A 57,671-nucleotide genomic window follows, 5' to 3' on the forward strand; every position below is an offset into this window, starting at 1 on the left:
ACTTTTAGGGGTCACTTCATTTTGAATTGCTCTTTTTTTAAAACGTCTATGAATACGGTAAATGAAATTACAATTGTCTTATTACGCCGTTTTCAAAACTTTAATACCTTTTACGATATTCCAAATGAAGTAGTAAATTCCTACAAGAATGAACACTGCATATGTGATAATCATTCCAATTCCAGCACCGTCAGATTGATTGAAACCTAAACCGTACATTCCTGATACTGCTAGTCCTCCAAATAAGATTACGTATGGGAAAACATGTGACCAAAATGCTTTTTTCGCGTGATATTTCACTTCATCTTCTGCAACAAAGTACACGATAATTGGTAGTAAAAATGGTGCAAAAAAGATACTAAAGTAACATAACGAAGATAAAATATTATTTCCTTTCATCCGATTCACCTCTAAATAGTTTTTGTTACTTTCATTATGTCAGGAAATCATTCTAGAAACTATCGCTTTACCTTTCACTAACGTGACATATTTGTAAGATTTTCCTCAAATTAAATCCCGTCTGAAGTTTCAGACGGGATCACTTTCACTATATTCGATTCATAAACCAATACTGTGTAATGGCTAAATATTCTCGTACATTCGATGGAATGATGATTGGTTTCGGTGTTTTTGCCGGAAGACCTTCTAATTGTAAACCTTGTTTGGCAGCTATTTTTTTCGCTCTAAACATATGAAAATCGTTTGTTACGATCATACCTTTTTTCATATCGGCTGGAATTAACGGTTTTGAGAATGTAATATTCTCATCTGTACTCGTAGATTTGTCCTCCATTATAATACGGTCTTCTGCGATGTTTTGTTTTATTAGTCCTTGTTTCATTGCTAATGCTTCTGAAATGTCTTCACCTTTTCCTTGTCCTCCAGATACGATAGCGATTGTTTTCTCATGTGATTTTAAATATTCAGCTGCTTTATCAATACGATATTGCAATGAATAAGATGGTTTCGTTCCATTTACTTTCGATCCTAGTACAATTATGTACTCAGCATCGTCACTTGCATTCATATGTCCATGCTTATAAATGTGATATTGTAAAAACCCCGCATATACGGCGCAAATCATTATAACAACTAAAATACACTTTATTATTTTCTTCTTTCTCATACTCATATACTCCTATTTTCTTTTACTTCCTTCATGATAATATCCATTTATTTGTTTGTATACAGACAAATTCCAATAAACCCTAAATTATCCTCTGAAAGGTAATATTTATATTACTTTCGGGAATAGTAAGTACAACTTTACACCAAGGAGTGTCTCTATTGCTTCTCTTTTTATGTAACGTGTCGTTCTTTTTCATCTTATTTTTACTATCGCTTAAGTTACTCGGTAAATCCGCGTTAGCACAACTAACTCCTCATGATTTTGGGGCTATAATCTTTTTATCTTATTTAGCTTTCCAGGCCATACCCGTCTCTGGTGCTTTACAAGCATTTCTCGGTATGGTTGTTATTACATGTTTACATTTACTCCTTACAAAATTAAGCCTATTCAACAAACTAAATCGTTTTATTCTCGGACACCCTATCATTTTAATTAAACATGGTGATATTATTTTTGAGAACTTACAAAAAAGTAGATATCCCATTGCCGAACTACTTTCTAATCTTCGCGTTGCAGGATATCCGAGTGTTCATGAAATTGAATACGCCATTTTAGAAGCGAACGGAGCTATTAGTATTTTACCAAAAAGAGAACTTGTACCATTAACTCCAAAAGATTTAAACATAGATGTTAAGTATGCTGGATTACCAATTGCACTTATCGTCGATTCACAAATTCAATACGATAACTTAAAGTTAATCCATAAAGATGAAAAATGGTTATATAAAGAATTAAAAGAAAAAGGAATTACAAATATTAAAAACGTCGCTTTCGCTTCTGTTCAAGAAACGGATGGATCTTTTGCGATTAGTTTAAAGGAATAAAAAAATCCCCTTAATTGCTTAAGGGGATTTTCTTCATCATATCGCTTCTTTCTCTCCTGCCATATTTAATGGAACAGGATGTTTCATACGATTCATCGTAAATACGATAATTGCTGTCATTACTTCAGCAACTGGCATAACGAGCCAAATTCCGTTTATCCCAAATAATTTCGGCATAATCCATAACAATGGAATGATAAATAGTAACCCTCGGCTCATTATAATCAGTACTGATTTCTTCGTTTGTCGCACTGATTGGAAGTACTCTCCATACACAATGTTATAGCCTAAAAATACGTATTGAATAAAGAATAAGCTAATACCCGTTAATGTTAACTCCAATAATTCTGGAGATTGGACATCAAATAGACCAATGATATATTTCCCGAAGAATAATCCGACAATTATCGCAATGCCCCCAAGTACAACAGCAATTTTCACAGCAAACTGCAATCCTTCACGCAATCTTTCTGATAAGTTTGCCCCATAATGGAAACTAGCAATCGGTTGCAATGCAGCACCTACACCGAAGAATAGTAGTAATGCCATTGCATGAATACTATTCACCATCGCATAGGAAGCTACTCCTACTTCTCCTGCATATTGGACGAATGCGATATTAAAACCAATCGTTACGATTGCAACCGTACTTTCTGCTGTAAAACTTGGGAAACCAATCACCATAATTTGTTTGACAGTATCCCATTCAAAATGGAATTTCGTCCATTTTAAAATACTACTTTTTCTAAAGAAATGAGTTAATAATACAAGGAAACCAATCGCTGCCGAAAGAATAGTCGCTGAAGCAGCACCTGTTACCCCCCATCCAAAGATAAAAATAAAGATATAGTCAAATACTATATTTAATACAGCCGTTACAACAAGACCTGCCATTGCTAAATTAGGATTTCCATCATTTCGTATAAATGTACTTAAAATATTTTCTAAAACGTATATCATTCCAAATGTTAATAATACGTGTAAATAGTCTAACGCATATGGTAAAATCACTTCATTTGCACCAAATAAGTACGCTAAATCTTCTATTCTCCATAAACAAATAGCCGCTAAAACACCTACGATAACAACTGCTACCGTCATGGATTGAGTAAAAATAGACCTTGCTCTTTCTCGTTTATTTTCACCTAATGCAATGGAATATAACGTTGCCCCGCCCATTCCGATCCATAATGAAATAGAGAAAAAAATCGAAAACGCTGGAATAGCCACGTTTACTCCTGCTAAACCGTTCGCCCCAACTCCTCTACTAATCATGACCGCATCAATTACAATATTAACTGACATTAATACCATTCCTAGAACAGCTGGTATTAAATAAGAAATAAATAAACTTTTTATCGGTTTTTCTCTTAATTTTTCTGTTGCTTCCATACTCTAATATGCTCCTTTTTTCAACTCTCTTTCCTCAGTTTAAACCTTCAAGTAACTTGAAGGTCAATAGAGAATTAAAAAATAGGTAACTTAATTATCGCGTTTGATGCTCATTTGTAATTATACGAGTCCTATAACTTATTGCTTTGTTTTTTCATTATAGGAATTTGAATTTCTGTTACTTGCTCCTCTGGATTTTCTGTTACAGACCAATCAATTAATGCAATCTCAATCGAATCTCCGTCTATTTCATATCCTTCTTGATCAATATATTTTATTAATTTCTTATATGTTTCATCAGTTTCTTCATATGGCCCGTGGTGATATACACAGGCAAATATACCTGCTTTAATTTCATCTGAACTATTCACTTGAAAGGGCATGTAATCCAAAAGAATGAAAACACTACTATATGCTTGAAACTCATTTTGCATTAATCCTTTTTTCGCAACAGTTACACCAATATCTCCAGAAAATAAACTATCATCCATTTGCCTCATATTTTTTTGCAACGAATGGATGTAGTACTCAAACATATCATCCGTCGTATTTGGAGCAACCGCAATTGCTGTAATTTTCCGCTGCGGAATCTCTTTAATTACCATTTGTTCAGCTTTTGCTTTTGTTGCTTCCTTAATTAAATGAATTCTATGTTCCATTTTTGCTAAGGCATATTCAATTTCTCTTTGTTTCTTCAGCATCATTTCTTGTTGTTTTTCCAGTAAATTGAGTGCGTATGTTGGATTTCTTTCATCAATATATTTCTTAATTTCCTTTAACGGAATATTTAACTGGCGTAAAAATTTAATCGTATCTAACAGTGAAAATTGATCGATTGTATAATAACGATAATTCGTTTGAGGATCAACAATGGACGGATGAAAAATTCCTTTTTCATCATAATACCTCAATGTAGATTCTGCGATATTATGCATTTTTGCCATTTCTCCAATTGTAAAGCGTTTATTTAATAACATGTTTCCTTCTCCAATTCATTAAAAATATTGCCTTATTTCTTCTTATTATATAGCCATTCCCTTCATACCTAAATCAAATTCCATCATGAAAATCTGCTATTTTTTCATTGATTTTTAATAAATTTTATTATATATTAATTACAGGTTCAAATTACGAGTTCAAAAGAACTTGTAATCAGACCCTTTTGTTTAATGGGTTTTACATATTTTCATTAGGCAAATTCCGAGAAATCGTATGATAAAATTAAAAATGACGAGGAGAGGATCAGATGGAATTCGAATTTTTCTTTCAAATTGCACTTATTTTATTAAGTACAAAGCTTGCTGGTGATCTTAGTGTTAGATTAGGTCAACCTTCTGTACTAGGTAAATTAATTGTCGGTATCGTTATCGGTCCAGCTGTATTAGGTTGGATTGAAAATTCAGAGCTTCTAACTCAATTAAGTAATGTCGGAGTTATTCTTTTAATGTTTATGGCTGGACTTGAAACAGACTTAGAAGAATTAAACGCAAATCGTAATTCTTCTTTAGCAGTTGCACTCGGAGGTATCATTCTTCCATTCGTAGGTGGTTACGTTTCCGGTCTTGTGATGGGAATGGAACAAGGAAACGCTGTATTCTTAGGATTACTTCTATGTGCGACAAGTGTTAGTATTTCCGTACAAACACTTCGTGATTTAGGTAAAATGAAAACACGTGAAAGTACGACGATGCTTGGAGCCGCTGTATTTGATGACATTCTTGTTGTTATTTTATTAGCATTTGCAATGAGCTTCTTAGGTACTGATGATGTTAACTTAACAATGGTTATCTTGAAGAAAGTAGTATTCTTCGCTTCTATTATTTTAATCGGATGGAAAGGTGTTCCTGCGATTATGCGCTGGTTATCACCACTGCGCGTATCTGAGTCTATCGTGAGCGCGGCTCTTATCATCTGTTTCTCATTCGCATATTTCGGCGAATTATTAGGAATTGCTGGTATTATCGGTGCTTTCGCTGCTGGTATTGCAATTTCTCAAACAAACTACAAACATGAAGTAGAAAAGAAAGTAGAACCAATTGCTTACGCTATGTTCGTTCCCGTATTCTTCGTTAGTATCGGTATGAATATTACATTTGACGGTATCGGCAATCAAATTTGGTTCATCTTAGCATTAACTGTTATCGCTGTATTAACGAAATTAATCGGCTGTGGATTCGGTGCTCGAATGACTGGATTTGACGCTAAGTCTTCTGCAATTATCGGTGCTGGAATGGTTTCTCGTGGTGAAGTTGCACTTATCATCGCAGGAACAGGACTTTCTTCAGGTCTATTGGCACAAGATTACTTTACAGCAATCGTTATTGTCGTTATTTTAACTACAATGATTACACCACCAATGTTAAAATACACTTTTGGTGCAAAAGATAAAGCAATGAAAGCAAGTAAATAAATTTACTATAATAAAAGGAGATTGCTATTTTATAAGATAGCAATCTCCTTTTTGTTTTATCTTTAAACAATCCCGTTCTTTTTTAACCATTTTTCAAAAATAATTCGTGCTTCATCATCATCAATATCATTCCCAAATGAATACACCATAATGCCATAATCATCTATATATTTACCTAGCTTCATTCCCTCCACTTTCTTATAAAAATCGTCTGCCTCATAGTGCGGAATATAAGCATCCCAAACTGGTTCATTTATTCTTTTGTACGCCGTCACTTCTAAATCATATCCGTCTTCATAATATCCGATGTGATAATGTTTGTTAGGATCATATTTCTCCATTAAAAGTCCCCTCCTACTAAACAAGAGCGAGCCTTATATTACAGCTCGCTCCTCTCTCTATTTATTAAATACGCTCCATCGCTGTCTTCAACGTTCCAACAACGAAAGCAATCTCTTCACTTGAAATAACAAGAGGCGGCGCTAATGTTAAAACGTTATTATATCCTGCTGTTGTCATACCGTTTCGTCCTATAATTAAGCCCTTTTCTTTACAAGCATTTACAACACTTGCTATTTTATCATTATCAATTGGCTCTTTCTTCTCTTTATCATTTACTAATTCAATCCCAACTAATAGACCTTTTCCTCTAATATTCCCAACAAGTGGATGTTCCCCAATTTCATCTTTTAGTTGCTCTAATAAAAGGGAACCCATTTGTGCAGATCGCTCAATTAAATTTTCATTTTCCATAATCTCTAAATTTTTAAGTGCTAATGCACAAGCTGCTGGATTCCCACCAAATGTATTAATATGGCGGAAAAATTCATATTCTCCTTTACCTTTAAAAGCCTCATATATTTCTTTTTTCACAGCTGTTGCAGATAATGGTAAATATGCACTCGTAATACCTTTTGCCATTGTAATAATATCTGGCTTCACATCATAATTCATAAATCCGAATGCTTTTCCTGTACGCCCAAAACCGCAAATCACTTCATCACTAATAAGCAAGGCACCATGTTTTTGACACGTCTCATGAACAGCTTTCATATAGTCTTGTGGTGGCATTAATATGCCCCCGCCTGTAATAATAGGTTCCATAATAAACGCAGCAATTGTTTCACTTAATTCCCACGTCATAACACGATCGACTTCTTTCACACATTCTACATCATAAATATGCTGCCCTTCAATTTCAGGCATACGATAACAATCCGGTGGTGTTACATGTAAAAAACCTGAAGCAAACGGCTCATATTGATATCTACGCTGCGCTTGTCCCGTCGCTGCCATTGTCGCCATTGTATTCCCGTGATACCCACGATAACGTGACATAAATTTATAACGATGTGGTTCCCCTTTTTGAGCATAGTATTGTCTTGCTATTTTAAAAGCTGTTTCGTTCGCTTCTGAACCACTATTTGAGAAGAAAATAACATACTCTCCCCCAAGCCACTCATTTAACTTTTCAGCAAGCTTTATAGCTGGCTCATGGGATTGTGACATTGGAAAGTATGATAATGTTTGTAATTGCTTATAAGCCGCTTCTGCGAGCTCTTTTCTTCCATATCCACTATTCACACACCAAAGGCCACTCATACCATCTAAATATCTTTTTCCTTGTATATCTTCAACCCAGCACCCTTCAGCTTTTGCCCCTACCATTGTACTATTTGGACTAAAGGGACGCATTCCGTGCCAAACATATTGCTCATCTTTTGCTAATAATTCATCAGTTTGCTTCGTTTTCATCATTACTTCCACCTTCCATAACAACTTATTTTTCACAAAAGCTGCGCTGGTGCCATGATGACTTAAATTTCTCCCTGCTATTTTCATTCCACAAAATTAAGACAAATCCTACTTACAAATCAGTAATATTTACAAGAAAATGACAAAAGAAAAAAGAGCTTTTCTTATCTATCGAAAAGCTCCTCTTTTATTTAATGTGAAGACGCATCGCTAATGCCATGACCAGTATTAGATTTCACTAGAATTTCATCAAATTTCGCTGCATCTTCTTTCTTACTAGATAAAACCGTTCCTAAATATGCTGCAAGAAATCCGAGTGGAATTGAAATAATTCCTGGTGTCGTATATGGGAATAACGCTTCCCCAACAAAAATAGCTTTTCCAGCTACAGGGTTCCAAACATTCGGACTCAACGCTACAAGAACAATTGCTGATACAAGACCTACAATCATACCCGAAATAGCACCCGTTGTATTAAAACGCTTCCAATATATTGTAAATAAAATTACTGGTAGATTTGCACTCGCTGCAACTGCAAATGCTAATGATACTAAAAATGCTACGTTTAATGTTTGGGCAAATAATGCAAGTATGATAGATAGTATCGCTACTCCAATAGATGCATAACGAGCCATGGATACTTGCTCTTTTTCCGTTGATTTTCCTTTACGAATGATTTCATTATAAAAATCATGAGCGAATGCTGATGCTGCTGTTAATACAAGACCTGCCACTACAGCCAAAATCGTTGCAAAAGCAATTGCTGATACGAAAGCAAATAAGAAGTCTCCACCTAACGCTTTGGCTAATAAAGGTGCCGCCATATTACCAGCTGGGTTCGCTTTAATAATCGCTTCATTTCCTACAAACGCTGCCGCACCAAATCCTAAGAAAATCGTCATAATATAAAATGCACCAATTAACCACGTCGCATATACGACAGATTGACGTGCAGTTTTTGCATCACGTACTGTAAAAAAGCGGACTAGTATATGTGGTAATCCAGCTGTACCAAGTACTAGTCCTAAATTTAAAGAAAGTGTATCAAGACCATCCTTATACTTTACACCTGGATTTAAAAATGAATCTTTTAAAGGTGTAGCTGTTTTCATTTGGGCGAACATTTCAGTCACGCTGAAGTTGAATTTTGCGAAAACGATAACAGAAATAATAAAAGTACCAGCCATAAGTAATACAGCCTTTACAATTTGTACCCAGCTCGTTGCTGTCATACCTCCAAAAATAACATACACCGTCATAAGTGTTCCAACGATTAATACAGATGTCGTATATTCAATCCCTAATAATAATTTAATAAGTGCACCCGCGCCAACTAATTGTGCAATCATGTAAAAGATAGAAATCGTCATCGTATTAAGAGCTGCAACTCCGCGAACTTTTTTCGCATCAAAGCGTGCTGCAATCATATCCGCCAAAGTGTACTTTCCTAAATTTCTAAGCGGTTCTGCAACAAGATACAGTACAACTAAATAAGCAACTAAAAAACCGATACTATAAAAGAATCCATCAAACCCAGTTAATGCGATTGCTCCGGCTATACCAAGAAATGAAGCAGCAGACATGTAATCTCCAGCAATGGCTAGACCATTTTGCCAACCAGTTAATCCCCCTCCGGCCGTATAAAATTCACTCGCATTTTTCGTTTTTTTCGATGCAAAATAGGTTATGACTAGCGTACCAAGAACGATAATTAAAAATAGTGCAAACGCAGTAGTATTCAAGTTCAGCCCCTCCCTTTTTGCATGTTTTGCAGAATTTTTCGGGAGATTTCATCAAATGATTCTGCTTTTTTGCTATAAATCATACATAGTGCCCATGTCATGATAAATTGGGAAAAAGCAAATACCCACGCCCATGTAACGTCACCAAATGCAGGTGTATTAAGCACCTTTGAATACGACGTTAAAATAGGCAGTGCAATAAAAAAACTAAAAAAGAAAATACTCATTGGAACGATAAACTTCTTTTTCGTATTTAATAACAATTGAAATTCTTCCGACTGAACGACCTCTGTATAATTCACCTCATTTTGCAACTTACGTGCTGACGTATCATCTCGTTTCATTAACCGATCCCCTCTCTTACTTGAAATACACTTCCCCTTCGTATACCTAAAGACTAAATTTTATAAATATTCAGAAACTTATACTCATTTTAGACAATCCATACATTCATGCAAAGATTTTTCGATAGACATTTTTCAGCAAATTCCCCCAAATTTTTAATATACTTTTTCAAAATAAAGTGACACTTTACTTTTTTTCCTCATTAAGACAAAAGCAGTGCTTAACGCACTACTTTTGTCTTTTTTTCCTTTTCTAAATTACGAGCTGTTTCGCTTAACTCAACATCTTTTCCGTCTTTAAGTGTTCCAAATATAAAATCGAATACTGGATTTGAAACACCGAACCAAAACTTTTCGTTTTTATAATGGTGTAATATATGTTGTTTTTTTAGCCATCTTCCAAACTTAGTGACGGGACGAATCGGTCTATGGGCAATATAATGTTTCCATTCGTAAACGAGCAGCATGATAATCATTCCGATTCCAAATGAAAGTGTAATAGTAACACTTTTTGTAATACCATATGCTATAAGCAAATAAATAGTAAAACTAGGTATACTAAACCATACAGGTAAAAACAAAAGTTTTAAATCCTCTGGATATACGTGGTGATCATAATGTAATCTTCTTAACATTTTTAATAGAAATGTGTTTTTAGGTGGCTTTATATGGAATAAAAAACGATGTGTCATATATTCATTAAGTGTATAGAAAACAATCCCAAACATACATGCTAACATCCCAAACCACGTAAAAAATTGCATTTTTAAAATAATAATGAAAATAAATAGAATGCTATACATAATAACGATATCATGTTGTAAAAAGAACTCTTTCCCCACTTTCTTCATCTTGTTTCCCCCTTTTCCAAAAAAACAGCCGCAACATATCGTTACGACTATTTCTTTTCTATTCTTATTCTATTCACTTTACAAATTTGCCTGCTGTTCTATTGTCGAGAAAAAATTGTTCGATCCAAATATATTTTGCTTCGGAATAATATGTTCCACTGCAAATACTGTTACTTCTCCTCTTTGCACTTCTCCAATAATGAGCCCAAATATTTCATGATTTACTGCAAACGTCGGTTGCTTTGTTTGTAGCAATCTTGCAGCATTATGAAATACCGCCTCATATAGTGGATTTCTATCAGTAATTTCTTTTCGGATTTTTGGCGCTAACGTAATGATAATTTCTTTTCCGTCAATAGTGGTTCGATACATAAAAATCTCCCCTTCAATCTTATGTGAACAACTGTAAAGCTTTGTATGCAAAATGTATAGAATATCCTACTAAAATAATACCTGCTCCGGCTGTTATGTAGCCAAGCGCTTTTGGTTTTAATAAAGTTCTTCCAAAATGTACAGAAAAAGCAATATTTAAATTCCATAAAATAATACCAGCAATAATGCAAAGACTGTACAAAAAAGCTTCTTGTTTCGTTACCTTCGTAAGTAATGAGCTAAGTGTACTTCCGTATATACCAAACCAAAAAACAAGATTTAATGGATTGGATATCGCAATTAAAAATCCTGCCATAAACGATTGCTTAAGGCCACCTACCTCTTCTTTTTTATATTCCATATTCGAGTGGAAAATTCCTTGTTTTACACTTTGAAATCCTAAATAAAATAACAAGAAAAAACCCGTGCAATACATGAAGGCTTGTACATATGTATACATAAACACAGAAGATAAACCGAAATAAATGAGTAACATAAATAAAACATCTGCAGTCATTCCACCAATTCCAACAACCCAAGCATGCCAAAACCCACGTTCAATTCCTCGTTTTAACATTTCAATATTAATCGGCCCTACTGGTGCAGCTAATGAAATACCTAATACGATTTGCTGTATAATTGCTCCAAACATCACTCTATCCTTTCTACTCTCTTTATTACTAGTTAATGATATAATTTGAAAAAATAGACTAGCTTTCGTAATAAAATACCCTTTTTTATCCAAAATATACAAAAGAGCCATCTAGGTGATGGCTCTTACTTTTCTATCCTATGAAGAAAAGGACATTTCCCTTTTATTGGTTCTACATCGTCTCCTATGAAATATTGTTTCCATTCACGATGCTCTGGGTCACCATAATGACTAATGTTAGGGTGTTTCGGCAATTGATCCCACTTTTCAACTCGCTCACGGACCATTTGTCTTGAATATGCTCCTTTAGGACGATCTCCCTCTAATCCATCAAAAATAGTGCGTGGCTGAAACCCAATAACGAGAGAATTCCCTAAATGTCTAGTTTTTCGTTGTTTATAAGCTGGCGCATTTCCAAATGCAAATATTGGTTCACCACCAAATGAAAATTCCCATAAATGATGGTCTGGATCTTCAGGAATCTGCTTTGGCCATGCTTGATCATCGTTTTCATGTAAATACTGTAACACTTTCCAAAAGGAATCACGGTAATATTCGAGTGATTGTTCTTCACATTCCGGTTCTATAAAAAGGAAAAAGCCCCTTCTTACAATCGGCCTCTCTTTCATTAACTCTAAAAAAGATAACATTGTATGCGGCAAATGACTCCAATCATTATGAGAAAGAAATGAATAACGAAGTTCATTCTTTTTCAAAGCTGTTAAACCGAAATAACATGGAAAAGTTGGTTCTAACACGACACTTGAAAAAATCTCAAATTCTTTTGCAACCCAATCCGGTATGTCGGTTCTCGTTCTTATTCCTTCATTATCTAATAAATAAGACTTATTCATTCTTTCACCTCATTATGTATAGCATTCAATTAAGAATATTACATACTCGGCCTGTCCTATACCTATTTAAAAATTCGACTGAAAAATTATTTAAAAATACAAAAAATAAAATCGCTTACTTGACTAAATTCTCCCAATTCGTGTATATTTAAATTAATCATTTAGCAGAATATTCAAGAATATAGCATTTTTAGTTTATATTATTTTTTAAATGAATTTCACTAAATGAAAATAGTAAACGCTTTTAGGAGGAATTATAACATGCAAGGAAAAGTAAAATGGTTTAACAACGAAAAAGGTTTTGGATTTATCGAAATGGAAGGCGCTGACGATGTATTCGTACATTTCTCTGCTATTCAAGGAGACGGCTATAAAGCTTTAGAAGAAGGTCAAGAAGTATCTTTCGACATTACTGAAGGTAACCGCGGACCTCAAGCTGCTAACGTAGTAAAACTTTAATCCAACATATAACAGGAGGTTACCTTACTTGGTAACCTCCTTTATTATTCCTTTGTATATTTCCGTTTTACAGAGCAAAAACTATGTGAAATGCGCAATATACAAAGGAGGCAGTAACAATGGGATCAGAAGTAAATGATTTTGAAGAAGTAAAATTCCGTGTAGAAACAGCACAAAAAATGGTAGGATCAGCAACAATTTCAATGGATCCAGATACATTAGAGCATGCTACTACTGCAGTAGAAGCAGCTCGCTCACAGCTTGAAATTATGAAATCTGTTGCAGTAGATTTAGATGAACCATTTTTAATGAACGAGGAAAAGAAACTAAGCAAATGCGAGCAGCAATTAAGCGAAGCAAAGCACTAAAAAACATCCAGAGAATTTTCTCTGGATGTTTTTTTATGATAACTGTTCTCCATACTTTTTCAATGTTTCTCCAACTGTACATTGTCTTATACAAAATGAATGAGCATAATACTTACTATTTGTCTTTCGATTATGTTCTCGCAAAAAACATCCTTCACAATACGTTTCTAATAAGTCATTTACCTCTGTAATGAGTTGCTTTTTATCCACCTTTGCACCTCTCTATTCGGTTATTTCTTTATGACTATCAATAACTGTTCCTTCTAATGCTTGCGTTGCTAATTGATGTGCTTCTTTATTTTGTTTTCTAGATATCGGCTCACATAAAAGTTTTAATTTCATTTGCTTCGCCTTTTGTTCAATTTGATCTAAATAATGATTTAAATGTTCATCATAACAAGGCCATTCTCCGGCTAATTGCTGCAGTACCACTTGTGAGTCTCCGCGAAGTGTAACTGCTTCATACTTAATCCCTAGTTCCTCGAGTATATTCATACCGTATAATAATGATGCATATTCCGCTTCATTATTATCATATATACCTTCTATATATGCATTGCGGCGAATGCGGTAGTTTGTATTTCCTGTTTTATAATACACACATATACCAACGCCAGCTTCTTTCGTTTGCACATCATACCCCCCATCAAAATAAACGAGTATTTCTTGGAGCTCTTCCTCTACTTGCTTACTTAACTTTTTCATCTCTTTTAATGACCATTCTGCGTCCATTTCATCGTAAAATAAAAGTTCCTTAGCTCTTCCTGTTTTCTCAAAATCCTCTGCAAATTGAAGTACTTCTTCTATGTTCATATACTCTGTTGTTAATTCCGTCTGCAATCCACGCTTCGTTTTATACAACCAATGAATTTTATATTTCATACTACATTCCCCTTATGTAAGACTTCTTATATATATCCGGCTAATTGAAGCCTCACTTTATTTTATTATATTTTATCTAGAGTCACAGCATTATATTCAATATGATTACATACAAAAAGAGCTATCCCTATAGGAATAGCTCTTTCATCTATTACATAAATCTTTCAAATTGTACTCGCTTATTAATCCAGTACATTACAGGCATACCGATCGCCATGACAACAAATTCACCAATTGCACAAGTTAACCAAGACAACATAAATGGTAAACCCAATGCAAGATGAAGTTCAATTGCAATCATAAACATTGTAATTGTAAAGATAACTGTATTAAAAATCATACGAGCCCAAACACCTTTAATAAATCGCATAGAAATAATCGTTGCAACTAGCGCAAGAATAGATTGCCCTACTCCAAATACTAAATCGTAAGCGATCATAGGTGAGAAAAAGAGATTCGTTAAAAATACACCTAATACAATTCCGTAAATTGCTTTCTTGTTAAATACAACGAGATGATTAAACATCTCTGAAATACGAAATTGTACATTCGTAAAGCCAAATGGCTGAATAAGCATAGAAACAGCAATATATAATGCCGCTAAAATACCATTACCGACTAAAGTTCTAATATTCATGACAAAATCTCCTTAGTTTTTTTACGTGGGATGGTTTCGAACCACGTTATTCGTTTTTTAAGCAACAAGATTATATTTTACGTGGTAGCCCCTCTTTCGTCAATAGATTCCTATCATAAACTACCTTTTTCCTTTTAGACAACGTATAATGAAACATATGAAAGATTTAGGAGGTTTCACTTCATGACAGCAACAATTCAAAATGAAAAAGTGATCGTTTCCATTTCTGACAAAGGTGCAGAATTACAGAGCGTTCGCTTAAAAGAAGACAACACAGAATATTTATGGCAAGGTGATTCTACTTATTGGGGACGCCGTGCACCAATTTTGTTCCCAATTGTCGGCCGATTAGTAGATAATACATACTACGTAGACGGTAAACCATATTCATTAACACAACACGGTTTCGCTCGTGATCTTACTTTCTCTGTGAAAGAACAAAGCGAAACAAAAATCACTTATATCGTTACTAGTAATGAAGAAACATTAAAAAAATACCCATACGAATTCGAACTACTCGTTTCTTATGAGCTAGATGGACAAATCGTTCATGTAACATATGAAGTAAACAATCCTACTTCAAAAGAGATGTTCTTCTCAATCGGAGCACATCCTGGCTTCAACTTCCCTTTATTGGACGGTGAATCATTTACAGATTATCATTTATCGTTTAATGGTTCGGAACGCTTAGAAACAAGCGTATTAGAAGGACCTTATCTTTCAAACAAAAAGCAATTAATCGCTGAAAATACAACTGAATTGCCACTTACATATGATTTATTTAAAAATGATGCGCTTATTTTTGAAAATATGAATACGAATGAAATTTCGATTCGTTCTCATAAACATAATAAATTTGTAAAAGTAGAATTTGATGGCTTCCCATTTGTCGGCGTATGGACACCAGGGAATAACGCACCTTTCTTATGTATTGAACCTTGGTATGGAATCGCTGATGAAATAAATCCAGCAAAAGATTTCAAGGACAAAAAGGGAATTCAATCTTTACAAGCGAATGAAACATTTACATGTCGTTATAGCATCACAATCGGATAACTACTCTATCCCCTACTTCAAAAAGCATTTAAGTAGGGGATAATCTTATAATTTGGAGGTTTCTCATTTTGATTGAAGTATATATTGATGGTGCATCAAAAGGAAATCCTGGTCCTTCTGGTGCAGGAGTGTTTATTAAAGGCGTTCAGCCACCTGTACAATTATCATTACCACTTGGAACAATGTCCAATCATGAAGCAGAATACCGCGCTTTACTTCTAGCATTAAAATATTGCATCGAGCATAATTATAGCACTGTCTCTTTTCGTACAGATTCCCAGCTTGTCGAACGGGCTGTTGAAAAGGAATACGCAAAAAATAAAATATTTGCACCTCTTTTAGATGAAGCGCTGCAGTACATAAAAAACTTCGATCTCTTTTTTATTAAGTGGATTCCAAGTAGTCAAAATAAAGTAGCTGATGAATTAGCTAGAAAAGCTATCTTACAAAATTAACGGGGGTATGAGTGTGAAAAAAGAGTGGATTGCTCCTCTTGCTTTATTATTTGTCTCTTTTATTTGGGGAGCTACGTTTGTTGTCGTTCAAAACGCTATGTCTTTCGTTGGTCCATTTACGTTTAATGGTATTCGCTTTTTATTCGCTGGAATTATTTTATTATTCGTTCAAATTATTTTCTCACAAAAAACTTCAAAACAAGATATAAAACATAGTAGCACGGCAGGGATAATCGTTGGTTTTTTCTTATTTGTCGGTTATTTATTGCAAACATTTGGCTTACTCTATACAACATCTTCAAAAGCAGGTTTCTTAACTGGGCTAAGCATTGTTATGGTCCCAATCTTATCATTTATCTTTTTAAAACAAAAAGCTACCATTTTCATCGTACTTGGTATTGCTGTAGCTACAACAGGTTTGTACTTATTAACAGCTGCTGATTCTTTCCAATTAAATATAGGAGATATACTTGTTCTCGGTTGTGCAGTCGCTTTCGCTGCCCATATTCTTATTAACGGCTTCTTTTCTAAAAAAATATCACCTTTATTATTAAGCACATCTCAAGTATTAGCTGTTGGTATATTTTCTTCTATTTGCGCTTTCTTGTTTGAAGATTGGGAAAAGTTATTTTCAGTATCACTATGGACGAATCAATCCTTTTTATTCGCACTCTTTCTAACTGCCCTGTTTGCAACATCTATTGCTTTTTTCATTCAAACATCGGCACAAAAACACACTTCTCCAACGAGAGTAGCAATTATTTTCGCAATGGAGCCCGTTTTTGCTGCCTTAACAGGCGTTCTCGTTGCAAATGAACAACTTTCTATTTCTGCTATTATCGGATGTCTATGTATTTTCCTAGGCATGATTTTTGTTGAATTACCTTCCAAAACAAAAAAAGAAGCGCAGGCTGCGTGAAGTTACGCTTGTAACTTCCGCATAAAAGCCTTAGCGCTTTTTTTATCTGTAATTTCTTCTTCTTTCAATCGTTCTAATAACGCAACGAAATAACTACCATCAAACTGCAATTGATGTTTAATTGTCGCTTCTATTGCTGCGTTCACAATCCCATCAGACGCACCAGTATATCCTTGTCCGAACATAATAAACCCTTGCGCTTCCTCTGATAATTTAAATCCTTTCGTATGTAAGAATGAAAGATAATCTTCTACTGTTTGCATGTTATTCCCACCTACTCAAAAATTCTCCATCTCCTATCATACATGTTTTTACACACTATGAGAATGAAATTTCTTTGACAACTTTGTAAATCAATCTTCTACTTCGCTTACAATGGAGGATTTTCTAACAATCTGAAGGAATATGTAAAGTGGAACTTATTTCATATTAAAGGGGAGACACGATGAAACAAGCACTATTAATTATCGACGCTCAACAAGAATTAATTGATGGAAATGAGCAAGAAAATGCAGTTTTTCGTAAAACCGAGCTATTATCTACACTAAATATAGCACTGCAGAAAGCAATAGATTCAAATGCTCTTATTGTTTTCGTAAGAGATATCGATGTTGCTTCTGGTAGTGGCGAAGGATTTGAAGTACATAATCAAATTCAAGTACCCCAATCTGCAATCCTTATTAATAAAGCAGCAACCAATTCATTCTACGGCACTTCTTTACTTGAGCTTTTAAAAGAAGAAAACATTAATCATATTGTTATAGGCGGATGTAAAACAGAACATTGTATCGACACTGCCGTTAGGACAGCAACTGTACAAGGATTTGACGTTACATTAATTAAAAACGGGCATTCAACAACTGATTCTAACGTATTGTCTGCAGAACAAATTATTGGTCATCACAATAAAACTTTACACGGTCATTATAACGTTGATAATTTTTCTATGGTGAGAGATATCGAGGAAGACCTCTTTCAGCCAACTCATGACCAATATCGTGATTAAATTGGATAAAGTGAAACTTTAATCAGTGGTGGTTTGTTGATCCCCCACCTAACTTCTTTGCTTCCGCTGAATTTTTTGGGTGGGAGTCTTACTGCCCGGCAAATAGCGGGATAAAAAAAGAATCCTTCATTTAAAAGGATTCTTTTTTTATCCAAAAATTTGCGCTGCAATACTATATAGTTCACCATTTCTTTTTAATAACCGATTACTATTTTTCATCATAATTGGTGGTGTATTCACCTTTTTAAAACCAGCAATCTCTAATTCTTTCATAAAATCGTTCTTTCCTTCTGGTACATCCATTCTTAATTTTCCATTATGCCCTCTTGCTAAATCATGTACTATTCTCATTGCCATCGCATTATTTTTAGCAACGACTGGTCCTATTATTTTATTTTCTGGCGTTTGTATACTCAAACCATATCCTAGTACATTTTGTTCCTTATCTTTCACAACATTGCATTGTTCACTTTGCATAATCCTTTTCTTTAAAAACACCTTTCGATTTGTTCCAAACGCATTTTCATCTATTTTTATTATTTTTTCTAAATCACACTCTTCATAATTCATCATATAATCTTCATTTTCTATACAATGATTATTCGCATTGTACGAGTTACATATATATTTAGAAACATAGCTTACTTCCCTGAATCCTAACTTTTCGTATAAAGGCTTTCCCTCATCCGTAGCAATCAACATAATGGGAGTATGATCTAGTACACTCTTAATACATGAATCTGTTATCATCTTTCCAATTCCTCTTCCCTTATAATCTGGATGTACAATTACCATTCCGATAGATGCCAACGCCTCCCCATATAATATTATTGCTGCGCTAGCAATAAGTTCCTTTCTCTCATTCCATACGCCGTATACAATACCTGAGTTAAAAATTGTTTCAACTTCTTCCCTGTTATAATCCCAACCAATATAAGAAGATAATGATACAATATCGCCTATTTGTTCTTCCCTAAGACGCTCCAACCTAATTTCTAATTCACTCATACTCCATCCCCTTATCTAGACATTTAAATCATTATTACGAAATCAACTTGTACATGTTTCCCTTTATTTGTCACACACATATGTTATTTTGACCAAGACTATATTGTAAATGAGGTGACAACATGCCCATTACGAATCGATTTTCTACCACCACTAACGGCGCACTCGCTATTACAGGTAATACTTTAGGCTTAAGTAAAATCAGCAATCAAAACCGTGCTGGTACAATCGGGGCAATTGGTGCATTCGCAACTACGAATACTGCTTTACAAGTACCTACTTTTCCTGCTGGTACAACGTTAAACTATACACAAAATAGTTCTACCGCCATTTTAAATATCCCTGCTGGTAGTACTATTCTTTACGCAGAACTCGTTTGGGGTGGAAACTATTTATCTCGTGATCAAAACATTACGAGTGTATTAGGAAATCCAGTTTCTTTTACAACACCTGTTTCAACATACTCGATTACTCCTTCAGCTGTTACGGCTTCAAATCAAACATTTGTTTCAAACTCTATTACATTTGGCTTTTACACCCGTTCGGCAGACGTAACAACTCTTATTCAAGCGGGAGGTGCTGGTTCCTATACTACAGGAGCGGTTCCTGGACTTGTAGATCCTATAGATGCTTCTAATGGAACAATTAATTCGGCTGGATGGACGCTTATCGTCGCTTATCAAAACGGGACATTGCCAGCAAGAAACTTAACCATTTATGTAGCTGGTAACCGTGTTTCTGCAGAAACTGGTAGTGCTGATGTATCTGTTTCTGGATTTTTAACACCTTCAGGAGGACCAGTAAGCGGGAGATTATTTTTAAGTTCTACCGAAGGAGATGCAGATTTAACCGGGGATCAAGCTTTATTTGGACCAAATTTCAGTTCATTAAATGCTTTATCTGGACCAAACAATGCTATAAATAATTTCTTCGGTTCTCAAGTTAATAATGCTGCAGGAAACTTAGATACAACAGGGACATTTGGAACGCGAAATCAAAGTGCTTCTACAAGTACAAACATCTCCGCAGGAAGACAGGGCTGGGACATTACTTCCATTGATATTTCCTCTTATTTAACAAACTCACAAGTATCCGCCGCAATCCGTTTAACTACTAACGGAGATGCATATATGTTAAATACAGTCGGCTTACAAATTAATATAAACTCCCCAAATATACAAGCAACGAAAAGCGTAAATAAAAGTGTTGCTGCAATTGGAGATATTCTCACTTATACAGTTACTATCCCTAACACCGGGCTTCTTCCTGCCAATAACGCTATTTTTATAGATAGTCTCCCTAACGGTACTTCTTTTATACCCGGCACTGTAACAGTAGATAACGTACCACAAACAAATGCAAATCCTGCGGCTGGTATATCTCTTGGAACAATTAATAATGGTGCTTCTCGCACAGTAACCTTCCAAGCTACTGTCGTTTCTCTTCCAAGTCAAAACCCTATCTCTAACACTGCTAATATTACATTTCAATATACACCAATCGCCGGAGGAACAACCTTTAACGGTCTTGCAACAAGTAACTCTGCTGGAACACAAATTAACCTTGCAGATATTAATGGAACAAAATCAGTTAACAAACTTTTTACCGATATTGGTGAAACATTAACTTACAGTATTGCCTTAGCTAATATAGGAAATATCGCTGCAACGAATGTGATATATACGGATCCGATTCCTAGCGGGACTACTTTCATTCCAGGGAGTGTAACTGTGAACGGAGTTACTCAAGCTGGCGCAAATCCCGCTAATGGTATAACAATTGGTTCAATTGCCGCAAATTCCACTACTACTATTTCATTCCAAGTGCTCGTTCCTTCTATCCCTCAAACAAACCCAATATTAAATAGTGGAACAACAACATATCAATACATTCCTGTACCAAATCAACCTGCAGTAAGTGGGACTGATACGACCAATATCGTATCTACTCAAGTGAATAACGCCACTGTAACAATGGCAAAAGCAGTAGATAAAAATTTCGCAGATATTGGTGATACACTAACGTACACCGTTTCCTTTACAGGTACAGGTAATACAAATGCGAACAATGTTATTTTTACAGATATCATTCCTACTGGAACAACTTTTGTTCTAAACAGTTTAACAATAGATGGCACGACACAAGTGGGCGCAAACCCTGCTACCGGCGTGAACATTGGATCCATCCCAAGCGGTACAATAAAAAATGTTGCATTTCAAGTAGTAGTAAATACAATACCCGCGTCAAATGTCGTATCTAACGGATTAAGCGCTTCTTATCAATATACCGTAAACCCTAGCCAATCTCCCGTTACAAAAAACATTTCTTCTAATCTCGTTTCCACTCAAATTAACAATGCGAATGTAACATTAACAAAATCAACTAACAAACAATTTGCCACAATTGGCGAAACGATAAGTTATACAATCCTTATTACAAACAGTGGAAATGCAGCCGCTAATAACGTTCAACTAACAGATCCACTTCCAAACGGAACGATATTGACTCTTGGCACTGTAACACTAAACGGAGTTTTGCAGAATGTAGATTCTCTCGTTGCTTTACCTATCGGTACAATTCCTGGTGGAGCTACTTTTACCTTATCCTTTCAAGTAACAGTCATTAACATTACTGCCCAAAACCCTATTATTAATAACGCTTTCGCCTCTTATATTTACACTGTAAATCCAAGTTTGCCACCTACTTCAAAAACAGCAAATTCTAATTCTGTTACATCAACAATTAGACTAGCAAATCTCCATGTTAATAAATCTGTAGATAAAACGTTTGCGGAAGTTGGCGATGTATTAACTTACACCTTTGCTCTTACTAACGATGGAAATGTTGCAGCGAACAATATATTACTATCTGATTCAATTGCGAATGGAACCGCCTTTATCCCAAACAGCGTTATAGTTAACAGTGTTACTCAGCCAGGCGTTACACCAGCTAGCATCAATATTGGTAGCATCAATGCTAATACTACAATTACAGCTTCATTCCAAGTAGTAATAACTAGCATTCCAAATCCAAACCCTATTTCAAATAGCGCTTCCATCTCCTATAACTTTATCGTTGATCCAAACACTTCACCTGTAAGTAAGAACACTACTTCAACCACTACATTTACTCAAGTAAACGATGCAAATGTCATTTCAGCCAAAACAGTGGATCGAGAGTTCGCTACCGTAGGGGATATATTAACTTATACTGTTACTTTGACGAATGCAGGAAGTGTTTCTGCTGATAGCCCTACTTTCGTAGATACGAATCCAGACGGTACTACCTTTATTCCAAACACTTTTCTTATTAATGGTGTACTTCAAAATAACGCAGATCCAAATATAGGTGTTCCGCTACCTTCCATTGCTGCTAACGGTTCACTTACCGTCTCTTATCAAGTAACCGTCAACTCTTTACCAACACAAAATCCAACATTAAATTCATCTAGTACACAGTATAGCTTTATTTTAAATCCGGGCGATCCACCAACTATAGAAACATCTGTAAGTAACACTGTAAGTACACAAATTAATTTAGCAAATGTCGTTATTGTCAAAGAAGTAGATTTAACTATCGCCGACGTCGGGCAACCAATCACATATACAATTTCTTTAGCTAATCTTGGCAATACTACAGCCAATAATGTTATTGTTACCGATATAATCCCTAATGGCACCACTATCGTTCCAAATAGTATTTTTATAGGTGGTGCTTTACAACTAGGTGCAGACCCTAGTGCCGGTCTTCAAGTGGGCTCCATTCCTTCGGGTGGTTTTACAACGATTGTGTTTCAAATAAGTGCAAATGGGCTACCTTCACCAAACCCAATTCAAAACAGCGCTGCACTTCAATATAGCTTTATCGCTGATCCAAACTTACCTGCTCTCGTTAGAAACGCCGCTAGCAATATAGTAACTACACAAATTAATACTGCTAATATCGTTGCTACAAAACTAACGAGTACAAACTTCGCTGATGTTGGTGATGTCATATTATATGCGACTATTTTAACAAATAACGGGAATATCCCTGCTGCTAATGTAACGTTTACAGATATCATTCCAGCGGGAACTCTCTTCATTCCTAATACTGTAACGATTAATAATGTCCCTATAGCTAATGCAAATCCTGCTAACGGCATTTCGATTGGTACGATAGGAGCGAATTCATCACGCACTGTTGCATTCCAAGTTTTTGTACCAACTATCCCTGCTGTAAACCCAATTACAAATCAATCAGGCACAACATTCCAATATACGTATGATCCATCCAAACCCGCTGTGATGCAGATGGTTGCTTCTAATACTGTACAGACAACTATTAATAACGCCTCAATTGCCGCTACTAAATCGGCAGATAAACAATTTGCTAACGTAAATGATATTATTACGTACACGACTACTTTAACGAATAACGGGAACACACTTGCATCAAATGTAATATTTACAGATGTAATTCCAAACGGAACATCGTTTATTCCTAATAGTGTTACTGTAAACGGAAATACACTGCCTAATGTCAATCCAGCAAGCGGAATTGCAATCGACCCAATAAATCCGAATGCAAATACGATCATCTCGTTCCAAGTACAAGTAAATTCTATCCCGAATCCAAATCCAATCCCGAACCAAAGCAATACAACGTACCAGTATGTCGTAGATCCTAACTTACCTCCAGCATCCGCCAATACGTTAAGTAACGTAATAACAACTCAAATTAATAACGCTACTATTGTCGCTACTAAGTCTGTGAATACACCGACAGCTGCAATTGGTGATATTGTTACCTATACGATTGCAGTAACAAATACAGGTAATATCCCTGCTAGTGCAACTGTTTTAACAGATGGGCTTGGCGCAGGAGCTTCATTTATCCAAAACTCCGTAACTATCAATAATGTTCCACAACCAGGATTAGATCCATCACTTGGTGTTCACTTGGCAGATATTTCACCAGGAGATACTGTATTCATTACTTTTCAAGCACAAATTTTAGCAATACCACCTAGTGGCACATTAACAAATAATGCTCTTGTAAATTATGAATATACCGTGAATCCAAACCAATCTCCTGCTGTTGGTAGTACAATTACGAATACGACGGTTACTCCAATTATTGATGCTACTCTTTCTATAAATAAAACTGTCAATTCAACATTCGCTACTATTGGAGATACACTTACTTTCACTTCTACCATTACTAATTCCGGTAATACTACCGCAAACAATGTCATTTTTACAGATGTAATTCCAAATGGTACAACGTTTATTCCAAATAGTTTTACGGTAAATGGAACAACTATTCCTAATGCAAATCCACAAAATGGTATCAATATTGGCAACATAAATTCAAATACATCCGTTATACTCAGTTTTCAAGTAAACATTACAACGATTCCAAATCCTAATCCAATCCCTAACAAATCATCGCTTCAATATAGCTTTATTGTAGATATAAATGAACCGCCAGTTTCACGAACAGTTAAATCTAATAAAACTTTTACACAAGTAAATACTGCTTCTGTTATCGCAACAAAAACTGCAAGCAGTGCTTTTGCTGCTGTTGGAGATATAATTACGTATACAACTACCCTCACCAATAGCGGAAATACTGCCGCAAACACACCTGTTTTTATCGATATATTACCACCTGAACTTTCATTCGTTCCTGATAGCGTACAAATTAATACCATTCCACAACTTGGATTTAGACCAGATAGCGGGATTTCTTTAGACTCAATTCCAGTTGGAGGAACGACAACAATTAGCTTTCAAGCTATCGTTGGCTCAATACCAGTTATAAATCCAACTTTGAACCAGTCTAGCACGACATACTCGATCATTGTTGATCCTACCCAGCCGCCGGTGACAGAAACAGCTACAAGTAATCCAACTTTAGTTCAAATTAACGAAGCGATTATTCAAGCAACGAAAAGTGTGGATCGGCTATTTTCTGACATAGCACCTGGAAATTCATTTTTAACGTATACAGTTTTATTAGAAAATGTAGGAAACACAACTGCTACGAATATCATTTTTACAGATCCGATTCCAAATAACGCAGTATTTATAGAAGATAGCGTTCGAGTAGGCGGAGTTTTATTACCTGGAGTAAATCCAGCGAACGGGATACCAATTGGGGATATTATTGCAGGAGATTTTATAAATGTTACCTTCCGTGTGCAAGTAGTTAGCATTCCAAATCCAATTTTCACAATTGGACCAGGCGGACCAAACTCACCGGTTGTAAACGGCGCTTCTATTGATTATAAATTTATGACAGGACCTAATTTACCACTTGTTTCACGAAATACGACATCTAATTCTGTTTCGACACAAATAAATTCTGGGGAAATTGTGGCAATCAAATCTGTAGATAAAACTTTCGCAACGATTGGTGATACAATTTCTTATACAATTACATTAAGTAACCCTGGAAATGTCACTTCACAAAATATAATTTTCACGGATACTTTACCTGATGGGACGACATTCATATCTGGCACTCTTACAAACGATTCTGGTACACAGCAAATCGGAAATCCATCTAACGGGATTCAGATTGGAAATATAAACCCAAATGGAACGGCCGTAATTACTCTCAACGTACTTGTTACAAACATTCCAAGTATAAATCCAATTTCTAATTTTAGTTCTGTACAATTTGCACATGTAGTTGATCCTAGCCAACCTGCCGTAACACAAACGAACGTATCTAATGCTGTTTCGACAACAATTAATAGTGCAATATTAACGACCCAAAAAAGCGTTGATAAATCTATCATTTCTGTTGGAGATACGATTACGTATACAACAACTATTACAAATACAGGAAATACGACTGCAACGAATATAACGTTCACGAGCGCAATTCCAGCTAACACTACCTTTATACCAAACTCAGTCAAAATAAATGGGGTTCAGCAATCTGGTGCGCAACCAGCACTTGGAGTAACTATACCAAATATCGCTCCTGGTGAAACAGTAACCGTTACTTTCCAAGCAAATGTTCTTTCTGTTCCCCCTTCAAGTTCAATTATGGGTAATGACACAATTTTATATTCTTATACTGTCGATCCAAACGGAACTCCTATTACAACTTCTACTTCCACGAATATCGTTACAAACCCGGTACTAGATGCTATGATAACGATGGTAAAATCGGTCGATCAAACAATTGTAACACTAGGTGATACCATTACCTATACAACCATTTTAACGAATAATGGCAATACAAATGCAACTAATATTACTTTCACTGATCTTATTCCAGACGGCACAACGTTCATTCCGAATAGTGTCACAATCAATGGCAGTACACACATTGAACTCGATCCTAATACAGGTATAACAATCGGATCAATTGCTCCTAACAACTCAATATCTATCGCATTTCAAGTTACTGCTACTTCTACACCAAACCAAAATCCTGTAGCCAATTCCGCTACTGCTTCTTACACATTTATCGCTGATCCAAATGCACCGATCGTTTCAAGAAACGTTACTTCAAACACAGTGTTTACTACGATTAATACAGCTAACATTCTTTCATTAAAACAAGTCGATAAATCCTTTAGTCGTATTGGAGACACACTCACTTATACTGTCGTTTTAACAAACAATGGAAATTCCTCCGCACAAAATATTATTTTCACAGATGCTATGTCGAGCGGAACGACATTTATTACAAATTCATTTTCTATTAATGGAATTCCTCAAAGTGGTGCAGATCCAACAAACGGTGTAAATATTGGGCCGATAACAGCTGGGGCTACAGTAACTGTTTCATTCCAAGTAAATGTGACCTCATTACCAACCCAAAACCCAATTGTAAATTTCTCATCAACATCGTACCAATTAGTCTCACCACCTGATGCAGAAACTTCAATTAGTAATCCTGTTTCAACACAAATTAAAGAAGCAATATTATCTATGACGAAAAATGAAAGTGTATCCTTTGCAGATATCGGGCAAACTGCTTTTTATACTACTTCTATTACCAATGTAGGCAATTCCGATGCAACTAATATTGTATTCACAGATGCATTACCAAGTGGACTCACATTTGTTCCTAACACATTAACTGTCGATGGCGTTTTACAACCTAACGCGGATCCAAATACAGGTGTATTACTTGCAACACTTCCACCAAATGAAATATATAGTATCGTCTTTCAAGTTACAGTAAACAATATTCCCCCTAGTAACCCAGCACCAAATACAGCAGCAACGACGTATGAGTTTACTGTTGATCCTGTTAATCCCCCCATTTCAAGTGCAGCTACTTCCAACACTACACTTCTTCAAATAAACAACGCAACTATTATTAGCACAAAAACAGCAGATCTTACTTTCGCGGATATTGGTAATACAATAACATTTACACTTAACCTCCCTAATACCGGGAATGTGACCGCAACTGATGTAACTATTATCGATATTCTTGATAGCAATTTAAGTTTCGTTCCAAATAGTTTCACAGCTAATGGGCAAACCATTCCAAACGCCGATTTATCAACTGGTGTAAATATTGGTTCCATTAATGGTGGTAATACGGCAATCGTTACATTTCAAGCAACTGTTATTACACTTCCAACACTTAATCCCATTTCTAACTCTGCTTCTACCACATATCATTATGTCGTTGATCCTAGCCAGCCACCTATTACAACTTCCAATCAATCTAATACAACGACAACACAAATTAATAGCGCTATCCTTACTGCACAAAAAAATTCAGATGTATCTACGGTAGATATCGGGCAGGATATTACCTACACCGTTACAATTACAAATAGCGGAAATGTGAGTGCAACGAATGTTATTTTTACCGACCTTATTCCAGACGGAACTTCCTTTGAACCGAATAGCTTTACACTAAACGGAACTAGCATCCCAAATGCAGATATCATTACAGGCGTTCCAATCGGTGATATCGCGCCAAACGAATCTGTCATCGTAGCATTTCACATTTTCGCCAATGGAATTCCGCCTATAAATCCAATTACTAATCAAGCTAGCGTTAGCTTTCAACATATCGTTAATCCAGCTAATCCTCCAGTTTCAAAAAATATTATTTCTAACAACGTTACAACAAAAATTGAAAGTGCTATTTTAAATACTATTAAAATAGGAGATAAAACTTTTGCAACGATTGGTGATACAATTACGTATACAACGACTATTACGAACACAGGCAATATTCCTGCTAACAACGCTATATTCTCAGACCCTTTACCATCGTGGACACAATTTGTTGCAGGATCAGTTATTGTTGATGGCACTCCATTACCATCGGCTTCTATCATTGACGGTGTTGGCATAAATACAATCAATCCAAATCAAACTGTTACAATCATATTCCAAGTACAAATCGTAAGTAATCCAACAACGTTCACACCTGAACTCCAAAACTTAGGATTTGTTAACTTCCAATATAACGTAGGCAATGCATTACAGGCTCAACCTGGCAATGTGGAAACGAACGTCTTCGTTACCTCTATTAATTCAGCAATACTTTCAGCTGTAAAAACTGCTAATACAGCCTTTGCAAATATTGGAGATACGATCACTTATACAGTTTTGATTCAAAATAGCGGCAATACAAATGCAACGAATGTAAATTTCTCAGACATGGTTCCAGCAGGTACGACCTTTGTTGAAAATAGTTTTGCTGTAAATGGAAGTACCATTCCAGGCGCAAATCCAAATAATGGAGTTAATGTCGGAACAGTTAGCGCAGGTAGTTCCTTAACCGTTACTTTCCAAGTCATAGTTACATCAACTCCACCTTCAAATCCGATTACAAACGTAGCATCTATTCAATACGCATTCATCGTTGATCCGGCCTCTCCTCCTGTTACAGGCACGATAAATTCTAATAGCGCTTCAACACAAATTAATAACGCAACTGTTACAACTGTTTTACAAGCAAATCGAACAATCGTATCTATTGGAGATGTAATTACGTATACAGCAACATTAACGAATACTGGAAACTTCCCTGCAAACTCTGTATTACTCATTAACGGAGTTCCTGAAGGAGCATTATTTGTTCCAAATAGTGTTACGCTCAACGGGATTTCACTTCCAGATGCAAGTCCAACTCTCGGTATTCCAGTTGGTATTATCGCACCAGGTGATTCCGCTACTATTACGTTCCAATTTCTTGCAAGTTCTATTCCACCGCAAGGAGCGATTATAAATCAAGCACTTACAAGTTACACGTATATTGTCGATCCAAGTCAACCTCCTGTTACAGCAACATCCTCGTCTAATACGGTTAATACAGCTGTTGTTGATGCATCGTTATCCGTAATTAAAAGTACAGATTCTCTCGTACAATCTACTGACGGTACAATCACTTACACAGTAGTCGTTCAAAACAACGGAAATACTACTGCAAATACAGTTACTTTAACAGATTTGGTCCCAGAAGGAACTGCATTTATTCCGAATAGCGTAACTATTAATAGTGTTTCCGTTCCAGGTGCCAATCCTAACGTAGGAATACCATTAAACTCCATCGCACCGTCAGAAAACGTCACTGTAACATTCCAAGTTATCGTTCAATCTATTCCAAGCGTGAACCCAATTTCTAATACAGCCCGTATTGACTATACTTTTATCGCCGATCCAACTGCCCCTATCATCTCTCGAACAATTACGTCTAATCCTGCTTTCACACAAATTTCGGATGCGACTATCCTTTCTTTAAAAGGAGTCAATTCACAACAAGCAACAACAGGTGATATTTTGACTTACACAATAACACTAGAAAATACCGGAAATATTCCAGCTACTAATCTCATATTTTCAGATACTATCTCCCAAAATACTACATTCGTAGAAAATAGTTTTACACTTAACGGAACAACTATACTTGGTGCTAATCCAAATGTAGGTGTTACTTTACCTACCCTAGCAGCAAACGCTACTCATCTTATTTCGTTCCAAATTCTTATTAACGATTCATTCTCGCAAGAATCGATTACAAATCAATCCAATACAACATATACAATCCAACCAGACCCAGGGCAACCGCCTATTACTGAAACATCTACTAGTAATATCGTCATTACAAATTTCGTGCAAGCACAATTGACAATTACTAAAACATCCAATCCAACAACTGTAGATATCGGTGGAACTATACTTTATATTTCTGAAGTGAAAAATATCGGTAATGTTGACGCAATAAATATTAATTTCACAGATTTTATTCCAGCTGGGACTACATTCGTTCCCGATAGTGTCACAATTAATGGTGTCCTTCAGCCAGGTGTAAATCCTGAAAACGGAATACCGATTGGAACAAATCCAGCAAACAGTTCCAAAACGATACTATTTCAAGTGCAAACAAATAATCCACCTACTGAAACCGAAATTGCAAATCAATCTTCAGCAACTTACCAATATGTAAGTATTCCTACAGCCCCACCAGTAAATCGCTCTGCAAATTCTAACATTGTTACAACATCACTTCAAAATGCAAATATTATTTCTGTTAAAAGCGCGGATGTAAATTTCATATCAATCGGGCAAATTATTACCTACACAAATACACTACAAAATATAGGAACCGTTCCGGCTAACAATACCGTGTTCATTGATAACATTCCAGAAGGTACTATATTCATTGAGGATAGCTTAGCAATAAATAATGTAACTCAGCCTGGCGCTAATCCTGAAAACGGAGTAACTCTCGGCACGATACAACCAAATGAAACAGTCACTATTTCATTCCAAGTACAACTTACAAATATACCAGAGGGCAATACAGTCATTAATATTTCAGACACTTCGTACGAATACCAAATTGATCCTAGTTCTCCAATTATTCAGCGTAGATCGTTATCAAATGCAGTAAATACTGAAGTACGGACAGCAAATGTTAGTGCCATTAAATCCGCCAATAGATCCATTACACGTATCGGTCAAATCATCACATATACAGTCGCAGTTACAAACGCTGGTACAATACCTATTACAAATACGCTTCTACTTGACGCAATTGCTGCTGGCACCACATTCGTTCCAAATAGCATTCTTGTAGATGGCGTACCAAGACCTAACGAAAATCCAATTACCGGTATCAATCTTGATATAATTCTTCCAAATAATACGATTATTGTTACGTTCCAAGTAAGCGTAGTCTCTATACCGCCACAAAATAACATTAATAATATCGCTGTCATTCACTATGAGTATCGACCAGACCCAAGCACACCACCAATTTCAGAAACGACCTCTTCCAATGCTACAAACATACAATTTATTGATGCTATTCTTATTGCTACAAAATCTGCTAATACTGTATTAGCTACTATTAATGAAACCATTGAATATACAGTATTCATTCAAAATAATGGATCGGCTACAACTAACTCCATCTTTTTTACAGATACTATAGCGGATGGAGCAGTATTTATTCCAGGAAGTGTAATAGTTAATAATACTGTACTTCCTGCAGCAGATCCGAATATCGGCTTTTCCATTCCTAATGTCGCAGCAGGTCAAATGACTACAATAACATTCCAAGTTTCCGTTACGAATTTACCTACTGTAAATCCAACACCTAATACTGCAAACATCGTCTACGACTTTATTTTCAATCCTGACTTTGCACCAATTCAAAAATCTACTACTTCCAATACTACTTTCGTTCAAATTAATGATGCTGATATCGTTTCACTTAAAACTGTTGATTTAACCTCTGTAACGATTGGTGACATTTTAACTTATACAACAACTTTAACGAATACAGGGAATACGGATGCCACTGCTGTTGTATTTACAGACAATATACCTGATGGAACAACCTTTATTGACGGTAGCGTTTTAGTAAATAACATTCCTCAGCTTAACGCCAATCCAAGTGTAGGTATACTTGTAGGAACGATTGCTCCTAATATTTCTATCCCAGTCACATTTTCTGTTACCGTCGTAGCTCTTCCTGCTAGCGGCCATGTTCAAAATCAATCAACTTCTCGTTATACAATTAACGTGGAAGAACAAATATCGACTAGCAATATTACCTTCACTGAAGTTATTTCCGCTAATGTAATTGCGACAAAAACAACACCTATCCAATATGCTGACTTACAAACTATCATCCCTTATACAATTTCCATCATAAATAACGGAAATATACAAGTCGAAAACATTATTGTTACAGATATTATCCCGGCAAATACGAGCTTTATAGAGAATAGTGTTATTGTGAACGGCAACGCTCGGCCAAATGACAACCCTCTTAACGGTATACAAATTGATACTATTCCACCTAATACGACAGCAACCATTCTATTCCAAGTACGGGTTACTTCGATTCCACAAACAAATCCAATCTCTAACACGAGTACAATTGAATATGAATACACGGTACCAGATCGACCACCTATTACCGAAACTATTATTTCATCAGCTGCCGCAACAGAAATTAATCACGCAAATTTGAATAGTAATAAAGCTGTTGACCTTACATTTGCAACGGTTAGTGATACGTTAACGTATACGATTACACTAAGTCAAACCGGTAATGTTGCAGTAAATGATGTAATCATTCAAGATATTATTCCTCAAGGTACTACGTTTATAGAAAATAGCGTCATTGTAAACGGAGAAACTCTTCCAGGAGTGAATCCAGTAAGCGGCATACCACTTGGTACTATAACTATTGGTGGGGATGCTATCGTTTCATTCCAAGTAACTGTGACTTCTATTCCAACACCAAATGAACTAAACAACAACGCAATTACTACTTTTAACTATATAGTCAACCCAAATAACGTACCTGTTACAAATACGACTACAACAAACACCGTCACAACTACTGTCCAAAATGATAATGTCATTGCCATAAAATCTGTTGATGTAACTAATGCCTTACCTGCTCAAACTTTGACGTATACAATTACGATTACGAATAGCGGTAATGTAACGATTGAAAACCTTCTTGCCATAGACACCGTACCAATAGATACGACTTTTGTTGCTGGTAGTGTTACGATTAATGGAATCAATCAGCCTAATGAGAATCCTGAAAATGGTATTACGTTAGGAAATCTTGCTCCTAATGACTCTGTCATTATTACGTTCCAAGTGACAATATCTTCTTCTACTCTTCAACCTACAATTAATAACGATGCTTCTGTTTCCTATACCGTTATCATTGATCCAACAAAACCACCTATTACAATTACAAAGCAAACAAATACCGTTACAACGACAGTCATTGATCCGATGGTTGGCATTGAAAAAACAACTGACAAATCTATCGTCGTTATAGGAGATATCATTACATTCACATTAGCGGTATTTAATCACTCCCCAATTCCGACAATCAGTACTTCTGTTATAGACACAATTCCAGCTGGTACAACATTTATAGAAAACAGCGTAACAATTAACGGTACTCCCGTTCCAAATGTTCGTCCAGACACTGGTATTAATATCGGCTCTTTACCTGCAGATTCAGTAGCAACTATAACATTTCAAGTTCTCGTAACTTCTATTCCTTCAAACAGTACAATTATAAATTCTGCAACAGTTACCGCTGCCTTTCAATTGACACCACAGGATCCAATTATTACTTTCATTGTTAATTCAAATATCGTTCGTATACCAATTCAATTTATAACTGTAACAGTCACGAAAAATGCTTCCGTCAGCTCAGCTTATTTAAATCAATATTTTGATTACACCGTGCGCATTACGAATACTTCCAAAATTTCACTCTCAAATATTTCTTTACAAGATACCATTCCAGCAGGTTTACAATTTATAAACGGCACTGTCTTTATTAACGGTGAACGCTCTCCACTAGCGAATCCGAATATCGGTTTCCTAGTTGCCACTAATTTGGAACCAAACGAAACAATTATCGTATTATTCACAGTACAAGTAATAAGTCCACCTGTTAATAATGAATTTAAAAATACGGCCAATATTTCGTTACAACTTCAAGTCTCGCCTACCGACCCACCAATTACAGTAACCGTTACAAGTAACGAAAACATCGTCACTTTTGTTCCAGAAAATCCAGATGAAACATTTCCAAATTTAAATTGCTTCTTTGACGGTGAACGCTTCATTCGCATTACTCCTCGAAATGTACGAAATTACCTTTGGACTTGGATTTGGTGGAAGTAATTGAAACAAAAAAGAGATTGTAGTTTGGTTGAAACCAAATTACAATCTCTTTTTCATTACCTATATCCCACTACGTTGTAACTCGTCCAAGGATATACAATTAAACAACATCTCAAGTTATTTTAGTCGTAATAAGTTGGCCAGCTTCATTAATAGTAACTTTCCATTTCACTCCACTAGCAGTCTTCATGATTATACCTTTACTTGCCTCTATTTCAATATCTCCAAACATTCTTCCACCAGTTGTCGCTAACCAAGCGTTCCCGTTTTCCATAGAAGATCTTGCAAAAATACGATTAATTCGAAAACGCTTATGATCTTGAGAATAACCACTTAATGTAATTCTAACTTTATATAACTGACTCGCCTTCATATTCGATATAATTGTATCGCCAACATTTAATGGAACATCCAACGCGATAACCCAACTTCCAGTTGCGCTTAATGCATATTCAATTTTAATTTTCTTTGCGCTCTCTCCCCACCCAAAATACATTCCAAAACAATTTAACATTTGTATTGGTTTTTTCGTAAAATCCAGTTCAATTACAACTGGATTACTATCTGGAACGTCAATATAGTTTACACTTTGTTCATCTATTAAATTAAAGCAATTTGTGAGATTTCCCCCGTACGGCACTTTTCCACTTACTTGCTTAACGTTATATTTTTGCTGAGCATTTACTAAAATATCATCTTGATTTCCTATTAAATGAGGTCTATTTAACGTCAAAGGTAACTGAATTCGTAGGGATTCTTCATAAGTAGACTTACAAACATTGTATTGTCCTTTATCTACAATAGTTGTCGAAAGCAGATTTGAAAAAAGGTAGTTACGATGAGAATTGGAAGAAAATTCAATGACAATTTGTTCACTACTCATCCGGTACGTATCCCAGATCATACAATCAAATGTATTATACGCACCTGAGCAACGAATTGCTTTTTTCGTTTGTTGTCTACATTGCACTTGAATATCATGAAACGTATTTCCTGAACTTTCATTTGGCAAATCACTATTTCCATCTACTTCAATCCCATACACACATCCATCAATAAATATTGATTGAAATACATTGGCGTTAATCCAGCAAGGTGTATTGATATCATCTATATACTCTGTTTTCAAATATATTGCAGTTTGAAAGTTTTTAATTTGAATAAATTTAACTTGAAAGAAACTAATATAATCCCATGCCTTTTGACAATAAAAATGTATAGCTTTTCCTTTATACGATGGAGTTGTATTTATTATATTTATATTTGATATAACAGATTGATTAGGTACTTCGATTTGTTGTGAACCAGAAACATAAATAACAGCAGATTGAAACAATGAGTTTATAACTTGAATAGTACCACCAACTATCGAAGCGTTACTTTGTAGCTCAAATGCATTAAAATCCCCATCAATTTGCAGCGTTACGGTAGGATCTAACTCTAATCTTACGTTTGATTTAATAACAATCGGCTTTACAATTTTGTACGTATTTACCCCTGTAATTCTAACCGTCGAAATTCGATTCGCTACACAATAATCAATAGCTTGCTGAATTGCTAATGAGCTATCATTTCCCGAGTTTGGAACTGCGCCAAAACAATCAATGTGAACGCTACTTTCTGGCGCACAATCTTCTTGGGAAGAAATATATTCTGACAAAATAAATTCACTCCTCATATTACCTTTTTTCATATAATATGTGAGTTCTCTCTTAAAAGTTTCTATAATAAAAAAAACAAACGACCTACCCGGTCATTTGTTTAACTCATATATATTTTTCGTTTCTTCTATCATTTTAGTTAACGAGAAATACCTCACTGCTTTCTCTCGTGCTTTCAATCTAATATCATTTACCCTTTCTTCATTCCCTTGTAGTTCTTCAAGTGCACTTGCGAATTCGAATTCGCAATATTCAGATATCAAAATACCTGATTCTCCATCTATTACCGCTTCATGTATTCCGCCAACATCTATTGAAACAATTGGTGTCCCTGTAGCCATCGCTTCAATTACTACCATTGGAAACACTTCACGAAAAGATAATAAAAGTAAGGCATCCATATTCCCTATAAACTCATGCGGCTCTGAAATATTCCCTAGCATCTTCACCCTTTGCTGCAATCCATATTTTTCTATTTCTTTCATAATCGATTCTTTCTCTGGTCCATCACCAGCAATATAAAACATAAAATCATTTCTCTTTTTCAACACATTTGCAATTTTGACAAATAGTTGATGGTTTTTCTCTTTGGATAATCTAGCTAATATCCCTATTTTATATGTAGATTCTTTCTTCTTCTGCTGGAATAAAAACTTTTCAATATCGACACCGTTATAAATTGTATTTATTTTTTCTTCTGCTACATGAATTGAAATTAAATTATTCTTTTCAAACTCACTTACTGTAATAATATTGTTTACATATTTATTCATGAAATAACGAAAAAGCGTTGGCATTTTCTTTTCTAATATCGTTACATTATGTTTCGTATAAACAATTTTCATCTTTTTTTTAATAAACTTTTGAATTAGAAAAGCATATAATACCATTCGCAAACTATTTGCATGAATAAGTTCTATCTTTCGTTTATAAATTTCGTTTCGTAAATAATAAAGATTTCTCAAATGATTCCATCGACTAAGTAATATAAAATTTTCTTTTCTAGTAAGAGATTCATATAGTTCTCCATCACCTGCAGCTGTATAAATCTTAAAATCATCATAACGCAAATTACTTTCCAATTTACAGAAATAGCTCTCGGCTCCGCCAGTTATCAATTTATCTGTCATCAACAGTATATTCATAATTGCGTCTTCCCAACTACATTGATTTTATTTTTTTTATAAGCATGATAAGCATACTTACTAAAATAGTAAAAAATTTGCATCGAATTCAGTCGTTCTTGTTCCCTTAACAATTTCCAATACCGGAAAGCTGCTCTAATTTTATTTCTAGAAACAGAATTTGTAACAATTCTATATTTTGCTAACACTTGCTGTATCCCTTTTGCTTCATACCCTTCATGTAATAAGTTCAGCCATAACGCTGTATCTTCCGGCTGTATACTAGGCATTTCGACATATGGAATTTTTTCACGATCAATCATCACTGTTAAACAACCGATAATTGTATTTCCTACTAAATAATGATAGTCAACAGATTTTGGTACACTCACTTCGCAATTTAGTTCATTACCATTTTCATCAATTAAACTATACGACGCATATGAAAAAGCTATATTCATTTCTTCCATAAATAACAATTGTGTCTTCAATTTATGCGGCAACCATATATCATCACTATCTAAAAAGGCAATATACCTTCCTCTTGCCTCTTGGATCGCTAAATTCCGAGCTTTAGCAGCACCAACATTTTCTTTTAATGATAATAACCTAATTCGTGAGTCTCCTTCTATTATCTCTTTAATTTTTGCGGCAGATTGGTCGGTTGAACCGTCATCAACGATAATCATTTCCCAGTTTTCATACGATTGATTCTGTACAGATGAAATTGTCTCACCTATAAATCGTATACTATTATAAGAAGGTGTTATTACAGAAACATAAGGCGGCTCGTTATGTGCTGATAGACATTTTACCATCTATCTTTCCCCTTCCTTCATATATTGAAATATACTTCACAACAACTGCTAAAAATAAAAAGAACGCTTCGTTAATAATGAGTGACAATGACATCATCTGAAATAAAAATGCAATCATAGTCAATAGAAGATATGGTTTTTCACGAAACAAAGTATGCTGCGCTAGCTTGAACATTAATATGAATAAAAACGCACTATATAGAAGAAAACCAATTGTACCCGATTCAGACAAAATTTCTAAAAATGTATTGTGTACATATAATTTTTCATTAAATTGATACTCATAATAATTCGAAAAGTTAAAAGCACCGATTCCGATATATGGATTGGATAAATAATATTTAAAAGCAGCTTCCCATAATGTAAATCTACCACTTCCATTATCATGGGAAAAATCAGAAATTCGTTTATTTAATATGTCATCTAATTGGCCCCCCATTACACTATTCGATAAACTAAAAATAACTACACTAAACAATACTAAACTCATAATTATTTTTATTTTTTTGGCGAAACTAGATATACATATATATACAAATACGACAAGTACAAGCGCTAATATACCGCCCCTTGAAAAGGTTAATAAACTCGTCGTAACACATAAAATTAACCCTAGGATGTTAGTGATATTTTGTAAATTCGTCATATAGTACATAAAAAATATTGTATTATAGAAAATAAAAATGTTAGGATCATCTAGCAATCCAATTAACCGTGGATATCCTCTATCAACTAATAACCCGGCAAAAATATCTCTCTCTTCTCCACCGTATAAACTAAAGTATTGTAAACCGATTATATAGAGTATTAGACTTACTACATTAAATACTACTCCTACATAAGCAATAGATGATTCAAGTACCACTATTTCAGTATTGCCCAATAAATTCCTCATTATAAAATAGCATCCTAAAACAAGTAGCACGCCAAAAATCATACGAATACTAGCATTTAAATACATAGAAAGAATTCCACTCAAACAATAAATGAAATAAAACAGTAAAAATATAACTTCATGAAAATATAACTTTTGAATATGAAAGTCTTTAATTGTTAAACAAAAATATATGACTAAAAAAATCATATATATTTTCAATGAAAATCCAATATATAAATTGTATTTACTTAACATAACAAATAATATTAGAAGAATAATCCATCCCATCGATACTTTCATATTATTTTCCATAGGCTATATCCCCTGTTTCGTAATATAATCCTTTTTGCGTATTTTTCTTATAAAAGAAAGAAGAAGTTTTTTTAGCTCATAATCATATAGGAATATGGCAGCTACTACAATTAGTATATTAAGAACAAGCGCAATTAAATGATATGTATGTAATATATATTGCACTCCAATAAAGGTTACACCAAAATAAATTGTATACGGTATTACAATTTGGAATACAATTTTTTTCTTCACTACACTTACCGCTATATATCCCACTAAAGCGACTATTTCAAATAAAACCATAGCGTATGCCGCTCCTATCACTCCACCAAGACTACTAAAGCTATAAAGCATAACTCCACCGATCACCAATGCTACACACTGCACAACAGTCCTCTTATTTTGACATCCACTCGTCGTTAAACCGTCAGCAATAGCAATATTTAAACTTTGTAGCACAATAAGAAATGATAATATTTGGAGTGGTTCTACTGCATTGCTCCATTCTTCATGAAAAAATATAGAAATAAAGTGTGGTGCTAAATGATATAAACCGATCGTCATACATATCCCTACAATCGCCATTGATTTAATTTGAAGCAAATTTAATTTCGTATGCTCTTCTATATTATTCTGGTTATAATGCTTAAAGAGCACTGGAAAAAATGCACCTGCAATTACCCCTGGTACTTGATATAAAGCTGCCGGCATCCGGTACGCCACTGCAAAAACACCTACCATACTTAATGGCAATGTATAGTTAAGCAAGATAGGTGCTAATTGTGGCGTACTCATTATTAAAAAACCGCTAATAATAAAGGGAGTTAATTGCCAAAATAACGCTTTATGAATTACGACTTTCATATTCATTTTCGTCTTTCTTCTCATGATATATATACTGAATAAACCACCGATCATATACCCAAAAGCATATAAGCGAGCCGTTACATACACCGGTAACTCTCCGAAAATACAAAAACATGTAATTATAATGACAACCGATGCTGATACAACTTTAATGAGCGCTATATACTTCATACGTTCCGTCAGTTGAAAATAGGCAATTCCTATGTTTTGCCAAGTTAATCCTATTAACATGAAAAACATTACGTTTATCATCATATAAATTAAATTTTTATCCGCATACATATAATGAATAACAATATAACCGATTATAGAAATAAGAATAAGTAGAATCATCCTTATTTTTATATACGATGATAAAATCTTCTCTAAATCTGCTCCATCCTTTGCCCCTTCTCGAAGAAACGTATTACTAAGTCCTAAGTCTGTAAAAAATAACATAACAAACGTCACTGCTATGGCAACACTAAACATCCCATAATGTTGTGCGTTAAAAAAGTTTGCTAAAACAATTAAACTGACGGCCTGAAGAAGGTTAGCTAAAATCGTACTATAAAATAGATGGATAATATTGTTTAGAATAGATCTACCCATACAAGTTCTCCTTTGCAAGTAACCTACTTACATATGTTGTTTGTTTACATATATATTTATCTTGCACCATTACCGTTCAATACAATTAAAACGGTTTTACATAAAATACAGATGTCCATCCGAAATGTTTTCATTTCAATATACTCCATGTCCAGCCTCAACTTTTCCTTTGGATCAAGATTATATCCTCCATTTATTTGTGCCCATCCTGTTAATCCTGGTTTTACCATTAAACGATCCTTAAATTCTGGAATAAACGTATCAAACTCATTATAAAAAAACTCTCTCTCTGGTCTAGGGCCTACAAAAGACATATCTCCTCTTAAAATATTTAAAAGTTGTGGTAATTCATCAATTCTCGTTTTTCTTATAAACAATCCAACTTTTGTAATTCTTGAATCATGTTCTTTTGCCCATTGTGGGCCATTTATTTCAGCATCCTTTACCATTGATCTTAATTTAAATACATTAAACTTCTTCCCGTTTATACCTAAACGTTCTTGAAAGTAAATTGGAGCCCCTGATGTTTCTAAAGTAATCATAATACAAAAGAACAACATAATTGGTATCGTTAATAGTAACAATATGATTGAAAATATAATATCAAACAAGCGTTTTACACTTCGATTCAATATGCTAGGCTTTTCTTGAGCCGGAATCGTATACAACTTGGCTTGATTTGTTTCACGAATCATGGATCGTTACCCCCACATTCAAGAATATAAAATTATACCTATTAATTCACATTCTTTCCTATTTATATCCGCTATTACTTTTTGCACTGTACGTAGTGAATCTTTTCGCTTTTTAACTGCTAAGACCACTCCATCGCATTTCTCTGCAATAATGTGCGTAGCAGGAAGATCAAATACTTCAGAAGAATAAAAGAAAATGTAATCAAAATCTTCTTTCCACTTAGCAATCGCATTATCAAATTCATCCATAGCAACTAAGGGCGTCCCTGTGTGTACTGTTTTTTTTGCAGGAATACAATATAAGTATTTAGACAAATTACTAGAAAAAGATTCATAATTGCAGGGGAAAGAGCTTATTATATCGTTTACGGTTATCATGTGATCACTTTGTAATAATACATGTAATTTAGGGTCAGAAAAATTCACATCAATAAGTAACACCTTTTTCTTCATTTCTGCAAACACTAGACCCATATTTACTATAAGTGAGGCAACAACCCCTCTGTCCTTCGTTGAACTAACTGTGAATAGTTGTTTTCCAGATTTTCTCAGATCGTGATACACCGTATAAAACTGCTCTTTCATCAGATCATCATGCAAATCGAATGGCAGCTGTTTCTTTGTCCTAAACATCGACATGTTCACCTCGATATATAGATGATTGTTTATCAATCTCTGTAGATTTCTGTTTTCTATTCGGTTTCACATTTATGTGACCAATAACAGAGACTGTTGTTATTTTCTCTAAATCTTGTTCCGTGTATATACGTTCATCAAAATAATCTCGAAATACAGCTAAACCTATCCCAACAAAAAAACTAACAATTAAAGAAATAGGAATGATCAGTTGAAATTTCGGAAACAATTTTTCAGCCTGTTCCTGTAACTCAGGATCCGTCAACACTTTCACACCTTGTACATTTGTGTACTGTTGAAAACTTTGTTGTGATTGCTCTGCCAATGTCTTTACAATGTCTTTCACGACTTTCGGATTGGAATCTTTTACTGTAACAGTTACAATTTGTGAATTGTCCGTATTCACTACCGAGATTTTTTGTGCTAATTCATAACTTGATTGCTCTAATTTCAAAGTTTTTTTGACTGTTGAAATAATTAATGGGCTTTTTAAAATATCAACATACGATGTTACTAGTTGCTTATTTTCTTGTGTTTTATTTGTTGAATTTTCCTTATTAAACTCATCTAAATTCCCAACAAGAATTTGCGTTGAATATTGATATGACGGCTTTAAAACATACATAGAGATAAGAACTAAAGAAGCGGTTAAACAACACATCGTTAAAATAATCGTTACGAATCTTCTTTTCAATAATTGTTGAAAATCTTTTATACTCATTTCTTGCTTCAATTATTTCACCGCCCTTTTCTGAATAACATCCTGCAAGTCACTCTTTACAGATACCCCTCTCTTCTTTCTATCCACTTGTTTTGTTACATACTTTCCGACTCTGAATGCAAATTTTTCTACATATATATACGAAAGTATTGCAAGTATAAACGAAAATATAAGTGAAAAAATTAAAATAATAGGCAACGGTAATATTTCATGGAACATGTATATAAGGGAAAACAACGATATAATATGGTATAAATAAAGACTGTAAGAAATCTTCCCCAAATATAACAAGTATTTATTGCGTAGCAAGGATGACAAAGTTGATATTGACAAACTTAATATGACAAATAGACATGCACTTATCGCCACTACGTAGTCTCGAAATATAAAATTATTGAGTACTTTCATTTCTCCAATAAGCCCTTCATACATAAAAAGTAAAATCGCAAATAAAAACCATGCAATTTTCGTGTTTTTAGTACAATTACTATAAAAAACTATTAAATTATTTTTATACTTCGCAACTAGTGCTCCTAGTAAAAACAGCACCGTGTAATGCAATGTTAATGCATAGCTTGTTAATGTTAAGCCCGAGCGAAACAAAAATAATATTACGACAGAACATATACTAAAACTAAACAATAATAGTAATGAACACCTTAACGTTTTTCGTAAACAAATCATCAAAATTAACGGAAAAATTATTGATATTCGCATTTCATGGACAAGTGACCAAATCACACCGTTATATGCATCTGTATTATATTTCCCAACCAATAAAATATGTTGCGCTATTAAGCTTGGAGAACTTTCAATCGTCCATGAGCGATTAAACCATTCACTTAAATAAGAAATACCATATTCACTAATTGTAGCTTGGCATATAATAGCTATAATTATTGCCACAATATAGGGAATATATATTCTGCATATACGTTTTAAAAGGTATGACCCATAGCTACTATAGGTTTTTTGAATAGATTCATACAAAACAAATCCGCTCAAAACAAAAAAGATAATAACAGATTCGTTACCACTACTAAAAATAAGACGAGCAGGCGTTTCTTTTAATAGATACACAACAAATGGTTTATTATCTTCATAGCTGTAATTTTGAAATGCTGAAAAAATCATTAAATGATGACCGATCATTACTATTAATGAAGAAATCCCTCTTATAGAATCCAATTCCTCGTATCTCTTCATCTTTTTACATCAACTCCTAATGAAATGATAATAATCATTTCAAAGCGACATCTTTATTCATATTCCTCTCCTTTCTTTTCATTCCAATTTTTCATATTAAAATGATTTTATAGTATAAATTTGAGTGTATTGTAACATTTTTTGTAATATTATGAATAGCGAATCTCAAAAATTGGTATATACCAATTTCAACCTCGAAAAATGAGTAATATTGATAGAAAAATACTATAAAAATTTCTTGCATATTTACAAAATTAAAGAGATGAATAGCGTTTTTTCAATATAAAATAAAAAAGATAGCCGCTATCTTTTTTATTTTATTTAATTACTAGCACCACTATATGCTACATGTCGTTTCTCAATTCTCTCTTCAATTTCTTTCATATTTTCCAACCTCGAAAAATGAGTAATATTGATAGAAAAATACTATAAAAATTTCTTGCATATTTACAAAATTAAAGAGATGAATAGCGTTTTTTCAATATAAAATAAAAAAGATAGCCTACATAGGCTATCTTTTTTATTTTATTTAATTACTAGCACCACTATATGCTACATGTCGTTTCTCAATTCTCTCTTCAATTTCTTTCATATTTTCTTTATTATTTAATAGTGATTGTTTATTTTCAATTAATAATTGTTTAAAAGATTTTCTCACTTTTTTTCTCATTTTCATTGTCCTCCTTGGGGGATGGTTTATATAAAAGATAAAGAATTATCTGTGTGTCCTTATAATAATTGATTGTTGTGAATTCTATTTGAACTTCATATGAAAATTCCGTTTATTTTCTGACAACTTTGTGAACACGAAAAAAAGACTCTCTAAAACTATGTTGAAATTAATTCACTTCATTATAAAAATTACTATTCCCATCAACTTTTATCATTATATCTTGTCGAAACATTTATATATTTAAAATTGAGTTCGACATAATTTTATTTACTATAATACTGTTTACAAAAACAAAAAGAAGGTGTCACCAAGTCAAATTTCGACTTATGCAACATCCCTCTTTCCAAACTATTTATAGCATATTTATTAATATTTCAGGTCTTCCCCAATTCATTTCTTCACAAACAAATCTAAGTTTTTCTTCATCCATTGTGTGTAATCCCTCTTCTAGTAAACATGAAATTGGAACTTCACAGTGAATTTGTGCTAATTGCAACGAAATATTTAAGTTCTCTAAATCACTTTCAATCTTCATACGCTGCGCTTTTGTTAATGATTCTACATTTTCTAGTACAGCGGATACTGTTCCGTGCTCTTGAATAAGCTTATACGCTGTTTTTTCACCGATACCTTTTACACCTGGATAATTATCACTTGTATCTCCCATGAAAGCTTTTGCATGGACGATTTGCCACGGCTCTACACCTTTTTCTTCCATGATTTTCTCCGGTGTGTAATATTCGTAATTTCCAATTCCTTTACGCAGAAGCATAACCGTAACGTTCTTATCAACAAGTTGAAGTAAATCTGTATCACCAGTTAAAATATAAACTTCAGCTTCATTGCAGTATTGTTTTGCAAGCGTACCGATACAATCGTCCGCTTCGTAGCCTTTCATACCGATAACTGGAATGGATAATTTCGCAGTCATTTCTTGCACTAAATCAAATTGAGGAATTAATTCTTCTGGTGGCGCTGCACGATTTGCTTTATAATTCGAGAACGATTCTGTTCTAAATGTCGTACTTCCCATATCCCAGCATGTAACGATATGTGTTGGTTCAATCGCTTGCGTAGCTGTTAACAAGTGTTTCATATAACCATGAATCCCATTCGTAGGGGTTCCATCTTGTCGTTTCATAAATTGTCCGTAGACACTTGTTGCGTAAAAAGCACGAAATAATAGTGCCATACCATCAACTAATAATACTTTTTTCATAATTCCTCTCCTATTAAAAAAATAATAACCTCACGTTATCACGTAAGGTTATATAAATAGATTACCATTCTACGTTTTTGCTCAACTTTGTCTATTATACATTGTTTTTGTATATTTAGCACCATTAACACATTAAGACGTTCTACTACAACAAGTATGCAATATGCCTGAATACGTATTTTTTCCAGTAGAAACAACGACAGCCTTTGCACTTCCACTAACGATATGTGAACCTTTAAAACATACATTTTCAAGCTCAAGTGGATTATAATCTTTCATCCGTTTTAATGGAATAAATCGTTTACGTTCAAGGTGATAGCAGCTTTCAAACTTCTCTATACTCGCTTCGTTTCCCGTTAACACAGACTCATTCACTAATAAATCATCTGCATAAATAATACGTACATCAGCTGGCACAGCATCTCCAGCCGAAAGAAAAATCATATCTCCAGGTACAAGTTCTTGCACTGGTATCTCCATCATTTTCAGTTCACTATTTAGCCCTGTACTACTAGAACATTCTACTCTAGATACAGTAATCGTTTCACGTTGTAATTCATCACACACACGTTGTTTTGAAAAACCTGGAATCATGCCACCAAGCTTCATCATTACTTCTGCAAGAATTGCTCTTTTTGAAGTTAGTTCATTTCGGCCATATACTTGAATACGTTTTTGCGCCTCTTTCATTGATAGTCCGTCTCTTGTTGTTTTAAAATATGCAAATACAGATTTTACATCTCTTGTTGCAATTTCAATTAATAAATCTTTATTTTTTTGGAGCATTGTTTGTTCTTTTATTGATTTTTTATTTAGTTTATATGACGTGTTACCCACAGTTTTGTTTGCATATAACATATTATCGTCTCCTCCTTTACAACATAGGAAGAAACGCTTTGTTTCTCAATTTATCCACTTTACTGTGAAAGTGTCTAGCGCTTTATAAACGCTACATTGTGATAAATATAGAGGGAGGAACAAATCGTTTCCTGCCTACATCATATATTTTTGATTTGAAGTATATGGGTAACGGAACCGAGTCAGAATTTGACATGCTCCTCACCTCCTCGTTTAATTTTATAGTTTATACTATGAAATTACTCATAGCTTGGTAACAAAAAAGACCCCTACCCTTAAGAGAGTAGTGGCCATTACATACACAAATAAACGATTTCTAATATAATTAGAAATCTACGGACCTCTCCCTCGCCGAGTTTTAGCACTGTATAGCATAGGTACATTACCAGCTACGTTAAGAAAAACCTTAATTCGATCATTCCTGTTGACCCATTGGCGTCTCTCGACATTTTTGGGCAGTAGCATTTCTCTATACAGGAGCCTCACCTAACAGAGACTTATTTTCATTACATTGAAAATGTTACTCTTATTTAAAATAGATGTCAACAGTAGCCTACAATTTTTTCAAAAGGTATGGCAAACTAACGTATATAAAGTGAAACTTTAATCAGTGGGGGTTTTGTTCATCCCCCACTGATTATTAGCCCTCACCAATCGGGCTGCCCGGCAAATAGCGGGATAAAATAAAAAACTTTACGTTTAAACGTAAAGTTTTTAATAAGTTATACAACCAGCGATTACAATCCCAATCGAAAGCGATAAAAACATAAGAAAAAGACCGACTGCTTGATTATCTTCTTCGAGACTTTTGTTTATATTAAAGCGTGGTGTAAGCCACTCAGCTAAATAAAAGACGATAATTTGAGCCAAAATCCCAACTGCTCCCCACGAAATCATATCAAGAAGTGAAATTGAATTAGCTGCTGTCGAATATAAAACAACAGCTAACCCAAGTAATCGTCCTCCAAGCACATAGCTTACCGCCTTATTTCCTTGAGCCATTAACTTAAATTCCTTTACTTTCGTTGTCACTTCCATCAAGAACAGACCTATACATAAAAGGCCGAGTGTTACTGCTAAATATAATAAAAAATTAATCATTTTTCCCCCTCCTTTTTATACCTACCGGTAAATAGTACGATTCATTTCCTGTAATCTTTTCTCCCGCACGAATACCGATACTACTCGCTTTTCCAGCAATTAAAAACGAACCAAACACATATGACAGTTTCTCGATCCCTTTTTCTGTTTCCAAGGATACGACTGGCAGTTCGGTATACTTTTGAAATATCGGCAGTGACGCTTTATACGTTTCGTGTGCATTTTGAAGCATAATATTTTCGTCTTTATCGCGAATCGTAATTGTATCTCCTTCTCTCCCAAATGAAGGTTTTTGAACGAAAGAACCTTTTCCTAAAAATAAATCTGGTTCTAAATATGTAGGTAACATATATTCTTTAATCCACTGTTGTTCCTCATTTGTATAAAAGACCTCTTCTTCTGCTAACCCCCAAATAAGACACTGAATTGATTTTGGCTGAAGTAAAAATGCTGACAAAGGATTTATTATAAAAAGCTTTCCGGCTTTTACAAGTTGTAACAGTTCCACACCTACCAAATCTCCTGTTTCAGGATCTTGATCCTCAATTAAATCTTCTATCGGATATGTTTGGCGATATAAAACATCAATCTTCGCCCCATCTTTATCGACTAGAGCACCCTTTGTAATTCTAAGTTCTGACATTGGCACTACTTTATTTTCAACATGGCATAGCTGACTTAAATACATAGTGGTATTCCAATCCTCGATATGTTCATGATGTGCTGTAAAAACAACATTTGGATTATCTAATCCCTTTGTCGCTTCCATTACTGCTTTCGTTACACCAGAAGATAGCAATCGTTCTTGATCCGAGTTTGGATCATCATAGCCTAGATTTTCACATACTTTCCCATTCATTTGAAAACATTCCACAATAAAAGTTGGTGTATCACTATTAAACTCAAGCATTTTGATTTTATTATCCTCTGTTACAGCAAAATCAAATCGCGAAATTACAGATTCAGGATAAAGCCCTTTCATTCTAATGAATGATAAACTCGCGGATGGAAAGCCAAGATCTAGAAGCTGTTCGTCACTTAAATTACGCAGCAGTCTAGCAGTCTTAAAAAATATTTTCCCCATTCGTTCAGTCGCTAAGTGTAATTGGTCCAAAGTCTGATTTGTTATAGAAAAAACATGAAACAAACTATACTCACATTCATATAAATCCGACCAAAAATTCGGATATTTTAAATAAAATTCTTTTCGATCCCTTATGTATTGCGACATATTTTAGCCCCCAAATCCTCCCTTTGAACCGCTTCCAATTCCACCTTTAAATTCAGCAGACGATTGATACGATTTAAACGCCGATGAATTTTTAAAAGTGGATTTATTTTGATAGTATCGCCCACCATAGAAATAATGCCCACGATAACCTGAACTACTATCATCACACTGCCATACCCCAAGTTCATCATCCCAATCCCAATCAGAACAACTATTATCATTCGGTTTTGGGGGAAGATCTTGCGCGCAGCCAAATAAAGTGCCAGTCATTAAAGACGTTACGACACCACCTACTAGCCATTTCGTTTTTGTCACCTTCGCACTCCCCTTTTTAAATTCTATTCCTATTATATAGGATGGCATGATAAAGTAGAAGAAAAAGGAAGAAGAGGGATTAAATGCGCTTAGAATATCGACTTAATGATGAAACGAAAGGGTATCCTGCTTTATGGAACTACGCCAATATTTCTAATTCTGAAATTATCGCACGCATGACTTGTGAATATTTTATTAAAGAGAAAAATACTTATGTTGTTACTGCAACTTCGGTTGATCCAGACGGAACAGCAGTTATTTATATTCAAAAAGAAGTTTTCGCCAATGACCCTTCAGACCCTACATACTCCCACATCGGTTTTGAAATTAGAGAACTAAGTGAAACGAGTTCAAGCTTAGTAGATAGTCAAGATGTATGGAACTACGAAGAAATTTTACCATCTCTTCATTCAGATATTATATATATTCAGCGAGACGGCATGTCTATGGAATTCTCCTTGGATTCAAGAGAGATTGATGAAGACAGAAAGTGCTACATTTATTACGGAAACTTCACAGGTGAATCAAGATAATATTGATATATCTATGCAACAAAAAAACCTTACGTATAAAACGTAAGGTTTTTATATAGCCCCACATATGCCGTTCTCTCTAGATGTCCATAAACCTGCTCTCACAGGTGGATGCTCTCACAAATGTTTGTAACTTCCTTCTTAAAAAGATGGCATGTTAGCTACATTTAAATATTGAACTTCCATATTAAACTTATTGGTTTAAGACATGCATAAGCTACGTACACCGTAGGAATTTTATATAAGGTTAGTTGAAATAAGACCCCCGCACGTGCCGCTCCTCGTAAATGTCCAAAAACCCGCTACTCGCAGGTGGATGCCCTCACAGTTACCGTACATCTTCCTCCACAAGGAAGGCTTGATGATGGTCGCTAAATATTGAGCTTCCGTATAACTAACATCGGTTTTAGACATAAATAAGTTACGTACACCGCAGGATGTATTATTTACTTGTCGTTATATTATCACATTGTTTCCAATGTGTAAAATACAAAGTTTTTCGAGCAATCTCTTGCTTGTGACCTTATTTTAATACAAATTATTTTTGCATGCAAGTGATTAATCTTCTTCTTTTGCAATTTGATTTTCTGGATAAGAAATCCAATCACTCCAGCTACCTGCATACAATTTAACATTTTGGAATCCAGCCAATTTTAACGCAATGATATTTGGACATGCCGTAACACCAGAACCACAATATACAATAGTTTCCTTATCTTTCGACAGATTTTGGAATCGTTCTTGTTGCTCAGCTTCATTCTTAAATTGTCCTGATTGCAACATTCCATCCTTCCAAAAATAGTTTGTTGCTGTCGGAATATGTCCTGCTTTATGATCGACAAGTTCCTCTACACCAGCATAACGTTTTGGCTCTCTTGAATCAATTAACGTAACATCTGCACCTGCCTGGATATTCTCTCTTACTGTTTCCATCGATACAAGCATATGATCTTGTATGTTTGTTTTAAATGTTTTTCGTATAACAACAGGAATTTCCGTTGTTGTCGGTAGTCCATTCTCTTTCCAAACCGGGAAACCACCATCTAATATATATACTTTCTCATGTCCTACATAGTTACATAACCACCATAAACGAGCAGCATTTGCACCAGCTTGACTGTCATACGCAATTACTGTCGTATGTTCATCAATACCAACCTCCGAAAGCTTGTCCGCAAACTCTTCAATGCTTGGCAACGGATGGCGGCCACCATGTTCTGCTATAGGACTTGATAAATCTAAATTCAAATCAAAATATAACGCATGAGGAATATGTTCTTCTTCATACTTTTTTCTACCCCAATTAGGATTCGCTAAATCAAAACGACAATCGATTACACGGACGTTCTCATCTTCTATATGCTCACGTAACCATTCGACTGTAACTATCATCTTTAACGACCTTCTTTCTCTTGTAAACGACTTACATACTCCATAACCATTTCTTCTGTAACATATTTACGCTGCAAGGTAACACCATTTTTTGCAAGATCATTAATTTGCTTTGTTACAACATTAATGACATCAACCGAAAATTCTTTCCCATTTGACGCAAGAGATACGGCTGCTTCAATAGCTGCTTCACGCTGCGCATCTAATTGTAAACATGCTTTTACACTTTCATTTTGTTTACGAGAATGTGCTGTAATTGCTTTATGTACTTCCATCTTCTCTTCCCCCTAAATAAGTTATACGTTCTAATTCAATTCCATTGCAAGCCGAATCATATCACGGCATACAATGCCATTTTCAATAATCTCTTCTTCATAATGCTTCGAAAAGTAATCAAAATCAATAGAAAAAATACGAAATCCACATTTTTGATATAAAGCAAGTTGTGAAACACTAGAATTGCCTGTACCAATTTCAAGTTTTGACATACCATATCCTTTAGCAGTTTTTACGGCATGCCTTAATAGCTTCTTCCCAATCCCTTTTCCTTGCAAATGCTCTGCAACCGCAATATTCATGATTTCCATCGTCTTCGGCCTTGTTTCCAAAAGAACATACACACCGATGATGCTATCCCCTTGCTTTGCTACGTATGTTAACCCTCTTTGTACATATATAGCTATTTGCCGTTCACTTGGATCAGCAAGTAGCAATAAAGACTTCGGTATAGCCTCTTTTAAAATACGTTCTATTACAAAAGACATAAAAAATCCCCCCATCTCTATTGTTCTAAACCCTCCTTGTCTACCATAAATAATAGAAAGGAGGGATTCACCATGGACAACAATGAGAAAAAATGCAACGTCATCTCTATTGATGGAAAGAAGAAGAAAAGCGACACGTATTCCTATCCAAAATTAGTAGTTGAAAATAAAACATACGAATTTTCTTCATTCGTCTTATGCGGTGAAACACCAGATGGCAGACGACTCGTTCTTACTCATATGATTTCTACCGATGAATTTGCTGGATTTGTCAAATCTTTAGATACTGTACTGCAAAAGAAAATTGAACGAATCTTTTTCTCATAACGACTATATAACATAAATTTCTTTTTCAATCTCTACTAACTGATTGTGCAATTGTTCTTTACTTTGTTCATATAGAGATACATCGATTGTTTCAGCCAATGCAAACAATATACTTTCATAATAGTTCATTACATCTTGTTGCATCACTTTTTGGAATAAGTTCCACTTCATATCCCATTCTTGCTTATAATGATGGACAAATAAATCTTTTTCATCGGCTACATAGTTTGATACAAGCGGTTCTAATACAGATTTAGCGTCTTCTTGCATAAAAGCTTTGTCATTCTTTTCAAAAAAGCTTTTCTCATTTTTAAAATGTGCCAGTGCTTTTTTGAAATCTTTTATTTCAACTGAAGGGAACGGTTCTTTATGTGTAATATCTTTATATTCATACTCAACTGTTCCATTCATAGAAATTGATTGATTTTCTACTTTACAGTTCACTACAATTTCGTCCTTTGCACGCTTCATCGCTTCGTCTATCCATTTTTCAAGACGTAATGATGTCGCACGCATTTCTTGTAATAAATCATGCTGAATAAATGCTACTAATTCCATAACACACTGTTGCAATTGTGTTTTCACATTTCCATCCGTTCGAAGTGACGCCGGATTAATAAATTCAGTAAACACATCGTTATAACGTAGGAATAGACGCTGTTGCACGTAATAAAGCAACTCTTTCACTTCATTTTGCATCGCCTGTTCTTCAGCAAGTACACTATATGATGAAATAATATGAAGTAGTTGATCACGCTCTGCTTCATATTTTTTCGTTTGCTTCTCTTTCTCTTCATTCCCCTGCTTTGCACCATTTATCATGTTTACTAAAAGTTGATCTGCCCCTTGCAACGCACCATATAGAGCATGCACAGAAACAAGCATTAAATCTCTCATCATAAAGGACGTAAATGATTCCTCAAACTTAGTAATTCCAGAGTTTTGTAAAATACCATACTTCTCTTTTTCAACATTCTTTCCTTGTTTCTCTTCAAGCGCACATAAACTTGAAATTGCAAATAAACGCGGATTTCTAATACCGTATTGCAGTAGCTGATCTGCGATATAACCTTTTACCATTTCAAGTTCTTCTTCAGACTCTGCTAAATCCGCCGCATTAATTAAGAAGAACATTTTATCAAGGGCAAAAGTATCCTTTACACGCCCAAGCTGAATTAAAAATTCACGATCAGCACGAGAGAATACATGGTTATAATATGTTACAAATAAAATAGCATCTGCATTTTTAATATACTGGAATGCAACATCCGTATGGCGAGCATTAATAGAATCCGCTCCAGGTGTGTCTACAAGCGCTACTCCCTGCCTTGTTAAAGCACAATCATAATAAAGCTCCATATACTCAACGAAGCATGATTTTTCTTCATTCGCTACATAATCAGAGAACTCTTCTAATGTGACTTGTACTTGTTCTCCTAAATAAGTAGAAACTGCATCATACCCTTTTTGTACCGCTCGTAAAAAGCTAAATGTTGTTTTTTGCTTCCCAGTCGGTGAAGGATATTTCATAACTTTATCAATTTGTGCTAACGCCTCATCTAACGTAGTAATCTCATAATGAAACAGCTTATAAACAGCTTTCATATCTTCTAATAGAGCTTGCTTTGATTTGAATTGAACCATTACTGTTCCGTGTGGTTTTTCCTCTGTAACCGGCAAAATTTGATTAATCGTTGCCGTCGTCGGATTTGGTGATACAGGAAGTACCTTCTCACCAAGTAAGGCATTGGCAAATGATGATTTCCCAGCACTAAAAGCTCCGAATAACGCTACTGTAAATTGTTTCGTTTCCACACGACGCCTTTTTTCTATCACCTCTTGCTGTACATGTTTCAGCGCTGGCAATGGCTCTAATATCATTTCAGCTTTCTTCACTTTCTCTAATATACGCTGAATATTTAAAGCTGCCGTTCCTTTTATCTCTTCTTCATGAGCCACTACGTTATCATTTACCATTTCCTGCTCTTGTAGTATGAATTTCTCACTAACAATTTGTTTTTCACGTTGCAATATCTCCTCTATTTGCAATCCTTCTGGTGTAGCAACACGCTCGTGCCAAACATTTTGTAAATAACTTTCATATGTCTCTAAATTGTTACTGTATTGTAATTCCGTCTCTTTTGCCGTTTGCAACATCGTATATTTTTCAATCTCTTCTTCCATACGAGCAACTGCTTCCTTCACTTTTTGCTTTAAAACAACTGCACTTTTATCAAAAATTTGCTGTGCTTTTGTAAAATAACGTTTCTTCAGTTCATTCGCTACATCCGCTGTATAAAGAAGTAAGTAATCACCTGTGAAACCTGCACCTTGTTTAATGACTTCAGCTAACATTTCTGGTCCAAAAGCGATTTCTAAAGCATATATGTCTTTCCCAATTTCCTCCGTGAACAATCCTTCTTCTTTTAAGAAGGCTACAATAAATTCTTTCACATGAAAATCAAGTTGCGTTTCAACAGTCTTTTGAAGGGCAGAATAAAACGCCTCTACACGTCTTTGTTTTTCTTGCTCCGTCTTTCCTTTCGCAAATAGCAAACCAACTTTAAACTTTGTTAATTTCGTTTCTAAATATGCATTTGCCAATTCTCTCATTTCAAATGGCATTAAATACGCGTTATCTAATATAGCTTGTAAACCTTTTATAAATTCGTTTCTCACATGAGATTCTTTACTAGCCTCGCGATGTTTAGTTTCCGTTAGCTCTTCTTTCTTTTCAACTATTTCTGAAATCAAAAGCGGTGATGCTAACTCTTCCTCATATGTCAAAAGAGCTTTTTCATTTTCAGAAACAATAAACGAGAAATGTTCTCCCATTAAATGTTCTGTTTCTCGCTCCATTCCCTCTCTTACATACTGCTCTTTTTCTTTCATAATAGAAGTAATTAATGTTTCTAAGCTTCCAATTCCATTATGTGGATGGTTCATCATTCGTAATGACGTATAATAAACTCCATCTACTTCAATATCCCAGTTAGAGAACGATTGTTTCACACTATCTTTATAATCCTCAAATGATAATTCATTTTCTTTATGTTTATCTATTTGATTTACAACGAGATAAACCGTTTTATTACGTTGTTTCAATTCTTTAACAAATTGCAAATTCACTTCCGATTGGACGTGATTATAATCCATCATATAAAAAATTACGTCTGCTAGATGTAGCGTTGATTCTGTCGCTAGTTGATGGGCATCATCTGTTGAGTCAATCCCTGGTGTATCAACTAACATAACACCCTCAGGAATTGGTGCATCATTCCGATAAATATGAACACCAATTACCTCATCGCCATCTTTACAAATTTGCTTTAATTCTTCTGCTGAATATGCACCGTCATATTCGTACTGTTCTCCAGATTTAATTGTTACAACAACACGATCAAATCCCTTTTCAATTTTAACGACGTTAGCGCTTGTCGGAATTGGGCTTGTTGGTAACAACTGCGCTTTATATAGATGATTCATCATCGTTGATTTCCCTGCTGAGAAGTGACCGCAGAACGCTATCATAAGCTGCTCTCGTTTATATTTTTGAATTACTTCAAACAACTTTAAGCTATTCTCTGCATCGCCGTGTTTTTGCCACTCTTCATAAAAACAAACAAGTTTTTTCATACCGTTTGTCTGTACTATGTTTGTCATCCCCTTGTTCCCCTTTATCCAAGATGTATATACTTTTCCCCGCTAATTGCGAGCTCATAACCAGTGAGAGTTACACATACCCATTGATTACAGTTTCACTTTACTATCATACTAAATTTTCAGCATATTCTCATTAAAAATAAAAAATCCCTTTCATTCTTTTTACAAATGAAAGGGATTTTATGTCATATCACTCATTTTGCTGTTCCTACTCCATTTAAAACATACTTTGCAATAACTGCATATACAGCAACTGTACCTGCTACTAATGCATATACCATACTCATGCACCAACCTTTTTTTGATAATGATTATCACTTTTGAATACATTTTATCATTAAAGAGAATCATTATCAACACTTTTCATAAAGAAAGCTCCTTATAAGAAGGAGCTTTACTGCCTGTTTTGAAAAAGGTTAAAACTTGTTGTGCACTCTTATTATATCTCATCCTACATAACTTAACAGTTTAAAAAAATGGAAATATCCCCTATCCCCTCCATCTTACATTTTGTATAATAAAAGGGAATTACTTAACAAGGAGGAAAAAAATGACACAAAATCTCACACAAGGCGAGAGGATACACTCCATTGATATTATTAGAGGAATAGCTGTATTAGGTATTTTTCTTGTTAACTGGCCAATTATTGCCGGGGTTGACTCACGTGATATTACAGGAATTTACGAAGGGATAGACAGCTATATTCGCCTATTTTACGATATGTTTATTCAAACGAAATTTTATACAATTTTTTCGTTTTTATTCGGATTAGGTTTTTATATTTTTATGAATCGTGCTGAGGCGAAGACCGATCGTCCAAAAACTTTGTTTGTTCGCCGCTTACTTATCTTATTATTATTCGGGTTCTTACATTACGTTCTTTTATGGGACGGTGACATTTTACATACTTATGCAATTACCGGGTTTTTCTTATTTTTATTTTACAAAAGAAAGACACGTACTATTTTAATATGGTCAATTGTACTATTAAGTTTCATGCAATTGTTCACATTATTAGGTTCTCTTGTCATGTTATTAGTGCCGGTAGATGAACTAGGCCTTTCCATAGCCATTATGCCGTTAGAAAACTGGGGCTTACAAATTACAGACAGATTCTATTCATTCTATTCTGAAGCAATAAGTAACAGTCTTATTATGCTTTCTGAAACACTAGGATTGTTTTTACTCGGATTATATGCCGGTAAAAAAGACATTTTCCGCCGTGCTAAGGAATTAGATCCAAAACTTAAAAAATGGCAAATCATTATGTTCATTTTAACATTACCGATGTGGTTTATTATGGTTTACTTCTTTATGAACAATCAACCATACACACCATTTTCACTTATGGGCATTACGATGATAAGCGGAAAGACATTGTTCATCTTCTACATTGTCACGTTAATGCGTTTATTACAAAAAGAAAAATGGCAAACGTTATTACGTCCATTCCAATACGTTGGACGAATGGCATTAACAAATTACATCTCGCATACAATTGTTACATTACTTGTATTCGGGCTATTGTTTAAAAATGATTATCTGGCTCCACTATGGGTTGGACCACTATTCTGCATTAGTTTCTACACGTTACAAATCTTTATTAGCCGCTGGTGGCTTTCACATTACCAATACGGACCACTTGAGTACATTTGGCGTCTTGGTACTTACGGGAAAATGATGCCACTTAAAAAGAAAAGCAAGGTCTCATAACGAGACCTTGCTTTTTTACGCTTCTCTTACTGCACTTTGCATAGACACCGGCTCTTCTTTTACTTTCACTTTACGCTGCGGCACCATATTAAATACGATATTTAAAAGTACTGCTGACGCA

At 34.8% G+C, this 57,671-nt stretch carries 49 protein-coding genes, 2 other RNA genes, 1 pseudogene and 2 riboswitches (1 of these 54 running past the window's edge); of the genes and pseudogenes, 12 read left to right on the forward strand and 40 right to left on the reverse strand.

What is annotated here, in order from left to right; translation table 11 throughout:
- Positions 1-81: 81 nt before the first annotated feature.
- Together DN400_RS01110 and DN400_RS01115 are read right to left on the reverse strand one after the other, a co-directional pair.
- Positions 82-399 carry a magnetosome magnetite crystal formation protein family gene (locus DN400_RS01110; RefSeq protein WP_016513067.1) on the reverse strand — a complete coding sequence of 106 codons (318 nt, stop codon included), beginning with the start codon at positions 397-399 and terminating at the stop codon, positions 82-84.
- A 148-nt stretch (positions 400-547) separates the two neighbouring features.
- Positions 548-1,126: a YdcF family protein gene (locus tag DN400_RS01115; RefSeq protein WP_001227657.1), complete on the reverse strand. Its 579-nt coding sequence runs from the start codon at positions 1,124-1,126 to the stop codon at positions 548-550.
- Between the two features lie 161 nt (positions 1,127-1,287).
- Between DN400_RS01115 and DN400_RS01120 the strand changes: the two genes are divergently transcribed.
- The gene (locus DN400_RS01120; protein ID WP_000923922.1) at positions 1,288-1,953 is read left to right on the forward strand and encodes a DUF421 domain-containing protein; all 666 of its coding nucleotides are present in this window, start codon (positions 1,288-1,290) and stop codon (positions 1,951-1,953) included.
- Between the two features lie 36 nt (positions 1,954-1,989).
- On the opposite strand, the gene DN400_RS01125 is transcribed toward DN400_RS01120, so the two are convergent.
- Both DN400_RS01125 and DN400_RS01130 read right to left on the reverse strand, forming a co-directional pair.
- A complete protein-coding gene (locus DN400_RS01125; protein WP_000388396.1) occupies positions 1,990-3,345 on the reverse strand; it encodes an MATE family efflux transporter in 1,356 nt (451 codons plus the stop codon).
- 131 nt (positions 3,346-3,476) lie between these two features.
- Positions 3,477-4,322: a MerR family transcriptional regulator gene (locus DN400_RS01130; protein ID WP_000925940.1), complete on the reverse strand. Its 846-nt coding sequence runs from the start codon at positions 4,320-4,322 to the stop codon at positions 3,477-3,479.
- Between the two features lie 269 nt (positions 4,323-4,591).
- Here DN400_RS01130 and DN400_RS01135 point away from each other — a divergent pair, with 269 nt between their 5' ends.
- On the forward strand, positions 4,592-5,755 hold the full coding sequence (locus DN400_RS01135) for a cation:proton antiporter (protein WP_000393901.1): 1,164 nt from the start codon (positions 4,592-4,594) through the stop codon (positions 5,753-5,755).
- A gap of 62 nt (positions 5,756-5,817) precedes the next feature.
- On the opposite strand, the gene DN400_RS01140 is transcribed toward DN400_RS01135, so the two are convergent.
- The 8 genes from DN400_RS01140 to DN400_RS01175 all read right to left on the reverse strand — a co-directional run bounded on the left by DN400_RS01140 (position 5,818) and on the right by DN400_RS01175 (position 12,325).
- Entirely contained in the window at positions 5,818-6,096 is a 279-nt protein-coding gene (locus DN400_RS01140; RefSeq protein WP_000417068.1) for a DUF3986 family protein, read from the reverse strand.
- A 64-nt stretch (positions 6,097-6,160) separates the two neighbouring features.
- On the reverse strand, positions 6,161-7,510 hold the full coding sequence (locus tag DN400_RS01145; RefSeq protein ID WP_147801479.1) for an aspartate aminotransferase family protein: 1,350 nt from the start codon (positions 7,508-7,510) through the stop codon (positions 6,161-6,163).
- A gap of 191 nt (positions 7,511-7,701) precedes the next feature.
- Positions 7,702-9,252, reverse strand: a complete 1,551-nt coding sequence (locus tag DN400_RS01150; protein ID WP_001098239.1) for a solute symporter family protein — start codon at positions 9,250-9,252, stop codon at positions 7,702-7,704.
- Between the two features lie 2 nt (positions 9,253-9,254).
- A complete protein-coding gene (locus DN400_RS01155; RefSeq protein ID WP_000817372.1) occupies positions 9,255-9,596 on the reverse strand; it encodes a DUF485 domain-containing protein in 342 nt (113 codons plus the stop codon).
- Positions 9,597-9,817: 221 nt separating this feature from the next.
- A complete protein-coding gene (locus tag DN400_RS01160) occupies positions 9,818-10,447 on the reverse strand; it encodes a sterol desaturase family protein (RefSeq protein WP_090975970.1) in 630 nt (209 codons plus the stop codon).
- Positions 10,448-10,525: 78 nt separating this feature from the next.
- Positions 10,526-10,819 carry a hypothetical protein gene (locus DN400_RS01165; RefSeq protein WP_000286363.1) on the reverse strand — a complete coding sequence of 98 codons (294 nt, stop codon included), beginning with the start codon at positions 10,817-10,819 and terminating at the stop codon, positions 10,526-10,528.
- A gap of 19 nt (positions 10,820-10,838) precedes the next feature.
- A complete protein-coding gene (locus DN400_RS01170; protein ID WP_001196847.1) occupies positions 10,839-11,582 on the reverse strand; it encodes a LysE family transporter in 744 nt (247 codons plus the stop codon).
- 14 nt (positions 11,583-11,596) lie between these two features.
- Positions 11,597-12,325 (reverse strand): YqcI/YcgG family protein, encoded by a 729-nt coding sequence (locus tag DN400_RS01175; RefSeq protein WP_001043751.1) that lies wholly within the window; start codon positions 12,323-12,325, stop codon positions 11,597-11,599.
- 261 nt (positions 12,326-12,586) lie between these two features.
- Between DN400_RS01175 and cspB the strand changes: the two genes are divergently transcribed.
- Positions 12,587-12,784: a cold shock-like protein CspB gene (gene cspB, locus DN400_RS01180; RefSeq protein ID WP_001161731.1), complete on the forward strand. Its 198-nt coding sequence runs from the start codon at positions 12,587-12,589 to the stop codon at positions 12,782-12,784.
- 119 nt (positions 12,785-12,903) lie between these two features.
- Entirely contained in the window at positions 12,904-13,152 is a 249-nt protein-coding gene (locus DN400_RS01185; RefSeq protein WP_147801480.1) for a DUF2564 family protein, read from the forward strand.
- A 33-nt stretch (positions 13,153-13,185) separates the two neighbouring features.
- Here DN400_RS01185 and DN400_RS01190 read toward each other — a convergent pair whose 3' ends face one another.
- From DN400_RS01190 to DN400_RS01200, 3 genes are all read right to left on the reverse strand, one after another.
- Positions 13,186-13,362: a zinc-finger domain-containing protein gene (locus tag DN400_RS01190; protein ID WP_000358801.1), complete on the reverse strand. Its 177-nt coding sequence runs from the start codon at positions 13,360-13,362 to the stop codon at positions 13,186-13,188.
- A gap of 12 nt (positions 13,363-13,374) precedes the next feature.
- On the reverse strand, positions 13,375-14,034 hold the full coding sequence (locus DN400_RS01195) for a ribonuclease H family protein (protein WP_147801481.1): 660 nt from the start codon (positions 14,032-14,034) through the stop codon (positions 13,375-13,377).
- A gap of 151 nt (positions 14,035-14,185) precedes the next feature.
- Positions 14,186-14,671 (reverse strand): QueT transporter family protein, encoded by a 486-nt coding sequence (locus DN400_RS01200; protein ID WP_001026474.1) that lies wholly within the window; start codon positions 14,669-14,671, stop codon positions 14,186-14,188.
- A 6-nt stretch (positions 14,672-14,677) separates the two neighbouring features.
- Positions 14,678-14,722, reverse strand: a riboswitch (PreQ1 riboswitch).
- A 132-nt stretch (positions 14,723-14,854) separates the two neighbouring features.
- Here DN400_RS01200 and DN400_RS01205 point away from each other — a divergent pair.
- The 3 genes from DN400_RS01205 to DN400_RS01215 all read left to right on the forward strand — a co-directional run bounded on the left by DN400_RS01205 (position 14,855) and on the right by DN400_RS01215 (position 17,101).
- A complete protein-coding gene (locus DN400_RS01205; protein ID WP_071714519.1) occupies positions 14,855-15,727 on the forward strand; it encodes an aldose 1-epimerase family protein in 873 nt (290 codons plus the stop codon).
- 68 nt (positions 15,728-15,795) lie between these two features.
- On the forward strand, positions 15,796-16,182 hold the full coding sequence (locus tag DN400_RS01210; protein ID WP_000573877.1) for a reverse transcriptase-like protein: 387 nt from the start codon (positions 15,796-15,798) through the stop codon (positions 16,180-16,182).
- A 13-nt stretch (positions 16,183-16,195) separates the two neighbouring features.
- Positions 16,196-17,101, forward strand: a complete 906-nt coding sequence (locus DN400_RS01215; RefSeq protein ID WP_000712599.1) for a DMT family transporter — start codon at positions 16,196-16,198, stop codon at positions 17,099-17,101.
- A gap of 2 nt (positions 17,102-17,103) precedes the next feature.
- On the opposite strand, the gene DN400_RS01220 is transcribed toward DN400_RS01215, so the two are convergent.
- Positions 17,104-17,364 carry a DUF6123 family protein gene (locus DN400_RS01220; RefSeq protein ID WP_001195212.1) on the reverse strand — a complete coding sequence of 87 codons (261 nt, stop codon included), beginning with the start codon at positions 17,362-17,364 and terminating at the stop codon, positions 17,104-17,106.
- A 182-nt stretch (positions 17,365-17,546) separates the two neighbouring features.
- On the opposite strand from DN400_RS01220, the gene DN400_RS01225 reads away from it, so the two are divergent.
- Positions 17,547-18,107: a cysteine hydrolase family protein gene (locus DN400_RS01225; protein ID WP_000806310.1), complete on the forward strand. Its 561-nt coding sequence runs from the start codon at positions 17,547-17,549 to the stop codon at positions 18,105-18,107.
- A 147-nt stretch (positions 18,108-18,254) separates the two neighbouring features.
- Here the strand turns inward: DN400_RS01225 and DN400_RS01230 are convergent, their stop codons facing one another.
- Positions 18,255-19,115, reverse strand: coding sequence for a GNAT family N-acetyltransferase (locus tag DN400_RS01230; protein ID WP_097912269.1), 861 nt, complete (start codon positions 19,113-19,115; stop codon positions 18,255-18,257).
- Positions 19,116-19,237: 122 nt separating this feature from the next.
- Between DN400_RS01230 and DN400_RS01235 the strand changes: the two genes are divergently transcribed.
- The gene (locus tag DN400_RS01235) at positions 19,238-34,270 is read left to right on the forward strand and encodes a DUF7507 domain-containing protein (RefSeq protein WP_147801482.1); all 15,033 of its coding nucleotides are present in this window, start codon (positions 19,238-19,240) and stop codon (positions 34,268-34,270) included.
- Positions 34,271-34,382: 112 nt separating this feature from the next.
- Here the strand turns inward: DN400_RS01235 and DN400_RS01240 are convergent, their stop codons facing one another.
- The 16 genes and pseudogenes from DN400_RS01240 to DN400_RS01310 form a co-directional block, all read right to left on the reverse strand.
- Complete coding sequence (locus DN400_RS01240) at positions 34,383-35,930, reverse strand: glycoside hydrolase family protein (RefSeq protein WP_065228557.1); 1,548 nt, start codon at positions 35,928-35,930, stop codon at positions 34,383-34,385.
- Positions 35,931-36,023: 93 nt separating this feature from the next.
- Positions 36,024-37,076: a glycosyltransferase family 4 protein gene (locus tag DN400_RS01245; protein ID WP_065228556.1), complete on the reverse strand. Its 1,053-nt coding sequence runs from the start codon at positions 37,074-37,076 to the stop codon at positions 36,024-36,026.
- Positions 37,073-37,873: a glycosyltransferase family 2 protein gene (locus tag DN400_RS01250; RefSeq protein ID WP_000237685.1), complete on the reverse strand. Its 801-nt coding sequence runs from the start codon at positions 37,871-37,873 to the stop codon at positions 37,073-37,075. Before DN400_RS01250 ends, DN400_RS01245 begins: the two co-directional genes overlap by 4 nt.
- Complete coding sequence (locus tag DN400_RS01255) at positions 37,848-39,062, reverse strand: O-antigen ligase family protein (protein ID WP_065228554.1); 1,215 nt, start codon at positions 39,060-39,062, stop codon at positions 37,848-37,850. The genes DN400_RS01250 and DN400_RS01255 overlap by 26 nt, the downstream gene beginning before the upstream one ends.
- Positions 39,063-39,065: 3 nt before the next feature.
- Positions 39,066-40,502: an oligosaccharide flippase family protein gene (locus DN400_RS01260; RefSeq protein WP_065228553.1), complete on the reverse strand. Its 1,437-nt coding sequence runs from the start codon at positions 40,500-40,502 to the stop codon at positions 39,066-39,068.
- 56 nt (positions 40,503-40,558) lie between these two features.
- Positions 40,559-41,197 carry a sugar transferase gene (locus DN400_RS01265; RefSeq protein WP_147801483.1) on the reverse strand — a complete coding sequence of 213 codons (639 nt, stop codon included), beginning with the start codon at positions 41,195-41,197 and terminating at the stop codon, positions 40,559-40,561.
- Between the two features lie 18 nt (positions 41,198-41,215).
- Complete coding sequence (locus tag DN400_RS01270; protein ID WP_147801484.1) at positions 41,216-41,836, reverse strand: CpsD/CapB family tyrosine-protein kinase; 621 nt, start codon at positions 41,834-41,836, stop codon at positions 41,216-41,218.
- On the reverse strand, positions 41,823-42,566 hold the full coding sequence (locus DN400_RS01275) for a YveK family protein (protein ID WP_000807062.1): 744 nt from the start codon (positions 42,564-42,566) through the stop codon (positions 41,823-41,825). The genes DN400_RS01270 and DN400_RS01275 overlap by 14 nt, the downstream gene beginning before the upstream one ends.
- Positions 42,567-43,760 carry an acyltransferase family protein gene (locus tag DN400_RS01280; RefSeq protein ID WP_147801485.1) on the reverse strand — a complete coding sequence of 398 codons (1,194 nt, stop codon included), beginning with the start codon at positions 43,758-43,760 and terminating at the stop codon, positions 42,567-42,569. It abuts the gene before it with no gap.
- Positions 43,761-44,081: 321 nt separating this feature from the next.
- Positions 44,082-44,150 (reverse strand): annotated as a pseudogene (locus DN400_RS29725) (FbpB family small basic protein); the annotation flags it as partial.
- Positions 44,151-44,289: 139 nt separating this feature from the next.
- Positions 44,290-44,430 carry an FbpB family small basic protein gene (locus DN400_RS01285; RefSeq protein WP_001228048.1) on the reverse strand — a complete coding sequence of 47 codons (141 nt, stop codon included), beginning with the start codon at positions 44,428-44,430 and terminating at the stop codon, positions 44,290-44,292.
- A gap of 355 nt (positions 44,431-44,785) precedes the next feature.
- Entirely contained in the window at positions 44,786-45,652 is an 867-nt protein-coding gene (locus tag DN400_RS01290) for a 5'-3' exonuclease (protein ID WP_147801486.1), read from the reverse strand.
- 132 nt (positions 45,653-45,784) lie between these two features.
- Entirely contained in the window at positions 45,785-46,510 is a 726-nt protein-coding gene (locus DN400_RS01295) for a P-type ATPase actuator domain-containing protein (RefSeq protein ID WP_000964944.1), read from the reverse strand.
- A gap of 335 nt (positions 46,511-46,845) precedes the next feature.
- Positions 46,846-47,011: riboswitch (M-box (ykoK) riboswitch) on the reverse strand.
- A gap of 213 nt (positions 47,012-47,224) precedes the next feature.
- Positions 47,225-47,611: a DUF350 domain-containing protein gene (locus tag DN400_RS01300; RefSeq protein ID WP_000606862.1), complete on the reverse strand. Its 387-nt coding sequence runs from the start codon at positions 47,609-47,611 to the stop codon at positions 47,225-47,227.
- Positions 47,604-48,842: a glutathionylspermidine synthase family protein gene (locus DN400_RS01305; protein WP_065228547.1), complete on the reverse strand. Its 1,239-nt coding sequence runs from the start codon at positions 48,840-48,842 to the stop codon at positions 47,604-47,606. Before DN400_RS01305 ends, DN400_RS01300 begins: the two co-directional genes overlap by 8 nt.
- Before the next feature lie 3 nt (positions 48,843-48,845).
- Positions 48,846-49,157, reverse strand: a complete 312-nt coding sequence (locus DN400_RS01310) for a hypothetical protein (RefSeq protein ID WP_000169030.1) — start codon at positions 49,155-49,157, stop codon at positions 48,846-48,848.
- Positions 49,158-49,240: 83 nt separating this feature from the next.
- Here DN400_RS01310 and DN400_RS01315 point away from each other — a divergent pair, with 83 nt between their 5' ends.
- Positions 49,241-49,690 (forward strand): hypothetical protein, encoded by a 450-nt coding sequence (locus DN400_RS01315; RefSeq protein ID WP_001235522.1) that lies wholly within the window; start codon positions 49,241-49,243, stop codon positions 49,688-49,690.
- Positions 49,691-49,744: 54 nt separating this feature from the next.
- On the opposite strand, the gene ssrS (DN400_RS01320) is transcribed toward DN400_RS01315, so the two are convergent.
- From ssrS (DN400_RS01320) to DN400_RS01340, 5 genes are all read right to left on the reverse strand, one after another.
- Positions 49,745-49,928: non-coding RNA, 6S RNA (gene ssrS, locus DN400_RS01320), on the reverse strand.
- 21 nt (positions 49,929-49,949) lie between these two features.
- Positions 49,950-50,132, reverse strand: a non-coding RNA gene (gene ssrS / locus DN400_RS01325) — 6S RNA.
- A gap of 116 nt (positions 50,133-50,248) precedes the next feature.
- Complete coding sequence (locus DN400_RS01330; protein ID WP_000637582.1) at positions 50,249-51,082, reverse strand: sulfurtransferase; 834 nt, start codon at positions 51,080-51,082, stop codon at positions 50,249-50,251.
- Between the two features lie 2 nt (positions 51,083-51,084).
- Positions 51,085-51,357 (reverse strand): YpbS family protein, encoded by a 273-nt coding sequence (locus tag DN400_RS01335; protein ID WP_000451820.1) that lies wholly within the window; start codon positions 51,355-51,357, stop codon positions 51,085-51,087.
- Positions 51,358-51,387: 30 nt separating this feature from the next.
- Positions 51,388-51,846 (reverse strand): GNAT family N-acetyltransferase, encoded by a 459-nt coding sequence (locus tag DN400_RS01340; RefSeq protein WP_065228546.1) that lies wholly within the window; start codon positions 51,844-51,846, stop codon positions 51,388-51,390.
- A gap of 72 nt (positions 51,847-51,918) precedes the next feature.
- Between DN400_RS01340 and DN400_RS01345 the strand changes: the two genes are divergently transcribed.
- Entirely contained in the window at positions 51,919-52,173 is a 255-nt protein-coding gene (locus DN400_RS01345; protein ID WP_000369740.1) for a DUF3931 domain-containing protein, read from the forward strand.
- A 3-nt stretch (positions 52,174-52,176) separates the two neighbouring features.
- Here the strand turns inward: DN400_RS01345 and DN400_RS01350 are convergent, their stop codons facing one another.
- Entirely contained in the window at positions 52,177-55,836 is a 3,660-nt protein-coding gene (locus DN400_RS01350) for a dynamin family protein (protein WP_147801487.1), read from the reverse strand.
- Positions 55,837-56,386: 550 nt separating this feature from the next.
- Between DN400_RS01350 and DN400_RS01355 the strand changes: the two genes are divergently transcribed.
- Positions 56,387-57,550 carry a DUF418 domain-containing protein gene (locus DN400_RS01355; protein ID WP_065228544.1) on the forward strand — a complete coding sequence of 388 codons (1,164 nt, stop codon included), beginning with the start codon at positions 56,387-56,389 and terminating at the stop codon, positions 57,548-57,550.
- A 15-nt stretch (positions 57,551-57,565) separates the two neighbouring features.
- On the opposite strand, the gene pbuX is transcribed toward DN400_RS01355, so the two are convergent.
- On the reverse strand, positions 57,566-57,671 hold the final stretch of the coding sequence (gene pbuX, locus DN400_RS01360) for a xanthine permease PbuX (protein ID WP_000809230.1). It continues 1,217 nt past the right edge of the window; the window shows 106 of its 1,323 coding nt (coding positions 1,218-1,323); the start codon falls outside the window, past its right edge — the gene reads right to left on this strand; it ends in the stop codon at positions 57,566-57,568.

Origin of the sequence: Bacillus sp. AR8-1 (assembly GCF_008042345.1) — a bacterium.
GTDB classification, from domain to species: Bacteria; Bacillota; Bacilli; order Bacillales; family Bacillaceae_G; genus Bacillus_A; species Bacillus_A cereus.

Excerpts from the sequence above, each read along its gene's own strand:
- DN400_RS01340 (WP_065228546.1), bottom strand. The coding sequence starts at position 51,846 with ATGTCTTTTGTAATAGAACGTATTTTAAAAGAGGCTATACCGAAGTCT.
- DN400_RS01285 (WP_001228048.1), bottom strand. The coding sequence starts at position 44,430 with ATGAGAAAAAAAGTGAGAAAATCTTTTAAACAATTATTAATTGAAAAT.
- DN400_RS01165 (WP_000286363.1), bottom strand. The coding sequence starts at position 10,819 with ATGTATCGAACCACTATTGACGGAAAAGAAATTATCATTACGTTAGCG.
- DN400_RS01195 (WP_147801481.1), bottom strand. The coding sequence starts at position 14,034 with ATGAAATATAAAATTCATTGGTTGTATAAAACGAAGCGTGGATTGCAG.
- DN400_RS01200 (WP_001026474.1), bottom strand. The coding sequence starts at position 14,671 with ATGAATATTAGAACTTTAGTCGGTAATGGTATTTTAGCGGCATTATAT.
- DN400_RS01355 (WP_065228544.1), top strand. The coding sequence starts at position 56,387 with ATGACACAAAATCTCACACAAGGCGAGAGGATACACTCCATTGATATT.
- DN400_RS01205 (WP_071714519.1), top strand. The coding sequence starts at position 14,855 with ATGACAGCAACAATTCAAAATGAAAAAGTGATCGTTTCCATTTCTGAC.
- DN400_RS01230 (WP_097912269.1), bottom strand. The coding sequence starts at position 19,115 with ATGAGTGAATTAGAAATTAGGTTGGAGCGTCTTAGGGAAGAACAAATA.
- DN400_RS01300 (WP_000606862.1), bottom strand. The coding sequence starts at position 47,611 with ATGATTAATTTTTTATTATATTTAGCAGTAACACTCGGCCTTTTATGT.
- DN400_RS01170 (WP_001196847.1), bottom strand. The coding sequence starts at position 11,582 with ATGGCTCTTTTGTATATTTTGGATAAAAAAGGGTATTTTATTACGAAA.
- DN400_RS01250 (WP_000237685.1), bottom strand. The coding sequence starts at position 37,873 with ATGGTAAAATGTCTATCAGCACATAACGAGCCGCCTTATGTTTCTGTA.
- DN400_RS01125 (WP_000388396.1), bottom strand. The coding sequence starts at position 3,345 with ATGGAAGCAACAGAAAAATTAAGAGAAAAACCGATAAAAAGTTTATTT.
- DN400_RS01115 (WP_001227657.1), bottom strand. The coding sequence starts at position 1,126 with ATGAGAAAGAAGAAAATAATAAAGTGTATTTTAGTTGTTATAATGATT.
- DN400_RS01350 (WP_147801487.1), bottom strand. The coding sequence starts at position 55,836 with ATGACAAACATAGTACAGACAAACGGTATGAAAAAACTTGTTTGTTTT.
- DN400_RS01175 (WP_001043751.1), bottom strand. The coding sequence starts at position 12,325 with ATGAATAAGTCTTATTTATTAGATAATGAAGGAATAAGAACGAGAACC.
- DN400_RS01225 (WP_000806310.1), top strand. The coding sequence starts at position 17,547 with ATGAAACAAGCACTATTAATTATCGACGCTCAACAAGAATTAATTGAT.
- DN400_RS01220 (WP_001195212.1), bottom strand. The coding sequence starts at position 17,364 with ATGCAAACAGTAGAAGATTATCTTTCATTCTTACATACGAAAGGATTT.
- DN400_RS01235 (WP_147801482.1), top strand. The coding sequence starts at position 19,238 with ATGCCCATTACGAATCGATTTTCTACCACCACTAACGGCGCACTCGCT.
- DN400_RS01110 (WP_016513067.1), bottom strand. The coding sequence starts at position 399 with ATGAAAGGAAATAATATTTTATCTTCGTTATGTTACTTTAGTATCTTT.
- DN400_RS01295 (WP_000964944.1), bottom strand. The coding sequence starts at position 46,510 with ATGTTATATGCAAACAAAACTGTGGGTAACACGTCATATAAACTAAAT.
- DN400_RS01245 (WP_065228556.1), bottom strand. The coding sequence starts at position 37,076 with ATGAATATACTGTTGATGACAGATAAATTGATAACTGGCGGAGCCGAG.
- DN400_RS01255 (WP_065228554.1), bottom strand. The coding sequence starts at position 39,062 with ATGGAAAATAATATGAAAGTATCGATGGGATGGATTATTCTTCTAATA.
- DN400_RS01270 (WP_147801484.1), bottom strand. The coding sequence starts at position 41,836 with ATGTCGATGTTTAGGACAAAGAAACAGCTGCCATTCGATTTGCATGAT.
- DN400_RS01330 (WP_000637582.1), bottom strand. The coding sequence starts at position 51,082 with ATGATAGTTACAGTCGAATGGTTACGTGAGCATATAGAAGATGAGAAC.
- DN400_RS01345 (WP_000369740.1), top strand. The coding sequence starts at position 51,919 with ATGGACAACAATGAGAAAAAATGCAACGTCATCTCTATTGATGGAAAG.
- DN400_RS01335 (WP_000451820.1), bottom strand. The coding sequence starts at position 51,357 with ATGGAAGTACATAAAGCAATTACAGCACATTCTCGTAAACAAAATGAA.
- DN400_RS01265 (WP_147801483.1), bottom strand. The coding sequence starts at position 41,197 with ATGATTCGTGAAACAAATCAAGCCAAGTTGTATACGATTCCGGCTCAA.
- DN400_RS01140 (WP_000417068.1), bottom strand. The coding sequence starts at position 6,096 with ATGGAGAAATATGATCCTAACAAACATTATCACATCGGATATTATGAA.
- DN400_RS01145 (WP_147801479.1), bottom strand. The coding sequence starts at position 7,510 with ATGAAAACGAAGCAAACTGATGAATTATTAGCAAAAGATGAGCAATAT.
- DN400_RS01155 (WP_000817372.1), bottom strand. The coding sequence starts at position 9,596 with ATGAAACGAGATGATACGTCAGCACGTAAGTTGCAAAATGAGGTGAAT.
- DN400_RS01305 (WP_065228547.1), bottom strand. The coding sequence starts at position 48,842 with ATGTCGCAATACATAAGGGATCGAAAAGAATTTTATTTAAAATATCCG.
- DN400_RS01135 (WP_000393901.1), top strand. The coding sequence starts at position 4,592 with ATGGAATTCGAATTTTTCTTTCAAATTGCACTTATTTTATTAAGTACA.
- DN400_RS01290 (WP_147801486.1), bottom strand. The coding sequence starts at position 45,652 with ATGAAAAAAGTATTATTAGTTGATGGTATGGCACTATTATTTCGTGCT.
- DN400_RS01160 (WP_090975970.1), bottom strand. The coding sequence starts at position 10,447 with ATGAAGAAAGTGGGGAAAGAGTTCTTTTTACAACATGATATCGTTATT.
- DN400_RS01315 (WP_001235522.1), top strand. The coding sequence starts at position 49,241 with ATGCGCTTAGAATATCGACTTAATGATGAAACGAAAGGGTATCCTGCT.
- DN400_RS01280 (WP_147801485.1), bottom strand. The coding sequence starts at position 43,760 with ATGAAGAGATACGAGGAATTGGATTCTATAAGAGGGATTTCTTCATTA.
- DN400_RS01185 (WP_147801480.1), top strand. The coding sequence starts at position 12,904 with ATGGGATCAGAAGTAAATGATTTTGAAGAAGTAAAATTCCGTGTAGAA.
- DN400_RS01260 (WP_065228553.1), bottom strand. The coding sequence starts at position 40,502 with ATGGGTAGATCTATTCTAAACAATATTATCCATCTATTTTATAGTACG.
- cspB (WP_001161731.1), top strand. The coding sequence starts at position 12,587 with ATGCAAGGAAAAGTAAAATGGTTTAACAACGAAAAAGGTTTTGGATTT.
- DN400_RS01130 (WP_000925940.1), bottom strand. The coding sequence starts at position 4,322 with ATGTTATTAAATAAACGCTTTACAATTGGAGAAATGGCAAAAATGCAT.